Raw genomic sequence first — 57,671 nt, forward strand, 5'->3', positions numbered from 1 at the left:
TCCCGTCCGGCGAGACCAGCACCAGCGGCCTGCCCGCCGGCGAAGAGCCGTTCCTGGTGCCGCTGGCGATCCCGCTGGTCGCCGGACCCTCGCTGCTCGCCACCCTGATGCTGCTGTCACACCAGTATCCCAACCAGATGACGCACCTGGTCGGCGCCCTGCTGATTGCCTGGGGCGTCACGGTGGTGATTCTGCTGATGTCCGGCCTGTTCCTGCGCCTGCTGGGGGATAAAGGCGTCAACGCGCTGGAGCGATTAATGGGTTTGATCCTGATTATGCTGGCGACGCAGATGTTCCTGGACGGGATTCGGGTTTACCTGAAACTGTAATGTTTCGCGTTTGCGGTCGCCATGAATGGCGACCCTACAAGATTATTGCGCGTTTTTACAGAGGGCGCATTTATTGCACCCTCTGCAAGGTTATCGCGTGTTTTTTGTAGGTTGCGCATTTATGCGCACCGGCATCAACAGGACGATGGTGCGTAACCGATCGCCATTGATGACCACCGGTACGCATGCCCCGTTATTTCTGCTTCTTCTCAATCGTTTTACCCGACCAGTAACCCGCCAGCAGGGAACCGGACAGGTTGTGCCACACCGAGAACAGTGCGCCGGGCAGTGCGGCCAGCGGTGAGAAGTACAGTTTGCCTAGCGTGGCCGCCAGTCCGGAGTTCTGCATACCGACTTCCAGCGCCAGCGTGCGGCAGGTGGATTCGTCAAAGCCAAACAGCTTGCCACCCCAGTAGCCGCCGAGCAGCCCAATGGCGTTGTGCAGGATTACCGCCGCGATCACCATCAGCCCTACCGAGCCGATAAAGCCCTGGCTACCGGCGACCACCGCGCTAATGATCAGCAGAATACACACCATCGAAAACGCCGGCAGATACGGCTCAACGCGGCGCACCACGCTGTTCATGGAGTGGTGAATAATCAGGCCAAGCCCAATCGGGATCACCACGATTTTGACGATGCTGAGCAGCATGCCCACCACATCAACCTGAATGTGGGTATCTACGTAGAAGCGCGTCAGCAGCGGCGTCGCGAACACACCCACCAGCGCCGAAACCGAGGAGATGGTCACCGACAGCGCCACATCGCCCTTCGCCAGATAAATCATCACGTTCGAGGCTGTCCCGCTGGCCACGCTGCCGACCAGGATCATCCCGGCGGCCAGATCCGGCGGCATCTGGAACAGTTTCGCCAGCGCCCAGGCCGCCAGCGGCATCACCAGATAGTGCAGGAACGTGCCGGCAACCACCGGCGCCGGACGCACCAGCACGCGTTTAAAATCATCAATGTTGAGCGTCACGCCCATGCCGAACATGATCAGCATCAGCAGGTAGGTTACCCACGGCCCGATGCCGAGGAAGGTGGACGGCGAATAATAGGCTGCAACGGACAGCAGTACGGCCCAGAGCGGAAACAGGCGGGTGAGTTTGGCGAGCATGAAGAAATGTCCTTAGCGTTTTACTTAATTGGTTTTTTGCCACAGATGAAAAGGCGTGCGGGGAACGACCGCAGCGACCTGCGCCGGATCATAACATTTCATTATCATAAGCGTGGCCGACGACAGAAAATGCCTATCGGCTGCTAAAGATCGCCGGGCAGACACGGGCATTCCGCTGGCATTTGTCCGAAATAGCGTCAGGCTGAACGGCAGAAATAAAAAAAGCCGGACATTGTCCGGCTTCAGGTGACTTATGCGTCAATTAAGATTCGAACAGATTCTTATGCAGCGCGCGCACCACCTCTTCCGCGTCCGGCGTTGGCACCAGGAAGCACAGGTTGTAGCTGCTTGCGCCGTAGCAAATCATGCGCAGGTTAAACGGCTCCAGCGCGCCGAATACCTCTTTGCCGACGCCGCAGGCTTTCGACAGGTTGTTGCCGATGATCGCCACCAGCGCCAGATTCTCTTCCACTTCTACCCGGCACAGGGAAGAGAGCTCGGTCAGCAGCGCCTGGGTCAGCAGACTGTCGGCGGTGCTGGTTGAACCGGTGGTATCCAGCGTCAGCGCCACGCTCACTTCCGAGGTGGTAACCAGATCAACCGAAATACTGTGGCGCGCCAGGATAGCAAACACTTCCGCCAGGAAGCCGTGCGCGTGCAGCATGTTCAGGCTGTGCAGCGTCAGCAGCGTCTGTTTGCGCCGCAGTGCCAGCGCACGGAACAGCGGCGGATTTTTAGTCTCGTTGCAGACGCGCGTGCCGCCCGCCGCCGGATCTTTACTGGAGCCGACAAACACCGGAATATCACTGCGCACCGCCGGCAGCAGCGTCGCCGGATGCAGCACTTTCGCGCCGAAGATTGCCATCTCCGCCGCTTCTTCAAAAGTGATCTCTTCGATGCGTTTCGCCTGCGGCACCACACGCGGGTCGGTGGTGTAGATGCCCGCCACGTCGGTCCAGATATCCACACGCGTCGCCTGCAGCGCTTCGCCGAGCAGCGCAGCGGTGTAATCGCTGCCGCCACGGCCCAGCGTGGTGGTGCGGCCTTTGCCTTCGCTGCCAATAAAGCCCTGCGTGATCACCAGCGCTTCTGCGGTGCGCGGCTGCAGCTGAGCCGCTGCCAGCGTTTTCAGCTCGGCCACATCCGGCTCGGCGCGGCCAAAACGGTCGCTGGTGCGCATCACTTTGCGTACGTCAAACCACTCGGCATTTACCTGGCGCTCGCGCAGGATCTCCACGAACAGCAGGCTCGACATCAGTTCGCCGTGGCTCACCAGCTCATCGGTCAGCGCAGTCGAACGGGCTAATGCCGCCGCTTCCGCCAGCATGATGATGTTCTCCAGCATGCGATCAATCTCCTGACGGATGACGTCCGGCGACTGCAGGCGATCGATGATGGCATATTGAATGGTGCGGATTTGATCCAGCAGATAAGCGCGCTGCTCGAGTTCCTGGCCTTCAGCCAGCGAAACCAGCAGGTTAGTCACGCCCGCCGAGGCAGAGAGCACCACCAGACGGGTATTGGCATCAGACAGCACGACGTCCGCGCTGCGGTTCATGGCATCGAAATCGGCAACGCTGGTGCCGCCAAATTTTGCCACGATCAACGATTGAGACATGTAACAAAACCTCGTGTCAGGTTATCTCCTCCCATTCGCGGAAGAGAAGATCGGGTAACAGCCTTGGCACAAGAGAAGAGCAGAATTGGACAGACAAGATCAGGAGATGAGTCACCAAAAGCACTTCACCTTGCGAAACGTCCGACTGCGGACGCTTCTGGTGACAACCCAGAGGATTCAGCCCCTGCAGCCGACAGCACAACACTCCGCGTGTTGCACCACCTCGGCGTCGCACCCCCTGATGTGTTCTCGCCGGATACGGATCCTCAAACACACTGCCTGGGCGACGCGCCTCTTCTGGCTTGCACCCGGAGGTGCAAGTCGCGCGCACAAAATACTGATTAATTGTTCCGCTGTCCAGCCTTGCGGCGCCGGGAAAATTCATTTTTACACTTATGCAGCGCATTGCTAAACAAACCCGGAAGCCGCCAGCCGCCTAAAGTAGTCAGCGGTGCGAAAAAACCGGTGTTTTGCTGATGCCGCGCAGAGTAATGCGCGGCGAACCGGCCGACAATCGCCGCCGGATTTACCTGAAACGCTGCGGCTGGCGTCACAAATTTTTTCCTTTCAGTTGCAACTGTGGTCATACTGAAACGCGTGCAAGCCGTAACAAATGCTCAGCATGCCGGGCCAGACAGGATGCGCCCGGATGGAATGACGGTTCTTATATCAACAAGAGTGTTGCCATGAAAAATATCAATCCGACACAAACCGCAGCCTGGAAAGCGCTGCAGCAGCATTTTGATCAGATGAAATCGGTAGAGATTGCCGACCTGTTTGCGCAGGATGCCGATCGTTTTGCGAAATTCTCTGCCACCTTTGATGATCAGATGCTGGTGGATTTCTCAAAAAACCGCATCACCCAGGAAACCCTCGACAAACTCCAGGCGCTGGCGAAAGAGACCGATCTGGCGGGCGCCATCAAATCCATGTTCTCCGGTGAGAAGATTAACCGCACCGAAGATCGCGCCGTGCTGCACGTGGCCCTGCGCAACCGCAGCAACACACCAATCCTCGTGGATGGCAAAGATGTAATGCCGGAAGTGAACGCGGTGCTGGCGAAGATGAAAGCCTTCTCAGAACGCATCATCAGCGGCGAGTGGAAAGGCTACACCGGCAAGCCGATTACAGATGTGGTGAACATCGGTATCGGCGGTTCAGACCTCGGCCCGTTCATGGTGACCGAAGCGCTGCGTCCGTATAAAAACCACCTCAACATGCATTTTGTTTCCAACGTTGATGGCACGCACATTGCCGAAACGCTGAAACCGCTTAGCCCGGAAACCACGCTGTTCCTCGTGGCGTCGAAAACCTTTACCACGCAGGAAACCATGACCAACGCCCACAGCGCGCGCGACTGGTTCCTGAACACCGCCGGCGATCAGCAGCACGTGGCGAAGCACTTTGCCGCGCTCTCAACCAACGCGAAAGCGGTCGGCGAATTTGGTATTGATACCGCCAACATGTTCGAGTTCTGGGACTGGGTCGGCGGCCGCTACTCACTGTGGTCCGCGATTGGTCTGTCGATCATCCTGTCCATCGGCTTCGAAAACTTCGAACAGCTGCTGAGCGGCGCGCATGCCATGGACCAGCACTTCGCGAACACGCCAGCGGAGCAAAACCTGCCGGTGCTGCTGGCGCTGATCGGTATCTGGTACAACAACTTCTTCGGTGCCGAAACCGAAGCGATTCTGCCGTACGACCAGTACATGCACCGTTTTGCCGCTTACTTCCAGCAGGGCAACATGGAGTCCAACGGTAAGTACGTCGACCGCGACGGCAACCCGGTGGATTACCAGACCGGTCCGATCATCTGGGGTGAACCCGGCACCAACGGGCAGCACGCGTTTTATCAGCTGATCCATCAGGGCACCAAGCTGATTCCATGCGACTTCATTGCGCCGGCGCAGACCCACAACGCGCTGGCCGATCACCACCAGAAGCTGCTGTCCAACTTCTTTGCTCAGACCGAAGCGCTGGCGTTTGGTAAAGCCCGCGAGGTGGTAGAGAAAGAGTTTACCGATGCCGGTAAATCGGCGGAGTCCGTCGCGCATATCGTGCCGTTCAAGGTGTTTGAAGGTAACCGCCCGACCAACTCGATTCTGCTGCGTGAAATTACTCCGTTCAGCCTCGGCGCGCTGATTGCGCTGTACGAGCACAAGATCTTCACTCAGGGCGCGATTCTCAACATCTTCACCTTCGATCAGTGGGGCGTTGAGCTGGGCAAACAGCTGGCTAACCGCATTTTGCCGGAGCTGGAAAACGATGCGCAGATTAACAGCCACGATAGCTCCACCAATGGCTTAATTAATCGCTATAAATCCTGGCGTTAATTTCACCCCCAGGCTCATCAGGCGGCAGCACATGCCGCCTTTTTTTGTTCCGATCAACTGCCCCGCAGCAAATAAGCGGATTTTGCTGCCACGCTGCGGTTAGATAATTCTTAAAATGCCCTAAGGAAAATCGGAAGATGCCATCATACGTGGTGGGCTTATCTGGTAAAAAATGGATCTGATTTGTCCACCTCACCCACCTAAGCAACTGATTAAATTTACCTTTCTATTTTAACCCTTTCAGGAAAATCTGATTATTCCTATTCCGTGCCATTTTTTAATGCAAAAGTGAAAAATGCTGCTGTGCTATAACGTCCTGCGCAAATATTCCAGCCAGCGAAAAAAGCGCAATTAAAAAAAGCAGCTAACGCCAATTCGCCTTATTTATCACCAGAAATGTCCTGCTTAATCCCCCTCTTTTTCTGGCGCTGAACTCTGGTAATTTGTTGCCCTATACTGAACGCGCCTTCAAGGCTGCCCTGAATACTTCTCCGCTGTCGCCCGGCGGCCCGGGAAACATTATTGCGCGCTGACCACGGTTAGCCAGCTGCATGCGGCCCAGCGGCCATCGGACGGCAGCGTACGGTATGACGGGTAATATCCTTCATTCACGTTTTATCAAGATGCAGGAAACGTTGTTATGAAAAAACTGATGGTTGCCGGTGCAGCCTTACTTTACGTTGCCGTTTCTTCCGCTGCGATTGCCGCACCGGAAGAAGCCGGTGCTGCAGCAGGCGCGCAGGCGGGAGCAATCTCGACCGGTGCGACCACCGCTGTGGGTATCGGCGCACTCGGTGCGTTAGTGGGTCTCGGCGTTGCCGCTGCTGGCGGTGGCGACGGTGCAAATACCGGTACAACAACCACTACCACAACGAGCACCACTCGTTGATGTAGCACCTTTAAACATAACCACACAATCGTGTGGTTATTTTTTGTTTTTTTGCCTCTATTGAGACAGGGATACACAGTGCGCCGACTCTCTTTGCTGCTTCTTTGCCTGTTGCTGCAGGCTTGCACACAAACGCAAAAAGGCCTCGAACAGACCGTGATGCTCGCCATCAGCGGTCCGGACGATGTCACCGTCAGCGATGAACAAATCGCTACTCTGCCCTATGCCAGCCTGTATGCGCGCGTCGATAACGGTCCGCGCATCTTTGTGGTGTTGGGCTACTTGGAAAACGGCCAGCAGAAATGGGTAACCCAGGATAAAGCCATGCTGGTGATGCAGCACGGCCGCCTGGTGAAAACCCTCGGCCTGCGCGACAACCTGCAGGCCGTCAGTAACCTGGCGCAGGATCCGCTGGCCGATGGGCTGCGGCTGCAAAATGGCGCGCAGTGGACGCGCGTCGTGCAGTGGCGCGAGCAGGACAACGTGCGCGCCGCCACCGCCCACTCCACCTTTCAGCGCGGCGACGATGAAGTGCTGAACCTCGCCGGCGAGCGGGTGCCCTGCCGCGTCTGGCACGAAACGGTAGAGATGGAGAGCCCCGGCGTCAGCTGGCAGAACACCTTCTGGATCGATAACCGCGACGGTACGGTGCTGCAGGCGCAGCAGATGCTGGCGGCTGACCAGTTCCCGATTGCAACCACCCTTCTGAAGCCGGCGAAATCATGAAAAAAATCAATTCTTTGCTGGCGGCACTCGCCCTCACGGCGGCCAGCCACGCGCTGGCGGATAGCCAGGTGACGGTACACCCTGCGCACGATCAGCGCAGTTTCCAGATCGATCATGCCAGCACCCTGAGCGAACTGGTAACGAACCCGGCGCTGCACAGCTGGTGGCCGGGCACGGTGATTGCCGAACGCGGTGCGACCGCCGTGGCGCAGCAGCAGCACGCTCAGCTGCTCGCGGATCTGCGCGCCTGGCAGGCCGACAGCGGTACTTCACTGGCCGCGACCATCGGCAGCGTAATCCAGCAGCTCAGCGCCCTGCAGGTTACCGGGCGCCAGTTTACTACGCTCGATCCCGACTGGGTGCGGCTGCGTCCGGAAGCCAACCGTAAACTGCAGGGCAGCTACGACCTGTACATCGTGGCAGCGCCGACGCAGGTACGGGTGATGGGCGCACTCAGCCATCCCGGCAGTGAGAGCTGGCAGCCAGGACGCACGGTGCGTGATTACCTCGCGCCGCATGCGCGTTTATCGGGTGCCGAACGCAGCGTGGCCACGGTGATTGCACCGTCAGGTGAGACGCAACAGGTGCCGATCGCTTACTGGAATCAGCGGCATGTTGAAGTCGAGCCTGGCAGCACTATCTGGCTGGGCTTTTCCACATGGAGCCTGCCCTGGGGCCAGCCTGATTTGAATGCGCGCATGCTTTCCGTTCTGACTCACCGGATGCCAGACTGATGAAAAAACAATTACTCCTCAGCCTGTTGGCTGCTTCTGTCGCCGCCGCATGCCAGGTGCAGGCGGAAACCTGGCCGGAACCGGTCGGTCCTTCACAATCTGATTTTGGCGGCGTGGGCCTGATGCAAACGCCGACCGCGCGCATGGCAAAAGAGGGCGAATTTAGCCTGAACTTCCGCGATAACGATCAATATCGTTACTATTCTGCGTCATTGCAGCTGTTCCCGTGGCTGGAAACCACGGTGCGCTATACCGACGTACGCACCCGCCGCTACAGTGCGGTGGAAGGCTTCAGCGGCAACCAGAGCTATAAAGACAAAGCCTTCGACCTGAAGCTGCGCCTGTGGCAGGAGAGCTTCTGGCTGCCGGAAGTGGCGGTGGGTTCGCGCGATTTGGGCGGTACCGGCCTGTTCGACAGTGAATATCTGGTGGCGAGTAAAGCCTGGGGACCGTTTGATTTCAGCCTCGGCCTGGGCTGGGGCTATCTCGGCAACAGCGGCACCATCAAAAACCCGTTCTGCTCCTACAGCGACAGCTTCTGCAGCCGCACCGGCGGCGGTTCGGCGGGTTCCATTAACGGCTCGCAGATGTTCCACGGTCCGGCGGCACTGTTTGGTGGCATCGAATACCAGACACCGTGGCAGCCGCTGCGTCTCAAGCTGGAGTATGAAGGCAACGATTATCAGGACGATTTTGCCGGCCGGCTGGAGCAGCGCAGTAAGGTCAACGTTGGCGCAATCTATCGCCTTACCGACTGGGCAGATATCAACGCCAGCTACGAGCGCGGCAATACCTTTATGTTTGGCGTGACCGTACGCACCAACTTTAATTCGTTACACCAGTCGCACCTTGATAGCGCAAAACCGGCTTATCAGCCACAGCCGCAGGGCGATCTGCTGCAGCCGACGGTGGTCGCTAATCAGCTTACCGATCTGAAATACAATGCCGGACTGGATGGTCCGCGCATCCAGACTAAAGGCCGCACGCTGTACGTCTCCGGCGAGCAGACCAAATATCGCGACACGCGCGAAGGCGTTGACCGCGCTAACCGCATCATCATGAACAATCTGCCGGCTGGCATTGATACGATTGAAGTCACCGAGTCGCGCTTTAACATGCCGCAGGTCACCACGCGCACCGATGTGGCCAGCCTGAATAACGAACTGCGCGGCTATCCGCTCGGTCACGAGCAGCCGCTGCAGCAGACGCGTGAAGAACCGATCGATCCGGGCACCACCGAACAGGGCTATTTCATCCGTAAGGATCGCCTCAACTACAGCCTGTCGCCGGTGCTGAACCAGTCGGTCGGCGGTCCGGAAAGCTTCTACATGTATCAGCTCGGCGTAATGGGCAATGTCGATTACTGGCTGACCGATCACTGGCTGATTGGCGGCAGCCTGTTTGGCAACATCGCCAACAACTATGACAAGTTCAACTACAACGGCGCGCCAGCCGACTCGACGCTGCCGCGCGTGCGCACCCACATTCGCGACTACGTGGAGAACAACGTTTACGTGAATGATCTGCAGGCCAACTACATGCGCTATCTCGGCAATGGCTTCTACGGCCAGGTGTACGGTGGCTATCTGGAAACCATGTATGGCGGCGTGGGCGGCGAGCTGTTGTATCGCCCGGTGGACAGCAACTGGGCTTTCGGTCTCGATGCGAACTACGTGAAGCAGCGTGACTGGGACAACATGATGCAGTTCACCGACTATAAGGCGCCGACCGGGCACCTTACCGCTTACTGGCGTCCGTGGTTCATGCAGGATGTGCTGGTGAAAGCCAGCGTCGGTGAATATCTGGCGAAGGACAAAGGGGTCACGCTGGATGTGTCGAAGCGCTTTGACAGCGGCGTAATGGTCGGCTTCTACGCCACCAAAACCAACGTGTCAGCCGAAGCGTATGGCGAAGGGGATTTCACCAAAGGTTTCTATATTTCGATTCCGATGGATCTGTTTACCGTCTCGCCAACCCGTGGCCGTGCGCAGGTGAACTGGGTGCCGCTGACGCGTGACGGTGGTCAGATGCTGGGCCGTAAGTACCAGCTGTACGATCTGACCGCCGATCGCGATGCGCGTTTTAATTAAATTGCAGCGCGGGGTTAAACCCGCGCCATTTAACGGTGCGCATTAATGCGCACCCTACGTGAACCATGTAGGGTCGCCATTGATGGCGACCGCCTGCCAGCATTTCATTGCGCGCGCTCTGCGCCGGCAATTCATCAATCCGCGTCGTAGCCTAAATTCGGTGCCAGCCAGCGTTCCACGTCGCTGACGCTCATGCCTTTACGCGCCGCGTAATCTTCCACCTGGTCGCGCTGAATCTGCGCCACGGCGAAATATTTACTCTCCGGATGACTAAAATACCAGCCGGACACCGCGGCACCGGGCCACATGGCAAAAGATTCAGTCAGTTTCATGCCGGTGTGATGCTCCACATCCAGCAGCTGCCAGATTTGTGCCTTCTCGGTGTGTTCCGGACAGGCCGGATAGCCCGGCGCCGGGCGAATGCCCTGGTAATTTTCGCGAATCAGCTCGTCGTTGCTGAGATTTTCATGGGCGGCATAGCCCCAGATCACCTTACGCACGCGCTCATGCAGGTATTCGGCAAACGCCTCCGCCAGGCGATCCGCCACCGATTTCACCATGATTTTGTTGTAATCATCGTGCTGCTGGTCGAACGCCGCCGCCAGCGCATCCTCCTCCAGCCCGCCGGTGACGGCAAACGCGCCGAGATAATCCGCTTTACCACTGGATTTCGGCGCCACGAAGTCCGCCAGACAGTAGTTGGCGAAGTCGGTTTTTTCCGTTTGCTGACGTAAATGATGGCTGACGCACAGCACTTCGCGCCGGGTCTCGTCACGGTAGATTTCAATGTCGTCGCCAACCCGGTTAGCCGGGAAAATACCAACCACGCCGCGCGGCCTGAGCGTGCCCTGCGCGCTGAGGTTGTCCAGCATCGCATTGGCATCGGCAAACAGCCGCGTGGCTTCTTCGCCCACCACCTCATCTTCCAAAATGCGCGGATATTTGCCGGCCAGCGACCAGGTCATAAAAAACGGCGTCCAGTCGATGTAGTTGCGCAGCGTATCGATACTGGCCTCCACTGCGCTGACGCCGGTACGATGCGCCACCGGTGGCGTGTAGCGTTGCCAGTCAATGACGTAATGATTATCGCGCGCGGCCTGCAGCGTGACCGGCGGCGTACGCGGCTTTTTACGCGCGTGCTGAATCCGCACGGTTTCGTACTCTTTACGCGTGCGCGCCACGAACGCCTCTTTCAGCGTGGGCGACAGCAGCGAAGAGACCACGCCGACGGTACGCGAGGCGTTCTGCACATAAACCGTCGGGCCGCTGTAATTCTGCTCAATCTTCACCGCCGTGTGCGCTTTCGAGGTGGTGGCCCCGCCAATCAGCAGCGGCAGCGTAAAGCCCTGGCGCTCCATCTCTTTCGCCACGTTCACCATCTCGTCGAGCGACGGGGTAATCAGGCCGGAAAGTCCGATGATGTCGGCGTTTTCCTCACGCGCGGTTTTCAGGATTTTGTCGCCCGGCACCATCACGCCCAGGTCGATGATTTCGTAGTTGTTACACTGCAGCACCACGCCAACAATATTTTTGCCGATGTCGTGCACGTCGCCTTTTACCGTCGCCAGCACGATTTTACCGTTGCTGCGGCCGGCCTCTTTGCTCGCCTGGATAAAGGGTTCGAGGTAGGCCACCGCCTGCTTCATCACGCGCGCCGATTTCACCACCTGCGGCAGGAACATTTTGCCCTCGCCAAACAGATCGCCGACCACATTCATGCCTGACATCAGCGGCCCTTCGATGACTTCAATCGGCCGTGCCGCGGCCTGGCGCGCCTCTTCGGTATCCTGCTCGATAAACTCGGTGATGCCTTTCACCAGCGAATATTCCAGCCGCTTCACCACGTCCCAGCTGCGCCATTCGGCCTGCTGCTTGTCCTGCTCACCCTCGCCTTTGTTGCCGCGATACTTCTCCGCCAGCGCCAGCAGTCGCTCGGTGCCATCGTCGCGCCGGTTGAGGATCACGTCCTCAACCGCATCGCGCAGCTCCGCCGGCAGATCGTCATAAATCGCCAGCTGACCGGCGTTGACGATGCCCATGTCCATGCCGTTGCGGATGGCGTAGTAGAGGAACACCGCGTGAATCGCCTCACGCACCGGTTCGTTGCCGCGGAACGAGAACGACACGTTGGAGACGCCGCCGGAGATCATCGCATGCGGCAGTTCGCGTTTGATGTCTTCACAGGCACCGATGAAATCCATCGCGTAGTTGTTGTGCTCTTCGATGCCGGTAGCCACGGCAAAGATATTGGGGTCGAAAATGATGTCTTCCGGCGGGAAACCGACCTCTTCGGTGAGAATGTGGTAGGCGCGGCGGCAGATCTCAATTTTGCGCGCGCGGGTGTCCGCCTGGCCCACTTCGTCGAACGCCATCACCACCACCGCCGCGCCGTAGCGCCGCACTTTGCGCGCGTGCGCAATAAACGGCTCGACGCCCTCTTTCATCGAGATGGAGTTGACGATGCCTTTGCCCTGAATGCACTGCAGGCCTTTCTCAATCACCTCCCATTTCGAGGAGTCGATCATGATCGGCACACGCGCAATATCCGGCTCACCGGCAATCAGGTTGAGAAAGCGCACCATGGCCGCTTCCGCATCCAGCATGCCTTCATCCATATTGATATCGATAATCTGCGCGCCGTTTTCCACCTGCTGGCGCGCCACGTCCAGCGCTTCATTGTACTTCTCTTCTTTAATCAGGCGCTTAAATTTGGCCGAGCCGGTCACGTTAGTGCGCTCACCCACGTTGACGAACAGTGAATCGGCCTGAATATTGAGCGGTTCGAGGCCAGACAAGCGGCAGGCGACGGCTATTTCCGGCAGCGGCCGCGGTGGCACGCCCTCGACCGCTGCCGCCATCGCCGCAATGTGCTGCGGCGTGGTGCCACAGCAGCCACCGATAATGTTGAGGAAGCCGGCGCGCGCCCACTCGCCAATCTGCGCCGCCATCGTCGCCGCATCAAGGTCATATTCGCCGAAGGCATTTGGCAGACCGGCGTTGGGGTGGGCGCTGACATAGCCTTCGGCAATGCGCGACAGCTCCTGCACATACTGGCGCAGTTCGTCCGGACCAAGCGCGCAGTTGAGGCCGAACGACAGCGGCTCCGCGTGGCGCAGTGAGTTGTAGAATCCTTCCGTGGTCTGGCCGGAGAGCGTCCGGCCTGACGCATCGGTAATGGTGCCGGAGATCATCAGCGGCAGCGTCACGCCCATCGCTTCCATCTCGCTCTGTACCGCATAAATCGCCGCTTTGGCATTCAGGGTATCGAACACCGTTTCGATCATGATGATGTCAGCACCGCCGCTAATCAGCGCATGGGTCGATTCGCGGTAGGCGTCCACCAGCTGATTGAAGGTGATGTTACGAAACGCGGGATCGTTGACGTCAGGCGAGATCGAGCAGGTGCGGTTGGTCGGGCCGAGCACGCCAGCAACGTAGCGCGGGCGATAGGGCGTTTTTGCCGTCCACGCGTCGGCGCAGGCGCGCGCCAGTTTCGCCGCTTCGAAGTTGATCTCCGCCGACAGCGCGGCCATTTCATAGTCGGCCATGGCAATCGGGGTGGCGTTGAAGGTGTTGGTTTCGAGAATATCCGCGCCAGCCGCCAGGTAAGCATCGTGGATTTCGCGAATGACGTCCGGCTTACTCAGCACCAGCAGGTCATTATTGCCTTTTACATCGCACGGCCAGTCAGCGAAGCGGCTGCCGCGAAAATCCTGCTCATCCAGTTTGTAACTCTGGATCATGGTGCCCATGCCACCGTCCAGAATCATGATGCGTTGTGCCAGCTGCTGCTGTAGCGTTGCGGTTTTATTGCTCACTCTTGCCCCATCCACGTCATTACGCTGGCTAAATGCCAGCCAGTCATACTGGCACAACTTTCAAATGAGCAAAAGTCACCCGTTTGCGGCCACCGGCGGCAAAATGACCAGCAGATCCGACCAGTCAGCCAGCGTTTGCATTCGTACCATTAAAAACGAAAATGGTTTCCATACCTGCAATGACTGTGGAGATGTTATGGCAACCCCTGCGCCCGCGAAACGCGGCAAAAAACCCCGTACGGCTCCGGCGGCCAGTGCCCCTGCCGGCGGCCAGGTACAATCTCTGACGCGCGGGCTGCGTTTGCTGGAGCTGATTGCCGAATCACACGGTAGCGTGGCGCTGACCGAGCTGGCGCAACAGGCCGGGCTTCCCAACTCCACCACTCATCGCCTGCTGACCACCATGCAGCAGCAGGGATTTGTGCATCAGGTGGGCGACCTCGGTTTATGGACCATTGGCGCTCATGCCTTTGTGGTCGGCAGCAGTTTTCTGCAGAGCCGCAATCTGCTGGCGATTGTGCACCCGATTCTGCGCCGGCTGATGGAAGAAGCCGGCGAAACCGTGAATCTGGCGGTGCTGGATCTCAGTGATTATCAGGCGGTGATTATTGACCAGGTACAGTGCACCCAGCTGATGCGCATGTCAGCGCCGATTGGCGGCAAGTTGCCGATGCATGCGTCCGGTGCCGGCAAAGCGTTTCTCGCTCACCTTAGCGATGATCAGGTCACCGCCCTGCTGCATCAGAAGGGATTGCATCACTACACGCCGAAAACCCTGATGTCGCCGCATAGCCTGAAGGAGAATCTGGCGCTGATCCGTAAGATGGGTTTTTCGCACGACGACGAGGAGCACGCGCTCGGCCTGCGCTGTGTGGCGGCACCGATTTATGATGAACACGGCGAACCGTTTGCCGCCATCTCCATCTCCGGCCCGCTGGCGCGCATGACCGACGACCGCATTACCGAACTCGGGGCGCTGGTGATCCGCGCGGCGAAGCAGGTAACGCTGAGCTATGCCGGCCGCTAGGCGGCCACTGACGCGTAGCGGCCACTGACGCGTAGCGCGCGCTGAAACGCTGTCCGGCGCGCCACGCCATCACCTCTTCAATATGCCCGGCACGGATCCGCGCCTGCAGTGCGCGCCACCAGCCGGGATCGAACAACTGCGGATGCAGCGCCTGCAGCAGTTTTCCGGTCGCCGGTTCGCTGCACAGCGCGTAGCGGAAGGTTTCCGGAAATACATCATCCGGCCCGACGCTGTACCACGGCTCGGCCTGCAGCTCATCCTCTTCGTAACGCGCCGCCGGAACATCGCGGAACACCAGCTCGGTCATTGGGCGGATTTCATCATAGTCGTAAAACACCACGCGGCCATGACGCGTCATGCCGAAGTTTTTAAACAGCATATCGCCGGGGAAGATATTGGCCGCCGCCAGCTGACAAATCGCATCGCCGTACTCCTCAATGGCGTGCTGGCGCTGTTCCGGCGTCGCCTGCATCAGCCACAGGTTAAGCGGCTGCATGCGACGCTCCAGCCATAAGTGGCGGATGATCACGACGTCATCGCGCAGCTCGATTTTCTCCGGAATCTCGCGCTCAAATTCCGCCATCAGCGCCGCCGGAATGCGCGCGCGCGGGATGGCGAAATGCTCAAACTCCTGGGTGTCAGCCATGCGCCCGACGCGGTCATGCTCTTTGACCAGCCGGTAACAGGCGCGCACCTGCGCATCCGTCACCTCTTTTTGCGGCGCGAAGCGATCTTTAATCACCTTAAATACCCGATCAAAACCGGGCAGCGTAAATACCAGCATCACCATACCGCGCACGCCGGGTGCGATGGTGAACGCTTCCTGACTGTGCGCCAGGTAATCTAAATACTCGCGATAGCATTCGGTTTTACCGTGTTTCTGGCAGCCTATCGCCATGTAACGCTCGGCAAGGGTTTTGCCCGGCAAAATCGGCTGCAGCCAGGCCACCAGCGCGGCTGGCACCGGCGCGTACACCATGAAATAGGCACGGGCAAAGCCAAACACGATGCTGGCGTCATTGCTGTCGGTGAGACAGGTATCAATCCACAACCGGCCGGCGTCATCGCGCTGAATCGGCAGCAGACACGGCACAATCTCGCCCGCGCTCAGCTGCAGCCGCGCCACAATCCAGGCGGTTTTGTTGCGATAAAACAGCTCGCTGGCGACGTCCAGCGTGGCATTGGCCAGCTGTGTCGCGCTGAACTGCTCGTGCAGATGACGCACAATCCAGCCGATGTCGCGCGTCTGATCCTGCCACGTCAGCCGCAACGGAATGTCATTCAATATCTGACGCAGCGTCTCATGCCAGCTGTGCTGCGGCCGGTACAGGCGCGACAGCGGTCGCTGCGCCGGTGGTGCGGGCGCGTACGGCTGTGACGGCAGGATAAACAGCCGCTCAGGCAGTAAGTGGCTGTGCCCCAGCAAGCGACAATAGACAGAATTAAAAAAGCTTTCGGCGATTTCATGACGCGGATAGCCCGGCAGCAGCGTGGCATAGTGGCTTTTTACCCGCAGCCAGAAGGCGTCATCCCAGTCGGCCATCTCGTTGAGGATGCGCAACTGATTGGCGACCAGCCCGACGTGATGATCATACAAATGGATACGCGCTTTCATCGCCTGCTGCACCGCCTGCCAGTCCGCCTGTTCAAAGCGCTGCTGCGCGCCTGCGGTAATATCGAGAAAGCGACCGTACTGCGCATCAAAACCCTGCAGAATCGTGTGGGCGATAAGGGATTCTCTCGGTGACATCGGCAATCTCCGGCAAGCGTGAGCCAGTGAAACGGTGCGCCATGCTGCGCACCGCGAGTACGCTGATCAGAACTGTGCGGCTTCGGTGGAGCCGGTCAGCGCGGTGACCGACGAGCTGCCGCCCTGAATCACCGTAGTGATGCGATCGAAATAACCGGTGCCCACTTCCTGCTGATGCGCAGAGAAGGTGTAGCCGCGTTCGCGTGCGGCAAATTCCGGCTGCTGCACCTTTTCCACGTAGTGGCGCATACCTTCGCCCTGCGCATAAGCGTGCGCGAGGTCGAACATGTTGAACCACATGCTGTGAATGCCGGCCAGAGTGATGAACTGAAAGCGGTAGCCCATCTCGCTCAGCGCCTGCTGGAAGCGGGCAATGGTGCGATCGTCGAGATTCTTCTTCCAGTTAAACGAAGGCGAGCAGTTGTAAGCCAGCAGCTTGCCGGGATACTGCGCGTGAATCGCCTCGGCGAAGCGCTGCGCCAGCGCCAGATCCGGCGTGGAAGTTTCGCACCACAGCACATCGGCATATGGCGCATACGCCAGGCCGCGGGCAATCGCCTGTTCGATACCGGCATGGGTGCGGAAGAAACCTTCAGCGGTCCGTTCCCCGGTGATAAACGGCGCATCGCGTTCGTCGCAATCGGAGGTAATCAGATCGGCAGCGTCGGCATCGGTACGCGCAATCAGCACCGTGGGCACATCCATCACATCGGCCGCCAGCCGCGCCGCCACCAGTTTCTGAATCGCTTCCTGCGTCGGCACCAGAACTTTGCCGCCCATGTGCCCGCACTTCTTCACTGCCGCCAGCTGATCTTCAAAGTGCACCGCGCCGGCACCGGCCTGAATCATCGCTTTCATCAGCTCAAAAGCATTGAGCACCCCGCCAAATCCGGCTTCCGCATCGGCGACAATCGGCAGGTAATAATCGATAAAGCCGTCATCGTCCGGCGACAGTCCGCTCGCCCACTGGATTTGATCGGCGCGCTGAAAACTTTGGTTAATACGTTCCACCACGTTCGGCACCGAATTGACCGGATACAGCGACTGGTCCGGATACATCTGCCCGGCCAGGTTTGCATCGGCCGCCACCTGCCAGCCGGAGAGATAAATCGCCTCAATGCCGGCTTTCGCCTGCTGCACCGCCTGTCCGCCGGTCAGGGCACCGAGGCTGTTGATATAGCCTTTGCGCGCGTCACCGTTCAGGAGTGCCCACAGCTTTCTCGCGCCGCGATCCGCCAGCGTGCAGGCGGGATTAACGGAGCCGCGCAGGTTAATGACCTCTTCGGCGCTGTAAGGACGGGTAATGCCCTGCCAGCGTGATGCCAGCCAGCTGTTTTCCAGTTGAGCGATCTGTTGGGTACGATTTGACATAGCAGTATCTCCAGAGTCAGGGCAGCAGGCGGTAGCCCGGCAGGGTGAGGAAAGGAACCAGTTGTTCGTCGGTGGTGATTTGCGCCATCAGCGCAGCCGCATCTTTGTAGCGACCGGCGTCAAAGCGCGTGTCACCCAGGCTGTGGCGCAGGGCCGCCAGCTCTTCATCCAGAAACTGTTCGAACAGCGCGGCGGTCACCAGCTGACCATCGCTGAGGATTTGCTTGTGGTGAATCCACTGCCAGATGGAGGTGCGGGCAATCTCCGCGGTAGCGGCATCCTCCATCAGCCCATCAATCGGCACGCAGCCATTGCCGCTGATCCACGCTTCCAGATACTGCAGCGCAACGCGGATGTTGGCGCGCATCCCGGCTTCGGTGCGCTGACCACGGCACGGGCGCAGCAGGCGCTCGGCGGTGATCGGCGTATCCTGTTCACGACTGACGTGCAGCTGATTGGGGCGATCCCCCAGCTGGCGGTCAAACTCCGCCATGGCGATGTCTGCCAGGCCAGGATGCGCGACCCAGGTACCGTCATGGCCGTTGCCCGCTTCACGCGCCTTATCCTCCTGCACTTTCTGCATCACCCAGGCGTTGCGTTCAGCGTCTTTGGCCGGGATGAGCGCCGACATGCCGCCCATCGCCAGCGCACCGCGCCGGTGGCAGGTTTTGATCAGCAGGCGCGAATAAGCCTCGAGGAACGGCTGGTCCATGCTGATCTGCTGACGATCCGGCAGAATGCGGTCACCATGCTGGCCCAGCGTTTTGATGTAGCTGAAGATGTAATCCCAGCGACCACAGTTGAGGCCAACCACGTGATCGCGCAGTTCCCACAGGATCTCATCCATCTGGAATACCGCGGGTAGCGTCTCGATCAGTACCGTGGCTTTGATGGTGCCGCGCGGCAGATCGAAACGATCTTCACTGAAGCGGAAGATTTCCCGCCACCATGCCACTTCCGCCGCATGCTCGGTTTTCGGCAGATAGAACCACGGACCGTGGCCCTTCTCCAGCAGCGCGGTGACGTTGTGAAACAGATAGAGCGCAAAGTCGAATAACCCGCCGGGAATGGCCCGATCGCGCCACTCAACATGCTTCTCATCCAGATGTAAGCCGCGAACCCGGCACATCAGCAGCGCCGGATCGGATCGTAACTGGTAGATCTTGCCGTTTTCGCTGGTGAAGCTCAGCGTGCCGTTAACCGCATCGCGCAGCGCCAGCTGGCCATCAAGCAGTTTTTGCCAGGTCGGTGCCAGCGAATCCTCAAAATCGGCCATGAACACTTTGACGTTAGCGTTCAGCGCGTTGATCACCATTTTGCGATCTGGCGGACCGGTGATTTCGACGCGGCGATCGCGCAGCAGCTGAGGAATGGGCCTCACCTGCCAGTCACTTTGCCGAATGGAAGCGGTTTCCGAATCGAAATCTGGCAACGCCCCCTGATCGTAACGCTGCTGGCGCTGCTGACGCGCTTTCAGCAGACGCTCGCGCTCGGGTGCAAAGCGCACTACCAACGAGTGCAGGAAATCAATGGCTTCGGGCGTCAGCAGCTGCTTCTCCGCGTGGGTAAAGGGCTGGCTAAAGGTCAGTGTCGGGCTGATAACCGTGTCTGTCATGCGGGCTGCCTCCTGGTTTGATCCTTTTTCTAACAACAGGATCGGGCTGTAGGGTGTTTTTTAACCGGCAAGATCAGAGCATAATCATTTTTATTTTAATTTCAAAAACTATTTCCATTTTAGTGTTTATTTGATTTTATTTATCTGATTTAACTGTAATTTAATCTCACGAAATAAAGGCAATACGTTCCATCATAGAAAAAAGGCAAAAAAAGCCGCGACAACACGCGGCTGTCACGGCAGGTTTAAACGCGTTGTTAGCAGGCGTTTTACTCGAGCGTTGGATTCATGTGGCGCAGATCGAATGGCGTAATCTGGTAGACGTAGTAGTTGAGCCAGTTGGAGAACAGCAGGTTGCCGTGGCTACGCCAGGTGGCGCGCGGCGGCAATTCCGGGTTGTCCTGCGGGAAGTAATTGAACGGTACCTCAGGGTGCAGGCCGGCCTCGTAGTCCCGATGGTACTCACCCGACAGCGTAAGAGCGTCATATTCCGGATGGCCAGTGACAAACGCCAGGCGTTTGTCTTTACTCGCCATCAGATAGGCACCGGTGCTCTCTGATTCGGCAAACAGTTCGAGATCGGTGTAGTCGCGGATCAGCTGGCTGGGGAAATCAGCATAACGTGAATGCGGCGCCAGGAAGTTGTCATCAAAACCGCGCGTCAGCAGCGCGTGCGGATGAAGGATCTGATGCTCATAGACGCCAGAAAGCTTGTTCTGTCGCGTCTGTTTAGGAATGCCATACAGGATGTTAAGCGCCGCCTGCACCGCCCAGCAAACAAACAGGGTAGAAGTGACGTGCTCTTTCGCCCAGTGCAGCACGCGCTGAATCTGTGGCCAGTAGGCAACATCATTGAAATCAACCAGCCCCAGCGGCGCGCCGGTGACAATCAGGCCGTCAAAGTTATCGTTAGCGATATCGTCGAAGTTGCAGTAGAAGTTGTTCAGATGCTCGCTTGGTGTGTTGCGCGACTCGCGACTGTCGATGCGTAACAGCTGGACATCGATCTGCAGCGGCGAGTTAGAGAGCAGGCGCAGAAACTGGTTTTCCGTTTCAATTTTTTTAGGCATCAGGTTAAGGATCAACACTTTAAGCGGACGAATCTCCTGAACACTGGCGCGCGATGAGGTCATGACAAAGACATTCTCATTACGCAAAAAATTCACTGCCGGTAATTCGTCGGGGATCCTGATTGGCATAACTTGCTGACCTCTTGCTGTTAACCATATAAACGTTTAGACATCCAGATGCCCGAGATTAGCCTGGCTGCCGCTGGATGTCGAGTCTTCATGCGGTTTATGAAAATGTTTCAGCATTGAACGGCAATAGCCGCGCGCGCCGCGCGGTGAGCAGCAGCAATAAGGTCTGAAAAAGAGCGCGTTAGAATTTTTTCATGATTAAATAAGTTGTTATGGAGGAGGTTTTTGGCGGGAAATTTGCCGGAGTACGGACGTAAAAAAGCCCCGGACTCTCGTCCGGGGCTTTTTTACGGGTTTGATGCCTGGCAGTTCCCTACTCTCGCATGGGGAGGCCCCACACTACCATCGGCGCTACGGCGTTTCACTTCTGAGTTCGGCATGGGGTCAGGTGGGACCACCGCGCTGTTGCCGCCAGGCAAATTCTGTTTTCGTCCGCGTCTTTCGCGCTCTGACTGCGTTGCCCCGCTCGCGCCGCTCAGTCACATACTCGTGTATGCTCCTTCACGTCGTCTCGCGTGCCGCCTTGTCACAGCACAAAATCCACTGGACGTAATCCGGTGAACAAAGCTGAAAATTCTTCTTCGGTCTCTCAGACCAAAACGCCTCTGGCGTTGTAAGGTTAAGCCTCACGGGTCATTAGTACCGGTTAGCTCAACGCATCGCTGCGCTTACACACCCGGCCTATCAACGTCGTCGTCTTCAACGTCCCTTCAGGACCCTTAAAGGGTCAGGGAGAACTCATCTCGGGGCAAGTTTCGTGCTTAGATGCTTTCAGCACTTATCTCTTCCGCACTTAGCTACCGGGCAGTGCCATTGGCATGACAACCCGAACACCAGCGGTGCGTTCACTCCGGTCCTCTCGTACTAGGAGCAACCCCCCTCAATTCTCCAGCGCCCACGGCAGATAGGGACCGAACTGTCTCACGACGTTCTAAACCCAGCTCGCGTACCACTTTAAACGGCGAACAGCCGTACCCTTGGGACCTACTTCAGCCCCAGGATGTGATGAGCCGACATCGAGGTGCCAAACACCGCCGTCGATATGAACTCTTGGGCGGTATCAGCCTGTTATCCCCGGAGTACCTTTTATCCGTTGAGCGATGGCCCTTCCATTCAGAACCACCGGATCACTATGACCTGCTTTCGCACCTGCTCGAGCCGTCACTCTCGCAGTCAAGCTGGCTTATGCCATTGCACTAACCTCCTGATGTCCGACCAGGATTAGCCAACCTTCGTGCTCCTCCGTTACGCTTTGGGAGGAGACCGCCCCAGTCAAACTACCCACCAGACACTGTCCGCAGCCCGGATCACGGGCCTACGTTAGAACATCAAACATTAAAGGGTGGTATTTCAAGGTTGGCTCCACGCAGACTGGCGTCCGCGCTTCAAAGCCTCCCACCTATCCTACACATCAAGGCTCAATGTTCAGTGTCAAGCTATAGTAAAGGTTCACGGGGTCTTTCCGTCTTGCCGCGGGTACACTGCATCTTCACAGCGATTTCAATTTCACTGAGTCTCGGGTGGAGACAGCCTGGCCATCATTACGCCATTCGTGCAGGTCGGAACTTACCCGACAAGGAATTTCGCTACCTTAGGACCGTTATAGTTACGGCCGCCGTTTACCGGGGCTTCGATCAAGAGCTTCTCCTTGCGGATAACCCCATCAATTAACCTTCCGGCACCGGGCAGGCGTCACACCGTATACGTCCACTTTCGTGTTTGCACAGTGCTGTGTTTTTAATAAACAGTTGCAGCCAGCTGGTATCTTCGACTGGCCTCGGCTCCGGGAGCAAGCCCCTTCACCTACGCGCCAGCGTGCCTTCTCCCGAAGTTACGGCACCATTTTGCCTAGTTCCTTCACCCGAGTTCTCTCAAGCGCCTTGGTATTCTCTACCTGACCACCTGTGTCGGTTTGGGGTACGATTTCGTGTTACCTGGAGCTTAGAGGCTTTTCCTGGAAGCAGGGCATCAGTTACTTCACCGCCGTGGCGGCTCGTCGTCACGCCTCAGTGTTAAAGAAGACCGGATTTGCCTGGTCTTCACACCTGCACGCTTAAACCGGGACAACCGTCGCCCGGATAACCTAGCCTTCTCCGTCCCCCCTTCGCAGTAACACCAAGTACAGGAATATTAACCTGTTTCCCATCGACTACGCTTTTCAGCCTCGCCTTAGGGGTCGACTCACCCTGCCCCGATTAACGTTGGACAGGAACCCTTGGTCTTCCGGCGAGCGGGCTTTTCACCCGCTTTATCGTTACTTATGTCAGCATTCGCACTTCTGATACCTCCAGCATGCCTCACAGCACACCTTCAGCGGCTTACAGAACGCTCCCCTACCCAACAACGCCTAAGCGTCGCTGCCGCAGCTTCGGTGCATGGTTTAGCCCCGTTACATCTTCCGCGCAGGCCGACTCGACCAGTGAGCTATTACGCTTTCTTTAAATGATGGCTGCTTCTAAGCCAACATCCTGGCTGTCTGTGCCTTCCCACATCGTTTCCCACTTAACCATGACTTTGGGACCTTAGCTGGCGGTCTGGGTTGTTTCCCTCTTCACGACGGACGTTAGCACCCGCCGTGTGTCTCCCGTGATAACATTCTCCGGTATTCGCAGTTTGCATCGGGTTGGTAAGCCGGGATGGCCCCCTAGCCGAAACAGTGCTCTACCCCCGGAGATGAGTTCACGAGGCGCTACCTAAATAGCTTTCGGGGAGAACCAGCTATCTCCCGGTTTGATTGGCCTTTCACCCCCAGCCACAAGTCATCCGCTAATTTTTCAACATTAGTCGGTTCGGTCCTCCAGTTAGTGTTACCCAACCTTCAACCTGCCCATGGCTAGATCACCGGGTTTCGGGTCTATACCCTGCAACTTAACGCCCAATTAAGACTCGGTTTCCCTGCGGCTCCCCTATGCGGTTAACCTTGCTACAGAATATAAGTCGCTGACCCATTATACAAAAGGTACGCAGTCACCTAACAGGTAGGCTCCCACTGCTTGTACGTACACGGTTTCAGGTTCTGTTTCACTCCCCTCGCCGGGGTTCTTTTCGCCTTTCCCTCACGGTACTGGTTCACTATCGGTCAGTCAGGAGTATTTAGCCTTGGAGGATGGTCCCCCCATGTTCAGACAGGATACCACGTGTCCCGCCCTACTCGTCGGACTCACAACTCATGCATCTTCGTGTACGGGGCTGTCACCCGGTATCGCGCGACTTTCCAGACGCTTCCACTGATGCACAAGCTGATTCAGGTCCTGGGCTGCTCCCCGTTCGCTCGCCGCTACTGGGGGAATCTCGGTTGATTTCTTTTCCTCGGGTTACTTAGATGTTTCAGTTCCCCCGGTTCGCCTCGTTTGACTATGTATTCATCAAACGATGATGCACAGAGTGCACCGGGTTTCCCCATTCGGACATCGACGGCTGTAGCGGTTCATATCACCTTACCGTCGCTTTTCGCAGATTAGCACGTCCTTCATCGCCTCTGACTGCCAGGGCATCCACCGTGTACGCTTAGTCGCTTAACCTCACAACCCACAGGCGTTTATCTGTCTGCCGTAACGGCTGCGCGTAAAGAATGCGTCGTTGCGCGGTGCTCGCCATGCTCACGTACGTCAGTACGCTCCGCTGGCTGTGCGCCGGCGCGCCTTGCCTTCTTTACTGCTCGCTCGCTACTGCATCACAGTTGCTTGTAAGCTGTAAGCTTTTGAGAGACTCGAACGCATCGTAAATTTCATTCTTATTACGGAGAATGAATACGACGCGTCGTTTCAAATTTTCAGCTTGTTCCGGATTGTTAAAGAGCAAATACTTCGCAGCATACTTAATCAGCACACTCTGAAGTATTATCGGTAACGCCTTTCACTCATTACCAGCAAGTGGCGTCCCCTAGGGGATTCGAACCCCTGTTACCGCCGTGAAAGGGCGGTGTCCTAGGCCTCTAGACGAAGGGGACACTGAAGTCTCTTTCGTAAGACGCTTTGCTCATTACTTTTTCATCAGACAATCTGTGTGAGCACTTCGCGGGAAGGTATCTTCAGGTAAGGAGGTGATCCAACCGCAGGTTCCCCTACGGTTACCTTGTTACGACTTCACCCCAGTCATGAATCACAAAGTGGTAAGCGCCCTCCCGAAGGTTAAGCTACCTACTTCTTTTGCAACCCACTCCCATGGTGTGACGGGCGGTGTGTACAAGGCCCGGGAACGTATTCACCGTAGCATTCTGATCTACGATTACTAGCGATTCCGACTTCATGGAGTCGAGTTGCAGACTCCAATCCGGACTACGACGCACTTTATGAGGTCCGCTTGCTCTCGCGAGGTCGCTTCTCTTTGTATGCGCCATTGTAGCACGTGTGTAGCCCTGGCCGTAAGGGCCATGATGACTTGACGTCATCCCCACCTTCCTCCGGTTTATCACCGGCAGTCTCCTTTGAGTTCCCGGCCGAGCCGCTGGCAACAAAGGATAAGGGTTGCGCTCGTTGCGGGACTTAACCCAACATTTCACAACACGAGCTGACGACAGCCATGCAGCACCTGTCTCAGAGTTCCCGAAGGCACCAAAGCATCTCTGCTAAGTTCTCTGGATGTCAAGGCCAGGTAAGGTTCTTCGCGTTGCATCGAATTAAACCACATGCTCCACCGCTTGTGCGGGCCCCCGTCAATTCATTTGAGTTTTAACCTTGCGGCCGTACTCCCCAGGCGGTCGACTTAACGCGTTAGCTCCGGAAGCCACGCCTCAAGGGCACAACCTCCAAGTCGACATCGTTTACGGCGTGGACTACCAGGGTATCTAATCCTGTTTGCTCCCCACGCTTTCGCACCTGAGCGTCAGTCTTCGTCCAGGGGGCCGCCTTCGCCACCGGTATTCCTCCAGATCTCTACGCATTTCACCGCTACACCTGGAATTCTACCCCCCTCTACGAGACTCAAGCCTGCCAGTTTCAAATGCAGTTCCCAGGTTAAGCCCGGGGATTTCACATCTGACTTAACAGACCGCCTGCGTGCGCTTTACGCCCAGTAATTCCGATTAACGCTTGCACCCTCCGTATTACCGCGGCTGCTGGCACGGAGTTAGCCGGTGCTTCTTCTGCGGGTAACGTCAATCGGCGAGGTTATTAACCTCACCGCCTTCCTCCCCGCTGAAAGTACTTTACAACCCGAAGGCCTTCTTCATACACGCGGCATGGCTGCATCAGGCTTGCGCCCATTGTGCAATATTCCCCACTGCTGCCTCCCGTAGGAGTCTGGACCGTGTCTCAGTTCCAGTGTGGCTGGTCATCCTCTCAGACCAGCTAGGGATCGTCGCCTAGGTGAGCCATTACCCCACCTACTAGCTAATCCCATCTGGGCACATCCGATGGTGTGAGGCCCGAAGGTCCCCCACTTTGGTCTCGCGACGTTATGCGGTATTAGCTACCGTTTCCAGTAGTTATCCCCCTCCATCGGGCAGTTTCCCAGACATTACTCACCCGTCCGCCACTCGCCACCCAAAGAGCAAGCTCTTCTGTGCTGCCGTTCGACTTGCATGTGTTAGGCCTGCCGCCAGCGTTCAATCTGAGCCATGATCAAACTCTTCAATTTAAAGTTTGATTTGCTGCAACGAGTGCAGCGATGCTCTGTGAATTAAACTTCGTAATGAATTACGTGTTCACTCAGCAAAGACTTGATATTTTTTAAAGCCCGTAGGCTTGTGATATCAATCCTGCGAGTGCCCACACAGATTGTCTGATAAATTGTTAAAGAGCGGTGCGACGCGGCGTTCGGCCTGCTGTCGCGAGGTGGCGTATATTACGCTTTCCTCCTTCAGAGTCAAACACTTTTTTCAGCGTTTTTCTCCGGCGGAAGTTCTTAACGAAGCTTCCTGTCTACACCGCATTCCGTAAGTCGTTGTGCCGTGTCGATGGAGGCGCATTATAGGGAGTTGTTCGGCACGCGCAACCGCTAAATTCAATAAAAACAATCGTTCGCTGCATTCCACAGCAAAACCCCGCCTTATACCCGGTTACACACAAAGTTATCCACATCTGCAGCCGGTAATAAATTTAGGCGAGCATCGCGCAAACGTTTTCGCTACAATGCCCCGCGACGTCAAGGATGCCCCTTTTGGGGCGTTACCTGAGGTAAATGTTCTCTTCTATATATAGAGAGAGAAAGTTAAGCCTGATGTAACGCTCTTATTTACGCGAAACAAAGCCAAGGGATAAAACCACCATGCAACAACGTCGTCCTGTACGCCGCGCTCTGCTCAGTGTCTCTGACAAAGCCGGTATCCTCGAATTTGCTCAGGCCCTCTCCCATCGTGGTGTTGAGCTGCTCTCCACAGGTGGCACCGCACGCCTGCTGGCAGATGCTGGCCTGCCCGTTACGGAAGTCTCTGACTACACCGGTTTCCCGGAAATGATGGATGGACGCGTCAAAACGCTGCACCCCAAAGTGCACGGTGGCATTCTGGGCCGTCGCGGCACCGATGATGCCATCATGGCCGAGCACGCCATCAATCCTATCGACATGGTGGTGGTGAACCTCTATCCCTTTGCCCAGACCGTGGCGAAAGCCGACTGCAGCCTGGAAGATGCCGTTGAGAACATTGATATCGGCGGTCCCACCATGGTGCGCTCGGCAGCCAAGAACCACAAAGACGTGGCGATCGTGGTGAAGAGCAGTGACTATGACGCGATCATCGCGGAGCTCGATGCCAACGATAATTCACTGACGCTGGAAACCCGTTTCGACCTGGCGATCAAAGCCTTTGAACACACCGCCGCTTACGACAGCATGATTGCCAACTACTTTGGCAGCCTGGTACCGGCCTATCACGGCGAAAGCACCGCGCCGGCTGGCCGCTTCCCGCGCACCCTGAACCTCAACTTTATTAAAAAGCAGGATATGCGTTACGGCGAGAACAGCCATCAGGACGCTGCTTTCTATATTGAAGAGCAAGTCAGCGAAGCGTCGGTCGCCACCGCACAGCAGCTGCAGGGCAAAGCGCTGTCCTACAACAATATTGCCGATACCGATGCGGCATTGGAGTGCGTCAAGGAGTTCAGCGAGCCAGCCTGCGTTATCGTCAAGCACGCTAACCCATGCGGCGTCGCCGCAGGCGATTCAATTCTTGCCGCCTACGAGCGCGCTTATAAAACCGATCCGACCTCGGCGTTCGGCGGCATCATCGCCTTTAACCGCGAGCTGGATGAAGCAACCGCGCAGGCGATCATCAGCCGTCAGTTCGTGGAAGTCATTATTGCGCCATCGGCCAGTGAAGCGGCACTGCGCGTGACCGCAGCCAAACAGAACGTCCGCGTTCTGGTGTGCGGTCAGTGGCAGAGCCGCGTGGCCGGTCTCGACTTCAAACGCGTCAACGGTGGCCTGCTGGTTCAGGATCGCGATCTCGGTATGGTCGATGCCAGCCAGCTGCGCGTTGTCAGCCAACGTCAGCCGACCGAACAGGAACTGCGTGACGCGCTGTTCTGCTGGAAAGTGGCGAAATTCGTTAAATCCAACGCCATTGTGTATGCACGCGACAACATGACGATCGGTATTGGCGCGGGCCAGATGAGCCGCGTTTACTCTGCCAAAATTGCCGGCATCAAAGCCGCTGACGAAGGACTGGAGGTGAAGGGTTCCGCCATGGCTTCCGACGCCTTCTTCCCGTTCCGCGATGGCATTGATGCTGCGGCGGCAGTGGGCATCACCTGTGTGATCCAGCCGGGCGGTTCCATCCGCGATGATGAAGTAATTGCTGCCGCCGACGAGCACGGCATCGCGATGATCTTCACTGACATGCGTCATTTCCGCCATTAATAGCCTGGAGCCGTAACGATGAAAATTTTAGTGATTGGTAATGGTGGACGTGAACACGCGCTGGCGTGGAAAGCAGCACAGTCGCCGCTGGCAGAAACCGTATTTGTTGCGCCAGGCAACGCCGGTACCGCGCTGGAGCCGGCCCTGCAGAACGTGGCCATCAGCGCCACCGATATTCCGGCACTGCTGGCGTTTGCGCAGCAGGAAAACATCGACCTGACCATCGTCGGACCGGAAGCGCCGCTAGTGATTGGCGTAGTCGATGCGTTTCGCGCTGCCGGCCTAAAAATCTTTGGCCCGACGCAGGCTGCCGCGCAGCTGGAGGGCTCAAAAGCCTTCACCAAAGATTTCCTTGCCCGCCAGCAGATCCCGACGGCGGAATACCAGAACTTCACCGAGGTGGAACCCGCGCTGGCTTACCTGCGTGAGAAAGGCGCGCCGATCGTCATCAAAGCGGACGGTCTGGCCGCGGGTAAAGGCGTCATTGTCGCCATGACGCTGGCAGAAGCGGAAGCGGCAGTGCAGGACATGCTGGCCGGCAATGCGTTCGGCGACGCAGGTCACCGCATCGTCATCGAAGAATTCCTTGATGGTGAAGAAGCCAGCTTCATCGTGATGGTGGACGGCGATAACGTCCTGCCAATGGCCACCAGCCAGGATCACAAACGTGTTGGCGACGGCGACACCGGCCCGAACACCGGTGGCATGGGCGCTTACTCACCGGCACCGGTAGTGACCGATGAGATCCACCAGCGCGTGATGGATCAGATCATCTGGCCAACCGTCAACGGCATGAAAGCGGAAGGTAACACCTACACCGGTTTCCTGTATGCCGGTCTGATGATCGACAAAGCCGGTCAGCCGAAGGTGATCGAATTCAACTGCCGCTTCGGCGATCCGGAAACGCAGCCGATCATGCTGCGCCTGCAGTCGGATCTGGTCGCGCTGTGCCTCGCCGCCGTCGACGGCACGCTCGATCAGCAGCAGTCACAGTGGGATCCGCGCCCGTCACTCGGCGTGGTGCTGGCCGCTGGCGGTTATCCGGGCGACTACAACACGGGCGATCAGATCCACGGTCTGCCGCTGGAAGATGTCGCGGACGGGAAGGTATTCCATGCCGGCACCACCCTGAAAGATGACCTGGTGGTGACCAGCGGCGGTCGCGTACTGTGCGTGACTGCGCTGGGTGAAGATGTGGCGGCAGCGCAGAAGAATGCTTACGCGCTGGCGCAGCACATCTCATGGAACGGCAGCTTCTGCCGTAATGATATCGGTTACCGCGCGATTAACCGCAAGTAAGCCCCCGGCGGCGGCCAGCCGGTCGCCGCTAAAAATCGGCCTCTTTCGGCTGCCAGCGGCACTCATCTTCCGGCGTGGCACGCAGCAGCTGAATCCCCTCTGGCGCTTCCAGCCACGACAGGGTAATCGGCTGTTGCTGCCCCTGCTGTTGTCGATACAGCGTTGCCAGCGTGTCGCGATCGAACGCCACATTCACCTGCTGCCCCTCACAGTCACGAACCTGCGTACCGCCCTGCCAGTGCCCCTGCCGCAACAGTACCCGGCCACTCAGCAGTGCATTGCTCTGCGCCAGCATGCGCTGCGCGTCAAACCGGTACAGCTCGACGCTGTCGGCGCTGACGGCTTCACGCCGGCCAGCCAGCTGTCGCTGCATAAAATTGAGGTTGCCCTGATGGTCGAAACGCAGGGTTACGTCGTCCGGCTGCTGGCCAGTGACGTGCCGTTCCACGCTCAGCAGTTTATCCGCCTGCCAGATATAGTCGGTGGTTTCCCGGCTATCGCCATTGAAAGGGGTGTAGACAGTACGCAGATGGACGGCTTCGTGGTCGCCGTTTTTACGCCAGATTCGCACCGTGCCACGGTCAGACAGATAGCCGCTGGCGGTGAAAGCCGGAAGATCGGGAGTGGCACTGCAGCCGGTGAGTAATACCCCGAGGAGGATGGCGCAGAGGCGCTGAGGAGAGATGTTCAGCATAGCAGGCCCCGGTAACAAAAAGGGGCGAAATCGCCCCTCTTTTAAAGCTAAACCGCGATGCGGAAAACTTACTTAACAGCGTCTTTCAGTGCTTTACCAGAGACGAACGCTGGCACGTTAGCTGCAGCGATTTTGATCTCTTTGCCAGTCTGCGGGTTGCGACCGGTACGCTCAGCGCGGTGGTTCACTTTAAAAGTACCAAAACCAACCAGTTGTACAGCATCACCTTCTTTCAGAGACTCAGTGATCGCAGCCAGGGTAGATTCCAGCGCAGCTTTAGCCTGGGTTTTAGACAGGTCCGCTTTCTCTGCGATCACATCAATCAGTTGAGTCTTGTTCATAAGTTATCCTTAAAGTGTATTTATCGCTTGCTAAGCAACGAGTGCGAGGGAAAAGCCATATTCTGGCACTCTTCAGCCTGCACGCACCGATAGCCACAATTTTCAGCCCCCCAAATGTAGACCAGACAGGGGGCTGATGTGAAGCCTCCAGGCGCGGTAATTCGGGCCTGAAGTCACGTTTTCTCGCCTTATTGCTGAAAAATTATACCGATGTTACTGATTCCGGCTTCACGCAGGTCTGCACGTAGCCCTTTGATTAGCTCCAGGTCCCGTTCTTCGCACTCTGCCAGCAGGCGAAAAATCTCCCACTGCAGGTCCCATTCGTCAATTACCGCCTGGTTGTCACGCAGCTCTTCGTCGCTCATTTCGCGACCGGCCTGGGTCATTTCGAGGATGGCCACGGTGGTGATCGACGTGCGGCTGACTTCGATGGCGTGCTCCAGCGTTTCACCGCTCAGCTGCGCGTGCAGGAGTTCACTCAGCGCCACGCAGGCATCAATCGCCGGGTGCACGCCGTAAACGTCAAAGTCGTCACCGTTTGGGATCGCCGCTTCCAGTTTCTCCAGCTGGCTGTCGAAATTGATTTTGGCATCCTTCACCGTCAGGCTTTCCCACACCAGGTCGAGAATGCGGCGATAGAGCTGCGGATCGGCAAACTCGGTCTGCTGACAGAAGGCCCAGTAATTGGGGAACATCCGCTCGCACAGACAGGCCATAAAGGTCATGTGCTGCCAGCTTTCCAGCTTCGCCAGACGCAAATGGACGGGGTTCTGTAACATCAAACTTACTCTCGGTAGATTAGCTGGCGGCAGTGTACCGCAAAAGCCGCGTACAAACAGCGTTAGCGCGCATTTTGCCACTTCACAAAAGCGGGACGGCCAGACGCCACGGCATCGGCCCAGCGCGTTGGCTCCGGCAAGCGGTAGCCAGCCATGCAGGCTTCAACCCAGTGCAGTGCGCTATCGAGGCTGACGCGGTGGCCGGTTGAGACAAACAGCGGATTGCAGCGCGTCTTGCTGCGCCACACCCAGGCAATCTGCTCGCCTTTATCCATCAGCGGCTGACGACTGCCCGGTGCCGCATCCAGCTCAGCGAAACGGCCGCACAGGCGCTTTTTCGCTACGCCGATGGTTGGCACATCCAGCAGCGAGCCGAAATGCGCAGCAACGCCCAGCCGGCGCGGATGAGAGATGCCATGGCCGTCGACGAACAGCAGATCGGGCCGCTGCGACAATTGCTGCCACGCCGCCTGCAGCGCTGGAATTTCGCGAAACGAGAGAAAACCGGGGATATAAGGCATGGTGGTCGCGACACGCGCGATGCGATGCTCCACCAGCGTTAATGAAGGGTATTCGAGGATCACCAGGGCGGCGCGCGTTACCTCGCCGCCCTGTTCAAAACCGACATCGGCGCCGCCAATGAAGCGCGGCGGCAGTACGTCAAAATCATCCTGCCGCACCACGCTGGCGGCGAGCTGTACCTGTTGCTGTCGTAGTGCGGCTAAATCCATGCTTATCCCTGATGATATGGTCGTGATAGCCGATGCACCGCCTCCACAAACGCGCCAGCGTGCTCTGGCGGAACATCCTGATGAATCCCGTGACCGAGGTTGAAGACGTGGCCTTCGCCTGCGCCAAAGCCTTCCAGAATCCCTGCCACTTCCTGCTCAATTCGTGCAGGGGGTGCATACAGCATAGACGGATCCATGTTGCCCTGCAGCGCGACTTTATCGCCCACACGGCGCCGCGCTTCGCCAATATCGGTGGTCCAGTCAAGGCCCAGCGCATCACAGCCGGTGGCCGCCATCTCTTCCAGCCACTGGCCGCCGCCCTTGGTAAACAGGGTGATGGGCACGCGTCGTCCTTCGTTCTCATGCAGCACGCTGTCGACGATTTTGTGCATGTAATAGAGCGAGAACTCGCGATAGTCGCGCCCGGTCAGCACGCCGCCCCAGGTATCAAACACCATCACCGACTGCGCACCCGCTTTAATCTGCGCGTTGAGGTAAAGGATCACGCTCTCTGCCAGCTTATCCAGCAGCGCGTGCAGCGTCTGTGGCTCGGCGTACATCATCTTCTTGATTTTGGTGAAAGCCTTGCTGCTGCCGCCTTCTACCATGTAGGTTGCCAGCGTCCACGGGCTGCCGGAGAAACCGATCAGCGGCACTTCGCCCTTGAGGTTATGACGGATGGTGCGCACCGCATTCATCACGTAACCCAGCTCCTGCTCCGGATCCGGCACCGGCAGTTTATCCACATCGGCACGGCAGGCGATGGGGTGGGAGAAACGCGGGCCTTCGCCGGTCTCAAAGTAGAGCCCCAGGCCCATCGCATCCGGAATGGTCAGGATATCGCTGAAGAGGATCGCGGCATCCAGCGCATAGCGGCGCAGCGGCTGCAGGGTAACTTCGCACGCCAGCTCCGCGTTCTTACACAGCGACATAAAATCACCGGCCTCAGCGCGCGTGGCTTTGTATTCCGGCAGGTAACGCCCGGCTTGTCGCATCATCCATACCGGGGTGATATCCACCGGCTGGCGTAACAGGGCGCGCAGATAACGATCGTTCTTCAGTTCACTCATAATGGGCTCTCTCATGCTAAGGCCGGCAGTGTAGCATTTTCACGCCGCGCTGGCGCGACACAGCGCAACCGTATCTTCAATCAGCCGGCGCGCCACGGTGCCCGGCGGCGGCAACAGGGGCAGATCATCGTAGCGATACCAGCCAGCATCCAGCAGCTCTTTACCATCGTGCTGCAGCTCGCCGCCATCGTACTCCGCCATGAACGCCATCATCAGCGAGTGCGGGAACGGCCACGGCTGCGAGGTCACGTAACGCACATTTTTTACCCGCACGTTGCTCTCTTCCATCACCTCGCGGGCCACCGCCTGCTCCAGCGTTTCGCCGACTTCGACAAAACCGGCCAGCACGGTGTAGATGCTGTTGCGATGGCGCGCATGGTTTGCCAGCAGGATCTCCTCACCGCGACGAATCGCCACAATGATGCAGGGGGCGATTTGCGGATAGTAGCGCTCGCGGCAGTGGCTGCACAGGCAGGCAAATTCGCGCTTGCTGTGCTGCATTTCATGGCCGCAATAGCCGCACCAGCGATGCGAACGGTAGAACTCTGCCAGCTGCACGCCGCGCCCGGCGAGCTGAAACAGACCGACATCTTCGTCAATTAGCTGGCGCACCGAGGCCATATTGTCCGGACGCGCTTCGCATACCAGCCAGACGTTTTCGCCCTGCCACTCGCCAATCACTCTGCCGCTGCTGCCGGTCAGGCCAAACTCGCCGGATAAGCCATGCGGCAACTCGCCTTGCGGCAACCAAAGTTTCTGCGCGGAGCTGACAATCCACCAGCCAGCGTCTACGCTTGAGATCTCACGTTGCATCTTAATCGTTGTCCTTAGCGTCAAATGGCACGCTGAAATCCTGATGTTAAGTGTGTAATAAACAACTATAACTCACCTGGAGCCCCGTATGCTTACCCAGTTAGATAACCTGACCGAGCGTGTAGGTGGCGGTAATGAATTAGTCGACTCATGGTTGCGCGCCCGTCGACAGCTGCTCGTCACCTATTACGAGTTAATTGGCATGAAGCCGAACAAAGAAGCGCTGACCGCGCTGGATGAACAGGCGCTGGATGCGTTTTGCCATCGTCTGGTGGACTATCTCTCTACCGGCCACTTCAGCGTTTACGAGCGCATCATCAGCGAGATGTCCGGCGACAGCCCGATGATTGCGGCGGCGCAGATCTATCCGGCGCTGGAAGGCAATACTGAACGTCTGATGCAACTGTATGACAGCCATCTGCAACAGGCCATTAATGACGACAACTGCGTGGATTTCCAGCAGGCGCTGTCAGAAGTGGGCGAAGCGCTGGAGTCACGCTTTACGCTGGAAGACAAACTGATTCAGCTCGCCTGGGATAATCAGCTGGCGCGCCCGCCGGTAGCCAATGACAGCACCATTGCTCGTCCAGCCTGAACCGCTGCAGTTGTAAAAGACTTGTTATTCAGGAAAAGCCCTTTTATGCTGAATGGGCTTTTTTATTGTCTTTTTTAACGACAATCCACAATCAAACTTTGCGATATAAGCGCAGCGTGCAGCAGTCAGTAAAGTCGCTTATCGCGTAAAACGTAAACTTGTCGGAGTGCCCTTAGGGGCTGAGACCGTTAATTCGGGATCCGCGGAACCTGATCAGGTTAGTACCTGCGAAGGGAACAAGAGTAGATGTGATCAGCACGGTGCAGTCAGGCGCCCGCACCGTTTCTGTTACTCCTTCCGGACTCCGGACAAGCAGCTTCCCCTTGTTTTCAGGAAACTTGCTATGTCTGATGCTAAAACCTCACGTCGTGAACAACGCGCGCAGGCGCAAAAATTTATCGATTCGCTCCAGGGAACCGCCTTCCCTAACTCAAAACGTATCTGGATCAGCGGCAGCCGTGCGGATATCCGCGTCCCGATGCGCGAAATTCAGCTCAGCCCGACGCACACCGGCGGCAGCAAAGATCATCCGCAATACGCAGACAATGAACCGGTGCCGGTGTATGACACCGCCGGTGCCTATGGCGATCCCCACGCGACCATCAATGTGCATCAGGGTCTGGCAAAATTGCGCGCCGGCTGGATCGCCGAACGCAACGACAGCGAAACCATCAGCGCACTCAGCTCAAGCTACAGTCAGCAGCGGCTGGCGGATGACGGGCTGGATCATCTGCGTTTTGAACATCTGCCGCTGCCGCGCCGGGCCAAAGCGGGTCGCCGCGTCACGCAGCTGCATTATGCGCGTCAGGGCATCATCACGCCGGAGATGGAGTTCATCGCGCTGCGCGAAAACATGGGACGTGAGCGTATCCGCAGTGCAACGCTGTTGCAGCAGCACGCCGGCCACGGCTTTGGTGCGCAGCTGCCAGAGAATATCAGCGCCGAATTCGTGCGCGCTGAAGTGGCCAGCGGCCGCGCCATCATTCCTGCCAACATCAATCATCCGGAATCGGAGCCGATGATTATCGGCCGCAATTTTCTGGTGAAGGTCAACGCCAACATCGGCAACTCGGCGGTAAGTTCGTCGATTGAAGAGGAAGTGGAAAAACTGGTGTGGGCCACGCGCTGGGGGGCAGATACCGTGATGGATCTGTCGACCGGCCGCTATATCCATGAAACGCGCGAGTGGATTTTGCGCAACAGTCCGGTGCCGATCGGCACGGTGCCAATCTATCAGGCGCTGGAAAAGGTCAACGGTATTGCAGAAGATCTTAACTGGGACATTTTCCGCGATACCCTGCTGGAACAGGCTGAGCAGGGTGTTGATTACTTCACCATTCACGCGGGCGTGCTGCTGCGCTATGTGCCGATGACCGCACAACGGCTGACCGGCATCGTGTCGCGCGGCGGCTCAATCATGGCGAAGTGGTGCCTGTCACATCATCAGGAAAACTTCCTCTACCAGCATTTCCGCGAAATCTGTGAAATCTGCGCCGCCTATGATGTCGCGCTGTCGCTCGGTGATGGTTTACGTCCCGGCTCGATTCAGGACGCCAACGACGAAGCCCAGTTTGCCGAACTGCGTACCTTAGGCGAGCTGACGCAAATCGCCTGGCAATATGATGTGCAGGTCATGATTGAAGGCCCCGGTCACGTGCCGATGCAGATGATCCGCCGCAATATGACCGAGCAGCTGGAACACTGCCATGAAGCGCCGTTTTATACGCTGGGCCCGCTGACGACCGATATCGCGCCGGGCTACGATCATTTCACCTCCGGGATTGGCGCCGCCATGATCGGCTGGTTTGGCTGCGCGATGCTGTGCTACGTCACGCCGAAAGAGCACCTTGGCCTGCCGAATAAAGAGGATGTTAAGCAGGGGCTGATTACCTACAAGATCGCCGCGCACGCTGCCGATCTGGCTAAAGGCCATCCCGGCGCGCAGATCCGCGACAACGCCATGTCGAAAGCTCGCTTCGAGTTCCGCTGGGAAGATCAGTTTAATCTGGCGCTCGATCCGCATACCGCGCGGGCCTATCACGACGAAACTCTGCCGCAGGAATCCGGCAAAGTGGCCCACTTCTGTTCCATGTGCGGCCCCAAATTCTGTTCAATGAAAATCACCCAGGAAGTGCGCGAATTTGCCGCCCGCCAGCAGGCGGAAGCCCAGCCGATAGCGCTGGGCATGGCGCAAATGTCCGATGCCTTCCGTAGCCGTGGCGGCGAGCTGTATCACGCCGCCGATGCCCTGAAAGAGGAAAAATGATGACTGAAGCCTTCCCTGCCACCGCGCCAAAACTGGGGCTCTATCCGGTTGTCGACAGCGTGTTGTGGATTGAACGCCTGCTGGCAGCCGGCGTGCGCACCCTCCAGCTGCGCATCAAAGATGGCGATGATCGCCAGATTGAAGCCGCAGTACGCGATGCCATCGCCCTGGGCAAACAGTACGGCGCGCGGCTGTTTATCAACGATTACTGGCGCTTAGCGATTAAGTACAACGCTTATGGTGTGCATCTTGGTCAGGAGGATCTGGATGTGGCCGACCTGGACGCTATCCGCCACGCCGGCTTACGCCTGGGTCTGTCGACACACGATGACGCCGAGCTGGATCGCGCGCTGGCGCTGCGTCCGTCCTATATTGCGCTCGGCCACATCTTTCCGACACAAACCAAAGAGATGCCCTCTGCGCCGCAGGGCATAGCCGAGCTGAAGCGCCATCTGGCGCGGCTGCAGCACATTCCCACCGTAGCGATTGGCGGCATTTCGCTGGCACGCGTGCCGGAGGTGCTGGCGACCGGCGTCGGCAGCATTGCCGTGGTCAGCGCGATTATCCAGGCGGAAGACTGGCAGGCGGCGACCCGCCAGCTGCTGGCGCTGGTAGAATCCCCAGAGCATGTCGCAAAAGCGTTGTAACTGACTGCAACGGCGCTAAAAATCCGCGAATACGGCGCGCAAACGGCAGCAGTCAGGGCTGGCGCGACCGGGGACAATCGCTAAAGTGAGCCTGCCCGCTGTCGCTTGCAGCGGGCCAGGGCTGGCTTCCCCGACTCTCTGTCCGGCCCTGCCTTTCCACCGTTATTCTGTCAGGGAGGTAGTATGGCGCGTTTCCGCACTGCAGGCCTGCATGGCACGCTCCACGGCTGCGCCGAGGCTGGCAATCGCCTGCTCGGTTTGCTCATTCATTGGCAGACCATAATTGAGGCGCAGGCAGTTGCGATATTTACCCGCCGCCGAAAACAACGAACCGACCGCCACCTGGATTTTCAGCTCCCGCAGTTCCGCATTCAGCCGCACCGCATCGAAGGCTTCCGGCAGCTCAATCCACATCAGGAAACTGCCCTGCGGCCGCGAGACGCAAATACCGCAGGGAAAATAGTGGCGCACCCAGCAGCTAAACGTCTCATAGTTACGCTGATACACATGGCGCATGCGGCGCAAATGCGGCAGGTAATGGCCCTGACGAATAAACTCTGCGACCGCATACTGCGGCTGCGTTGCCGTCGAACCGGTGCCAATATATTTCATGTGCAGTACGCGATCGCGATAGCGTCCCGGCGCGACCCAGCCCACGCGCAAGCCGGGCGCCAGGGTTTTGGAAAACGAGCTGCACAGCAGCACGCGGCCATCCATATCCAGCGATTTGATGGTGATCGGACGCGGATACTCCCACGCCAGCTCGCCGTAAACATCATCTTCAATGATCGCCGCGTCAAAGCGCTGCGCCAGCGTCAGCAGCGCGCGCTTACGCGCTTCCGGCATGATAAATCCAAGCGGATTATTACAGTTGGGTACCACCACCACCGCTTTGATTGGCCACTGCTCAAACGCCAGCTCCAGCGCCTCAAGACTGATCCCGCTGACCGCATCGGTAGGGATTTCAATGGCGCGGATGCCCAGACCGCGCAGTGTCTGCATGGTGCCGTGAAACGCTGGCGACTCGACGGCAATGATATCGCCTGGCTCGCACACGGCGCGAATCGACACCGACAGCGCTTCATGGCAACCGGTAGTGATGACAATATCTTCCGCCGTCAGCTGACAGCCGCTGTCAATTGTCAGCCGCGCAATCTGCTCGCGCAGCGCTGCCACGCCGAGCAGGCTGTCGTAGTTGAGCTGATCAATGTCCTGCTTCTGCGCCATGCGGCCCATGATTTTCCACAGCGGCTTGAGCGTCGGCTGGGTCAGGTCCGGCATGCCGCTGCCCAGCTGCAGCACGTCGCCATTAATGCGGCTGCTCAGCAGCTCCAGCACCGATTCCCACTGGGTGATCTCAACCGGACGCTGTATGGGTCGGGTCATCGCGGGCACCGGCGGCGTGGCTTTACGGGTAGCGACAAAATAGCCGGAACGCGGCTGCGGCACGATAAGCTGCTTCTCTTCCAGCAGATGATAAGCCTGCTGCACGGTGCTGATGCTGACACCGTGCTCAATGCTGAGCGTACGCACCGAGGGCAAGCGTTCGCCGCTGCGATACAGCCCCTGCTCAATACGGTCTGAAAGCAGACAGGCCAGATGTTGATAGCGCGTCATTGTGTGCCTCGCTGCGTTAACGGTGATCAAAAATCAGTACAGATGACGCCTATTTCTACCATTCAGATCGGTACGGGCGCAATCTGTATGTTAAAGATAAGTGATTTTTGAATCTGTATTGCATTCGCCATCAGAGGGAAAATGTTGTTCAGACATCATACTGAGGGCTGGGATTATGGAATTCGATCAGAACCGGGCGGCAAAACCGTTCAGCGTGACCTTACTCGATATCTTCCGTGGCGGCGTGCGCGCAATCAAACGCTGGCAGGCCAGGCGGGAAACGCGGGAGATTCTTTCGCACCTGAGTGATGCGCAGCTACGTGACATCGGGCTGACGCGTCAGGATATCAATCAGAAATAACGCGGTTTTCAGACGAAAAAAAACCCTGCCGAGGCAGGGTTTTTTCATGGTCAGCAGAGCAGACGATTATTCGTCGTCGCTACCGCCCAGACCGGCGTTCAGCAGCTCAGCGAGGCTGGCAGAGGCTTCATCCGCAGTCACCTGCGGTGCAACCGGTGCTTCACCCGCCTGACGGCGACGCATACGATCCTGGTGGTAAGCATAACCGGTACCGGCCGGGATCAGACGACCCACGATAACGTTCTCTTTCAGGCCGCGCAGTTCGTCGCGCTTGCCGGCTACCGCTGCTTCGGTCAGGACACGGGTGGTCTCCTGGAACGATGCCGCAGAGATGAACGATTCGGTTGCCAGCGAGGCTTTGGTGATACCCAGCAGGTCACGCATGTACGTCGCGCCGATTTTGCCGTTCGCTTCCAGATCGCGGTTGGAGATCTTGATACGAGAGACTTCCGCCTGCTCGCCTTCCAGGAACTCCGAGCTACCCGCGTTCAGGATGGTTGCTTTACGCAGCATCTGACGCACGATGACTTCGATGTGCTTATCGTTAATCTTAACGCCCTGCAGGCGGTAAACTTCCTGCACTTCGTTAGTGATGTAACGGGTCACAGCATGGACGCCACGCAGACGCAGGATGTCGTGCGGAGACTCTGGGCCGTCGGATACGACGTCACCACGTTCTACACGTTCACCTTCGAATACGTTGAGCTGACGCCATTTCGGAATCATCTCTTCATACGGATCGCTACCGTCAACCGGGGTGATCACCAGACGACGCTTGCCTTTGGTCTCTTTACCGAAGGAGATGATACCGCTGATCTCCGCCAGGATAGCTGGCTCTTTCGGACGACGCGCTTCGAACAGGTCGGCAACGCGCGGCAGACCACCGGTGATGTCCTTGGTACCGCCAGATTCCTGCGGAACACGCGCCAGGGTATCACCCGAGCTGATCTTCACGCCATCTTCCAGCTGCACAATCGCTTTACCTGGCAGGAAGTACTGTGCCGGCATGTCGGTGCCCGGGATCAATACGTCGTTGCCGTTGGCATCAACGATTTTCAGTGCCGGACGCAGGTCTTTACCGCCCGCAGTACGCTCTGCAGAATCCAGTACCACCAGCGATGACAGACCAGTGAGGTCGTCAGTCTGACGGGTAATGGTCTGACCGTCGATCATGTCGGTGAAGCGGATGAAACCGCCCACTTCGGTGATAACCGGCATGGTGTGTGGATCCCAGTTTGCAACGGTTTCGCCCGCAGCAACCTGCTCGCCATCACCTTTCGCCATGACCGCACCGTAAGGCACTTTATAGCTCTCTTTGGTACGACCGAACTCGTCGATCATCTTCAGCTCAACGTTACGCGAGACGATAACCAGTTTCCCGGAGGAGTTGGTTACTGACTTGGCGTTGGTTAGCTTGATAGTACCTTTGTTCTTCACCTGAATGCTGGATTCAGCTGCCGCACGCGATGCCGCACCACCGATGTGGAAGGTACGCATGGTCAGCTGGGTACCCGGCTCACCGATGGACTGTGCTGCGATAACGCCGATGGCCTCACCTTTGTTGATGATGTGACCACGTGCCAGATCGCGACCGTAGCAGTGTGCACACACACCGAAGTCGGTTTCACAGCTCACCACGGAACGCACTTTAATCGCGTCCACGGAGTTCAGTTCAACCACGTCACACCAGTGCTCATCGATCAGGGTGTTACGCGGGATCAGGATGTCCGCAGTGCCCGGCTTCAGCACGTCTTCTGCCGTCACACGACCCAATACACGCTCACGCAGTGGCTCTTTAACATCGCCACCTTCGATGACCGGGGTCATCATGATGCCTTCGAATGTGCCACAGTCGTCTTCGGTAACCACCAGGTCCTGCGCCACGTCAACCAGACGACGGGTCAGGTAACCGGAGTTCGCCGTTTTCAGTGCGGTATCGGCCAGACCTTTACGCGCACCGTGGGTCGAGATGAAGTACTGGAGTACGTTCAGACCTTCACGGAAGTTCGCGGTGATCGGCGTCTCGATGATGGAGCCATCTGGCTTCGCCATCAGACCACGCATACCTGCCAGCTGACGAATCTGTGCCGCAGAACCACGCGCACCGGAGTCGGCCATCATGTAGATGCTGTTGAACGAAACCTGCTGCTCTTCTTCGCCGTGACGGTTGATCACGGTTTCGGTCTGCAGGTTATCCATCATCGCTTTGGATACGCGTTCGTTAGCCGCAGCCCAGATATCGATGACTTTGTTGTAACGTTCGCCCGCGGTAACCAGACCAGACTGGAACTGCTCCTGGATCTCGGCCACTTCCGCTTCGGCTTCTGCAATGATTTCTGCTTTCTTGGCAGGAATCACCATGTCGTCGATACCGACTGAGGCACCTGAACGGGCTGCATAGGCAAAGCCGGTGTACATGGTCTGGTCAGCAAAGATAACGGTCGGCTTCAGGCCCAGGATGCGGTAACAGGTGTTCAGCATCTTAGAAATCGCTTTCTTACCCAGCGCCTGGTTGACGATGGAGTAAGGCAGACCTTTCGGTACGATCATCCACAGGATCGCACGACCAATGGTGGTGTCGATCAGGCTGGTTTTCGCAACGAGCTCTTCCTGCTCATTTTTGCTGTATTCAGTGATACGCACTTTAACGCGTGCATGCAGCTCGGCCTGGCCAGCGCGGTAAACACGCTCAGCTTCTTTCGGGCCGGTCAGTACCATGCCTTCGCCTTTGGCGTTCACTTTGTCACGGGTCATGTAGTACAGACCCAGAACAACGTCCTGTGAAGGAACGATGATTGGCTCGCCGTTCGCTGGAGACAGAATGTTGTTGGTAGACATCATCAGCGCACGCGCTTCCAGCTGGGCTTCCAGCGTCAGCGGTACGTGAACAGCCATCTGGTCACCATCGAAGTCGGCGTTATACGCCGCACACACCAGCGGGTGCAGCTGGATCGCTTTACCTTCGATCAGAACCGGTTCAAACGCCTGGATACCCAGACGGTGCAGGGTTGGTGCACGGTTCAGCAGTACCGGGTGTTCGCGAATCACTTCATCCAGGATATCCCAGACCACCGCTTCTTCGCGCTCAACCATTTTCTTGGCCGCTTTAATGGTGGTCGCGAGGCCACGCAGTTCCAGCTTGCCGTAGATGAACGGTTTGAACAGTTCCAGTGCCATTTTCTTCGGCAGACCGCACTGATGCAGACGCAGGTATGGACCGACGGTGATAACCGAACGACCGGAGTAGTCAACACGTTTACCCAGCAGGTTCTGACGGAAACGACCCTGCTTACCTTTGATCATGTCGGCCAAAGATTTCAGAGGACGTTTGTTAGAGCCGGTGATGGCACGACCGCGACGGCCGTTATCCAGCAGGGCATCTACCGCTTCCTGCAGCATACGTTTTTCGTTACGTACGATGATATCTGGCGCAGCCAGATCCAGCAGACGCTTCAGACGGTTGTTACGGTTGATCACGCGACGATACAGATCGTTCAGATCCGACGTAGCGAAACGACCGCCGTCCAGCGGTACCAGCGGACGCAGATCTGGCGGCAGCACCGGCAGAACGGTCAGGATCATCCACTCTGGCTTGTTGCCAGACTGCACGAACGCTTCCAGCAGCTTGATACGCTTGGTCAGCTTTTTACGTTTGGTCTCAGAGTTGGTTTCGTTCAGCTCTTCACGCAGCTGCTCGCACTCCTGCTCCAGATCCATATTTTTCAGCAGCGCCTGGATAGCTTCCGCACCCATCTTCGCGTCGAATTCGTCACCGAACTCTTCCAGCGCGTCAAGGTACTGCTCTTCAGTCAGAATCTGACGTTTTTCCAGGTTGGTCATGCCGCCTTCGACCACAACATAAGATTCGAAGTACAGCACGCGCTCGATATCACGCAGCGGCATATCCAGCAGCAAACCGATGCGGGATGGCAGTGATTTCAGGAACCAGATGTGCGCGGTCGGCGAAGCCAGCTCGATGTGGCCCATACGCTCACGACGCACTTTGGTCTGCGTGACTTCAACGCCACACTTCTCACAGATCACGCCACGGTGTTTCAGACGCTTGTACTTACCGCACAGGCATTCGTAATCTTTTACCGGTCCGAAAATACGGGCACAGAAAAGACCGTCACGCTCCGGCTTGAAGGTACGGTAGTTAATGGTTTCCGGCTTTTTAACTTCACCGAAAGACCAGGAACGGATCATGTCTGGCGAGGCCAGCGCAATTTTGATCGCATCAAACTCTTCGGTTTTAGTTTGCGCTTTCAGAAACTTAAGTAAGTCTTTCACGGATTAGCTCCCGTCGGAGTGGAACTCTCAGGGACGCGCCAGGCGCGTCCCATAACCAGTACTTGCGAGTGCTTACTCGTCTTCCAGCTCGATGTTGATACCCAGCGAGCGAATCTCTTTCAACAGTACGTTGAAGGATTCCGGCATGCCCGGTTCCATCTGATGGTTGCCGTCAACGATGTTTTTATACATCTTGGTACGGCCGTTGACGTCATCAGACTTAACGGTAAGCATTTCCTGCAGGGTATACGCGGCACCGTATGCTTCCAGTGCCCACACTTCCATCTCACCGAAGCGCTGACCACCGAACTGCGCCTTACCACCCAGCGGCTGCTGCGTAACCAGGCTGTAAGAGCCGGTAGAACGGGCGTGCATCTTGTCGTCGACCAGGTGGTTCAGTTTCAGCATGTACATGTAACCTACGGTTACCTGACGCTCAAACTGCTCACCGGTACGGCCGTCGAACAGGGTGATCTGACCGGAAGAAGGCAGACCGCCGAGCTGCAGCAGCTCTTTGATTTCGCTCTCTTTCGCACCGTCGAACACTGGCGTCGCGATTGGCATACCTTTTTTCAGGTTCTCTGCCAGACGCAGCACTTCATCGTCCGAGAAGGTGTTCAGGTCAACTTTCTGACGCACATCGGTGCCCAGATCGTAAGCACGCTGGATAAACTCACGCAGTTTGGCGACTTCTTCCTGCTTCTTCAGCATCGCATTGATCTTCTCACCAATGCCTTTCGCCGCCATACCCAGGTGGGTTTCCAGAATCTGACCGATGTTCATACGCGATGGTACGCCCAGCGGGTTCAGTACGATGTCGACCGGCGTACCGTTCTCATCGTATGGCATGTCTTCGATTGGGTTGATCTTGGAGATAACACCTTTGTTACCGTGACGACCCGCCATTTTGTCACCAGGCTGAATCTGACGCTTAACGGCCAGATACACCTTGACGATTTTCAGCACGCCCGGTGCCAGATCGTCGCCCTGGGTGATCTTGCGACGCTTCGCTTCGAGTTTCTTCTCAAACTCGTGCTTCAGCTCGTCATACTGCTCAGCCAGCTGCTCCAGCGCGTTCTGCTTCTCTTCGTCGGTCAGACCGAGTTCCAGCCAGCGCTCACGTGGCAGCTTGTCCAGTTTCTCCGCTTCCACGCCACCTGAAATCAGGACGGCCTGGATACGGCTGAACAGGCCCGCTTCGAGGATCTGCAGTTCTTCAGACAGGTCTTTTTTCGCCTGCTTCAGCTGCATCTCTTCGATTTCCAGCGCGCGCTTGTCTTTTTCCACGCCATCGCGGGTGAAGACCTGTACGTCGATAACCGTACCGGAAACGCCGTTCGGCACGCGCAGTGACGAGTCTTTCACGTCAGAGGCTTTTTCACCGAAGATTGCACGCAGCAGTTTCTCTTCTGGCGTCAGCTGGGTTTCACCTTTCGGCGTCACCTTGCCTACCAGAATGTCGCCACCGGTCACTTCCGCACCGATATACACGATGCCGGATTCATCCAGTTTGGAGAGCGCAGCTTCACCCACGTTCGGGATGTCAGCGGTGATCTCTTCCGGCCCCAGTTTGGTGTCACGCGACACGCAAGCCAGTTCCTGAATGTGGATGGTGGTGAAACGGTCTTCCTGTACGACACGCTCAGAAACGAGGATGGAGTCTTCGAAGTTGTAACCGTTCCATGGCATGAACGCCACGCGCATGTTCTGACCCAGCGCCAGCTCACCGAGGTCGGTAGACGGGCCGTCAGCCAGCACGTCGCCACGCTCGATAGGTTCACCCAGAGAAACACACGGCATCTGGTTGATGCAGGTGTTCTGGTTAGAACGGGTGTACTTGGTCAGGTTGTAGATGTCGATACCTGCTTCGCCCGGATACATCTCGTCTTCGTTAACTTTGATAACGATACGTGACGCATCGACGTACTGCACGGTACCACCACGTTTCGCGACGGCAGTTACACCGGAGTCGACCGCAACAGCACGTTCCATACCGGTACCAACCAGCGGCTTGTCAGCACGCAGGGTAGGTACAGCCTGACGTTGCATGTTCGCACCCATCAGGGCGCGGTTAGCATCATCGTGCTCCAGGAATGGAATCAGGGACGCACCGACAGAAACCACCTGCTGAGTGGAAACGTCCATGTAGTCAACCTGATCGCGGCTGAACAGGCTCGATTCACCTTTGCTACGGCAGGTGACGAGATCGTCAACAAAGCTGCCGTCATCGGCGAGGTTGGTGTTCGCCTGAGCGATAACGTAGTTACCCTCTTCGATTGCAGAGAGGTAATGAATTTCATCACTCACTTTACCGTCAACCACGCGGCGGTACGGCGTTTCGAGGAAGCCGTATTCGTTCGTCTGCGCGTAAACAGAGAGTGAGTTGATCAGACCGATGTTCGGACCTTCCGGGGTTTCGATTGGACATACGCGACCGTAGTGAGTCGGGTGTACGTCACGCACTTCGAAGCCGGCGCGTTCACGGGTCAGACCGCCTGGGCCCAGAGCAGAGATACGACGTTTGTGCGTAATCTCAGACAGCGGGTTGTTCTGGTCCATAAACTGGGACAGCTGACTGGAACCAAAGAACTCTTTCACCGCGGCCGAAATTGGCTTGGCGTTGATCATGTCCTGTGGCATCAGCGTGTCGAGGTCGCCCAGAGACAGACGCTCTTTCACAGCACGCTCTACGCGCACCAGGCCAACGCGGAACTGGTTTTCCGCCATTTCGCCGACCGAACGGATACGACGGTTGCCGAGGTGGTCGATATCATCCACTTCGCCAATACCGTTACGGATACCGATGAGCTTCTTCATCACTTCGATGATGTCGTCTTTGCTCAGGATACCGGAACCTTCGATCTCGTCACGCAGCAGAGAACGGTTGAACTTCATGCGGCCAACGGCCGACAGATCGTAACGATCTTCAGAGAAGAACAGGTTCTCGAACAGGTTTTCTGCGGCTTCACGCGTTGGCGGCTCGCCAGGACGCATCATGCGGTAGATCTCAACCAGCGCGCTCAGGCGATCGTTGGTTGGGTCAACGCGCAGCGTCTCAGAAATGTACGGGCCGTGATCCAGGTCGTTGGTGAACAGGGTTTCGATGCGTTTGTGACCGGACTGGCTCAGTTTCGCCAGCAGATCCAGTGACAGCTCCATGTTCGCCGGCACGATCAGCTCACCGGTGTTCAGATCGATGTAATCTTTCGCGACCACTTTGCCCGCGATGTACTCGACCGGCACTTCGATGTGCTGAATGTTGTCTTTTTCCAGCTGACGGATGTGGCGCGCAGTGATGCGACGACCTTTCTCAACGTAGACCGTGCCGTTGGCTTCGATATCGAAGGAGGCGGTTTCACCACGCAGGCGCTCAGGCACCAGTTCCATCTGCAGTTTGTTGTCGCGGATTTCAAAGACCACTTTTTCGAAGAACAGATCGAGAATCTGCTCAGTGGTGTAATCCAGCGCGCGCAGGATGATACTGGCCGGCAGCTTACGACGACGGTCAATACGGACGAACAGGTTGTCTTTCGGGTCAAACTCGAAGTCGAGCCATGAACCGCGGTAAGGGATGATACGTGCGTTATACAGCACTTTACCGGAAGAGTGCGTTTTACCCTTATCGCTGTCAAAGAATACGCCAGGACTACGATGCAGCTGAGAAACGATAACACGCTCAGTACCGTTGATGACAAAGGTACCGTTGTCGGTCATGAGCGGAATTTCGCCCATGTACACTTCTTGTTCTTTGATGTCTTTTACGGTGCCTTCCGGCGCTTCGCGCTCGTAGATCACCAGACGCAGTTTAACGCGCAGCGGTGCGGAGTACGTCACGCCACGGATCTGACATTCTGTCACGTCAAACACCGGCTCACCCAGACGGTAGCTGACATACTGCAACTCAGAGTTGCCGCTGTAGCTCGCGATTGGGAACACGGAACGGAAGGCTGCTTCCAGACCGTACTGGCCTTCTGGATCTTGCTCGATAAACTTCTGGAACGAGTCAAGCTGGATAGAAAGGAGATAAGGCACATCCAGTACTTGTGGACGTTTACCAAAATCCTTACGAATACGTTTTTTCTCGGTATAGGAGTAAACCATAGGGTTCCTCAGCTAGCTGACAAGTCGACCCACGCTGTCCGTCCTGAAGGGACAGTTCATGCAACACTATTTTGTTTTTCATGCGATGCGCGGCACCCCATGCAATACATCTTTCTATCACTCTTAAATCATTTCATCGCCGTTGCGCAGGCAGGGAACCCTCACAGGAAAGCGGTATATTAAGTCGTCGATAGAAAAAGATATTGAAGAGGAACAATGGACAAACAGTGCGAAACGCCATCGTTCCCCTGTAGCGCAAAAAGGCTGGTGACCAAAAAGTCACCAGCCATCAGTCTGTTTACGCAGACTGCAACCCGAGGGTTGTCTTACTTAACTTCAACTTCAGCGCCAGCTTCTTTCAGAGCAGCTTCAAGTGCAGCTGCGTCGTCTTTGCTGATGCCTTCTTTGATTGCAGCTGGAGCAGCTTCAACCAGGTCTTTAGCTTCTTTCAGGCCCAGACCAGTTGCGCCACGAACGGCTTTGATTACAGCAACTTTGTTCGCGCCAGCAGCTTTCAGGATAACGTCGAATTCAGTTTTCTCTTCAACAGCTTCAGCCGGGCCAGCAGCAACAGCGACAGCAGCAGCAGCAGAAACGCCGAATTTTTCTTCCATAGCAGAAACCAGCTCAACTACTTCCATTACGGACATAGCTGCAACGGCTTCCAGGATTTGATCTTTAGTGATAGACATGACAATTGTTCCTAAGAATCAGTAAAAGTTTATACGTTAGCAAGTACGAAGAAAAAGAATCTGGCCTTAAGCCGCTTCTTTCGCGTCGCGAACAGCAGCCAGAGTGCGGACCAGCTTGCCAGCAGCAGCTTCTTTCATGGTCGACATCAGACGTGCCAGTGCTTCTTCGTAAGTCGGCAGCGTTGCCAGACGGTCAATTTGTGCCGCCGGGATCAGCTCACCTTCAAAGGCTGCAGCTTTGACCTCAAAGTTTGCATTCGCTTTCGCGAACTCTTTGAACAGACGAGCAGCAGCGCCCGGGTGTTCCATAGAGTATGCAATCAGGGTCGGACCAACAAACGTGTCTTTCAGGCACTCGAATGGAGTACCTTCAACGACGCGGCGCAGCAGGGTGTTACGAACAACACGCATGTAGACGCCAGCTTCACGACCTGCTTTACGCAGTTCAGTCATTTTATCAACGGTAACGCCACGGGAATCCGCAACAACCGCTGAAAGCGCGCCTTTGGCTACTTCGCTAACTTCAGCAACAATTGCTTGTTTGCCTTGAAGATTTAATGCCATTAGCTTTGCTCCTGGATTTGACCGGGAAAATTTCCCGGAACTCACTTCACTTACACACCCGAAGGCCGTAAGCGCGTTACACGGTGAGCAGAATCCAGTGAAGAAAAAATTCTTTTTGGTTCTGTCACCGTCTACGCAGGATATTAAGCATCACTTCCGAAGAGGTTCTGCTCCTGCGGTCTTGGACGGAGGCCAGGATCAGGCCTGGCTCCAACCTTAGTCGCTGAATGACAAGGTGTTTAGACCTGTGCACTCCGCGACTATGAATTTGGGTTCTGAATTGACGGATCAACCAGAACAACGGGCGTAAGATTCTAGATGAATTTTTCGCCCGTTACAAGCAGCAATTAGTTTGCTGCTGCGTTCAGACCAGCCTGGTCAACGGCAACGCCGGCGCCCATGGTGGTAGAAATGCTGACTTTCTTGATGTACACGCCTTTCGCCTGAGCAGGTTTAGCTTTTTTCAGCGCAACCAGCAGAGATTCCAGGTTTTCTTTCAGTTTGTCAGCATCGAAGTCCACTTTACCGATGGTGGTGTGGATGATGCCGTTTTTGTCGTTACGGTAACGAACCTGACCCGCTTTAGCGTTTTTCACAGCTTCAGCAACGTTAGGAGTTACGGTACCAACTTTCGGGTTTGGCATCAGACCACGTGGGCCCAGAACCTGGCCCAGCTGGCCAACAACGCGCATTGCATCCGGAGAAGCAATAACAACGTCAAAGTTCATTTCGCCTTTCTTGATCTGATCAGCCAGGTCTTCCATACCTACCAGCTCAGCGCCAGCTGCTTTAGCAGCTTCAGCGTTTGCGCCCTGGGTAAAGACGGCAACACGTACTGAACGACCAGTACCGTGTGGCAGAACGGTCGCGCCGCGTACGTTCTGGTCAGATTTACGTGCATCGATGCCGAGGTTAACAGCAACGTCCACGCTCTCTACGAATTTAGCGGTAGCCAGTTCTTTCAGCAGAGCAACAGCTTCGTTGATGTCATACTGTTTAGTCGCATCAACTTTGTCACGGATCACGCGCATGCGCTTGGTCAGCTTAGCCATTTCTTAGTCCTCCACTACCAGGCCCATGGAACGAGCAGTACCTTCGATAGAGCGAGTCATCGCTTCTACGTCAGCACCAGTCATGTCCGCAGCTTTGGTTTCTGCGATTTCACGTACCTGAGCACGAGTTACTTTACCGACTTTATCTTTGTTCGGCTTACCAGAACCAGACTTGATGCCTGCTGCTTTTTTCAGCAGAACGGCAGCCGGAGGCGTTTTGGTAACGAAGGTGAAAGAACGGTCGCTGTATACGGTGATAACTACTGGAGTAGGCAGACCCTTTTCCAGTGATTCTGTTTTGGCGTTGAACGCTTTACAGAATTCCATGATGTTAACACCCTGCTGACCCAGAGCCGGACCAACTGGTGGGCTCGGGTTAGCCATACCAGCTGCAACCTGCAGCTTGACGTAGGCTTGTACTTTCTTGGCCATGATATTTCCTCTATTGGGTATAGCGCCTGGCGAACAGGCTCCCCGTGATAACGATTTACACGCTGTTGCCAGCGCATAAAAACAAAAGGCGCGAAATTATAGGTAAATTTCGCGCCTTCCGCAAGAGCTAAAAAGTGAACAAAAGGCTTAGCCTTTCTCCACCTGAGCAAAGTCGAGTTCAACCGGCGTTGCACGGCCGAAGATAGAAACAGAAACCTTCAGGCGGCTCTTCTCGTAATCCACTTCTTCGACCACACCGTTGAAGTCGGCAAACGGGCCGTCGTTGACACGCACCATCTCGCCTGGCTCGAACAGCGTTTTCGGACGCGGCTTATCACCCACCTGCTGCAGGCGGTTCATGATCGCATCCACTTCTTTATCACTGATCGGTGCCGGACGGTCAGAGGTACCACCAATGAAGCCCATTACACGCGGTACACTGCGCACTAAGTGCCAGCTGGCGTCATTCATCACCATCTGGACCAGTACGTAACCAGGGAAGAATTTGCGTTCGCTTTTGCGACGCTGGCCGCCACGGATTTCCACGACTTCTTCAGTCGGCACCATGACTTCGCCAAACAGTTCTTCCATGTTGTGCAGTTTGATATGCTCTTGCAGCGACTTGGCTACGCGGGCTTCAAAACCGGAAAACGCCTGAACGACGTACCAGCGTTTTTTTGGAGCTTCAGACATCTCAGAACCTCAGGCCAGTGATAAACGATACCAGACGGACCAGAATACCATCCAGCCCCCACAAAATCAGTGACATCACGGCAGTGACCGCGGCAACGATTAACGTGGTGTGCAATGTTTCCTGGCGAGTTGGCCAGATGACCTTACGCATTTCGGTTCTTGCTTCACGTGCAAAAGCCACGGTTGCTTTGCCTTTGGTAGTCAGCAACGCAATGCCGCCCGCCGCAGCGATCAACACCACAACAGCCAGCGCGCGTAAGGGCAGTGTCACATCGCGATACAGGTAGTTACCGACGATTGCTACCAGCAGCAATGCGATCACAACTACCCACTTTACCGCTTCCAGGCCGCGCCCGCTCCCTTGAGCTTCGGTATTCGCACTCATAAACCAACCTGCCACAATAATTCAGAAACTATTCTGCCCCGCAGAGCGAGGCATCCAAACCGAATGCGCTTTTGGGCATAACTCGGTATCCAGCGCCGTAATACAGAGCCTGTCTCAGCAATGATTATGATCGAAAATCACTGATGAGCCAGGTTCTGGTTAACAGCGTACAAAAAGGGCATCAAATGATGCCCTTTCCGTGTGCATTGCGTCAAATATTATCGCTATTACGCGATAACTTTAGCAACAACGCCCGCGCCAACGGTACGGCCGCCTTCGCGGATTGCGAAGCGCAGACCTTCGTCCATTGCGATTGGATGGATCAGGGTAACAACCATTTTGATGTTGTCGCCTGGCATTACCATCTCAACGCCTTCTGGCAGCTCTACTGAACCGGTTACGTCAGTGGTACGGAAGTAGAACTGTGGACGGTAGCCTTTGAAGAACGGAGTATGACGGCCGCCTTCGTCTTTAGACAGAACGTAAACTTCTGACTCGAACTGGGTGTGTGGCTTGATGGTACCTGGCTTAGCCAGAACCTGACCACGCTGGATCTCTTCACGCTTGATACCGCGCAGCAGAACACCACAGTTCTCGCCTGCCTGACCCTGGTCCAGCAATTTGCGGAACATTTCAACACCGGTACAGGTAGACTTGGCAGTCGCTTTGATACCCACGATTTCAACTTCGTCGCCCACTTTCACGATGCCGCGCTCAACACGACCGGTAACAACGGTACCACGGCCAGAGATTGAGAATACGTCTTCGATTGGCAGCAGGAACGGCAGGTCGATAGCACGGACTGGATCCGGGATGTAGTTATCCAGGTGCTCAGCCAGCTCAACGATTTTCGCTTCCCACTCAGCGTCGCCTTCCAGCGCTTTCAGCGCAGAACCGCGTACGATTGGGGTATCGTCGCCAGGGAAGTCGTAAGCAGACAGCAGGTCACGCACTTCCATCTCAACCAGTTCCAGCAGCTCTTCGTCATCAACCATGTCGCACTTGTTCAGGAACACGATGATGTAAGGAACGCCAACCTGACGACCCAGCAGGATGTGCTCACGGGTCTGAGGCATTGGGCCATCAGTCGCAGCAACAACCAGGATCGCGCCGTCCATCTGCGCAGCACCGGTGATCATGTTTTTCACATAGTCGGCGTGGCCTGGGCAGTCAACGTGTGCGTAGTGACGGGTCGGGGTTTCATATTCAACGTGAGAGGTGTTGATGGTGATACCACGAGCCTTCTCTTCTGGCGCGTTATCGATCTGATCGAATGCACGTGCCTGGCCGCCGTAGGTTTTAGCCAGAACGGTGGTGATTGCCGCAGTCAGAGTGGTTTTACCGTGGTCGACGTGACCGATGGTGCCCACGTTTACGTGCAGTTTGTTACGTTGAAATTGCTCTTTAGCCATCGCTTGTCCCTCTAAGACACGGATATATCAAAGATATCGTCACATTAACCAGGCAAAACCTGATGTTAGTTTTACAGAGAGAGAATCAGGAGAGAGATAAAGGAAGTGGTGCTGATACCCAGAGTCGAACTGGGGACCTCACCCTTACCAAGGGTGCGCTCTACCAACTGAGCCATATCAGCACATCTGGAGCGGGCAGCGGGAATCGAACCCGCATCATCAGCTTGGAAGGCTGAGGTAATAGCCATTATACGATGCCCGCATCCTGGAACTCGGCTACCTGTTCTTTCTGTAGCTTATGAATAATAAAAGAAGACCTTCTATTATTCGAGCCAGTCAGAGTTTCCGACTGACGGTGATCACGCTACTGCGCAATCTGAATTCGAAGGTGAGAGAGTTGAACTCACCCATCAGATAAGCCTTTATCTGACGCTCAACCGAGAGGTTGAGATGGTGGTGGGAGAAGGATTCGAACCTTCGAAGTCTGTGACGGCAGATTTACAGTCTGCTCCCTTTGGCCGCTCGGGAATCCCACCTACTTGATGGTGCCGGCTACCGGAATCGAACTGGTGACCTACTGATTACAAGTCAGTTGCTCTACCAACTGAGCTAAGCCGGCATCAAGTGACGCGCATTCTAGGAAGACCGGGTTCAGGATGCAACAAAAAAATTGCTAAATTTGCACTACCGCTTACTATTTGTGCAAATCCTCGCAAAACGCCCCGCCAGCGCAGCAAAAAGCAGCAAACATGGTGTGTTTTTCCGCCAGCCCACAGCCTGATTATTCTTTGATACCGCGTTAGCCTCATACTGTGATCATAAAAATGCGGGCCTGCTTACGAAAGCGTGCTCAGGTTTATCATTTTACTTCTTTTTAAAGTCACACTGGTGTTACCCTCCTGCCCATTGTTCTCGTTAAATTACCCCTGTGACGTGCAACTGAGTTCGACACATCGCTGTATGCCTGTTGCTGCAAGGTGTTGATGAGCCAGAATTTGCGGTCAGATGCATGCTTATGAGTAAAAAAACGACGCCACTGACGACGCCCTACCTGCAGTTTGATCGCCAGCAATGGGCTGCGCTGCGAGATTCCGTACCGATGACGCTGGCCGCCAGCGAAATTGAACGGCTGCGCGGTATCAATGAAGATCTTTCGCTGGAAGAAGTTGCCGAGATCTATCTGCCGCTATCACGTCTGCTGAACTTCTATATCAGTTCAAATCTGCGCCGTCAGGCGGTACTGGAGCAGTTCCTTGGCACCAATGGCCAGAAGATCCCTTACATTATCAGTATTGCCGGCAGTGTCGCCGTCGGCAAAAGCACCACCGCGCGCGTGTTACAGGCGCTGCTTAGCCGCTGGCCCGAGCACCGCAAGGTGGAACTCATCACCACCGATGGCTTTTTGCACCCTAATGCGGTGCTGAAAGAGCGCGGCCTGATGAAAAAGAAAGGCTTCCCGCAGTCGTATGATATGCATCGACTGGTGAAGTTCGTATCGGATTTGAAATCGGGCGCCAGTCAGGTCACCGCACCGGTGTATTCACACCTGATTTACGATGTCATCCCGGATGGCGATAAGGTGGTGCAGCAGCCGGACATCCTGATTCTGGAAGGGCTGAACGTCCTGCAGAGCGGTATGGATTATCCGCACGATCCGCATCATGTATTTGTCTCAGATTTCGTCGACTTTTCAATATATGTCGATGCGCCAGAAAACTTATTAGAGCGCTGGTACGTTAATCGCTTTCTTAAATTCCGCGAAGGTGCCTTCAGCGATCCGGACTCTTATTTCCACCACTATTCTCAGCTGCCTGAAGAGGAAGCAGAAAGTATTGCACGTGGATTATGGAAAGAAATTAACTGGCTGAATTTAAAAGAAAACATCTTACCTACGCGAGAGCGGGCCAGCCTGATCATGACCAAGTCTGCGGATCATGCCGTGCAAAGCGTGCGGTTACGAAAATAGTATTAAAAACGCCCTGCTTTATCAGGGCGTTTAATGCATTACTGTTTAATGTGTTAATTAGCGGGACGTAATGAGATTTCCCCACCGACCCAGGATTTAATCTCACCATCCTGTTCCAGCAATAAACCGCCCTGCTTATCAATTCCGCGCGCAATGCCATGCACTTCACGATCGCCAATCAGCAGTTTTACCGGGCGATGGATAAAGTTATCCAGCGCTTCCCAGCGGCCGACAAACGGCGCCAGCCCATCCCGTTCAAACAGCGGTAAAGCTTCACGCAGACGGTTTATCAGCCTGGCGGCGAGTTCGTTACGATTGATCTCGATGCCCGCTTCCTGCAGATTGATCCAACCCTGATTGATTTCCGCCGTGCCTTCGCCCCGCATCACCAGGTTGATCCCCGCGCCCATCACAATTTGCGCCGCATCGCCGGTTTTACCGGTGAGCTCAACCAGAATACCCGCCAGTTTACGATCCTGCAGATAGAGGTCATTTGGCCACTTAACGCGGACGTCTGCCGCGCCCAGCGACTGGATAACCTCTGCCATCACGATACCAATCACCAGACTCAGGCCCATTGCCGCAGCTGGCCCCTGCTCCAGTCGCCAGTACATGGACATGTAGAGATTGGCGCCAAACGGCGAGAACCATTTCCGTCCGCGCCGGCCGCGCCCGGCCTGTTGATATTCCGCGATGCACGCATAGCCGGAGTTCAGCTGGTCCATGCGATCGAGTAAATACTGATTCGTTGAGTCAATAACCGGAATCACCGCCAGATCCGCCTGATGCAGATGCGCCAGTATCGCCTCTTCATTCAGCAACTGAATCGGCGCTGGCAGGCTGTAACCTTTCCCTGTCACGGTGTAGACATCGAGGCCCCAGCTTTTCAGCGTCTGAATATGTTTATTCACGGCAGCGCGGCTCATACCGAGCGCTTCACCCAGCTGTTCACCAGAGTGAAATTCGCCATCGGCCAGCAGGGCGACCAGTTTTAATGGAACGCTATGATCTTTCATGAAATCACCTCGACGGCGTTACGCTCGCCCTGCGCGCCAATAAACCGCACCTCAGGCTCCAGCCACACGGCAAATTTTTTCCCCACCTCCTGACGCACATGATGGGCCAGGGCGACAATATCCTGCGGTGTGGCATTGTCTTCATTGATCAGTACCAGTGCCTGCTGACGATGCACCGCAGCGCCGCCAAGACGATAGCCTTTCAACGCACACTGATCGATCAGCCAACCCGCGGCCAGCTTGACCTCACCACTGTGCTGTGGATAGTGCGGCATAGCAGGATAGTGCGTGAGCAATGCCTCTGCCTGCTGAGCGGAAATCAGGGGGTTTTTAAAGAAACTGCCTACATTGCCTGTTACGCGCGGATCGGGCAGCTTACTTTGCCGCATATGGCACACCGCATTGAATACGTCCCACGCGCATACGGTGGCGGGATTGAGCTTCGCCAGATCGCCATAGCTCAGCACCGGTTTCCACTGCTTGGCCAGACGCAGCCCGACGGCCACAATCACATAGTCATGCTTCATCGCGTGTTTGAAGATGCTGTCGCGATAGCCAAACTGGCACTCATCACGGTGCAGACGCGTGACTGTGCTATCCGGCAGGTGTAACACCTCGACGTACTGGCAAATATCTTTAAATTCAACACCGTAAGCGCCAATGTTCTGGATGGGTGCCGATCCCGTCACGCCTGGAATCAGCGCCAGATTTTCCAGCCCGGTGAGGCCTTTCTTTAGAGTGTGCTCAACCAACTGATGCCAGTTTTCGCCAGCACCAACGTGCAGATGCCAGGCTTCGTCGTGCTCTTCCAGGGTGATGCCTTTAATCGCGTTAATCACCACGCAGCCGGCAAAATCTTCGAGGAACAGGACATTACTGCCCTCGCCAAGCACCATAAACGGCTGATTATTTTGCTGGCTGGCGTGCCAGGCAGAGGAAATGGCTTCTGCGCTATCCGCAACAACAAGCTTTTCAGCCGCGATTGCAAGACCCAGTGTGTTGAACGCTTTCAGGGAAGTCTGAGGGCTGGACATGTTACGGCCTTTACTGATTAATCTGGCCGTAGTTTACCCGATTGCACGGTTTTACAGTGGGGAGTTTTCGCGTTTTTAGCGGGAAATTTGCCGGAGTACGGACGTAAAAAAGCCCCTGACTCTCGTCCGGGGCTTCTTTACTGGTTTGATGCCTGGCAGTTCCCTACTCTCGCATGGGGAGGCCCCACACTACCATCGGCGCTACGGCGTTTCACTTCTGAGTTCGGCATGGGGTCAGGTGGGACCACCGCGCTGTTGCCGCCAGGCAAATTCTGTTTTCGTCCGCGTCTTTCGCGCTCTGACTGCGTTGCCCCGCTCGCGCCGCTCAGTCACATACTCGTGTATGCTCCTTCACGTCGTCTCGCGTGCCGCCTTGTCACAGCACAAAATCCACTGGACGTAATCCGG

The 57,671-nt window shown here is 56.5% G+C and carries 40 protein-coding genes, 5 tRNA genes, 4 rRNA genes and 2 riboswitches (1 of these 51 cut by a window edge); of the genes, 14 read left to right on the plus strand and 35 right to left on the minus strand.

The features are described 5' to 3' along the window. Positions 1-329, plus strand: the 3' portion of a protein-coding gene (locus C1N84_RS17365; protein ID WP_031279795.1) for a YhgN family NAAT transporter. It extends 265 nt beyond the left edge of the window; 329 of the gene's 594 nt are visible here — the last part of the coding sequence; its start codon lies off the left edge, out of view; it ends in the stop codon at positions 327-329. Positions 330-522: 193 nt separating this feature from the next. On the opposite strand, the gene panS is transcribed toward C1N84_RS17365, so the two are convergent. The 3 genes from panS to C1N84_RS17380 form a co-directional block, all read right to left on the minus strand. After that, positions 523-1,446 (minus strand): ketopantoate/pantoate/pantothenate transporter PanS, encoded by a 924-nt coding sequence (gene panS / locus C1N84_RS17370; RefSeq protein WP_058769993.1) that lies wholly within the window; start codon positions 1,444-1,446, stop codon positions 523-525. A 262-nt stretch (positions 1,447-1,708) separates the two neighbouring features. Beyond that, the gene (lysC, locus tag C1N84_RS17375; protein WP_021508028.1) at positions 1,709-3,064 is read right to left on the minus strand and encodes a lysine-sensitive aspartokinase 3; all 1,356 of its coding nucleotides are present in this window, start codon (positions 3,062-3,064) and stop codon (positions 1,709-1,711) included. 110 nt (positions 3,065-3,174) lie between these two features. Then, positions 3,175-3,369, minus strand: a riboswitch (Lysine riboswitch). 36 nt (positions 3,370-3,405) lie between these two features. After that, positions 3,406-3,651: a hypothetical protein gene (locus C1N84_RS17380; RefSeq protein ID WP_125309290.1), complete on the minus strand. Its 246-nt coding sequence runs from the start codon at positions 3,649-3,651 to the stop codon at positions 3,406-3,408. A gap of 99 nt (positions 3,652-3,750) precedes the next feature. On the opposite strand from C1N84_RS17380, the gene pgi reads away from it, so the two are divergent. The 5 genes from pgi to C1N84_RS17405 all read left to right on the plus strand — a co-directional run bounded on the left by pgi (position 3,751) and on the right by C1N84_RS17405 (position 9,836). Beyond that, the gene (gene pgi / locus C1N84_RS17385) at positions 3,751-5,397 is read left to right on the plus strand and encodes a glucose-6-phosphate isomerase (RefSeq protein ID WP_021508030.1); all 1,647 of its coding nucleotides are present in this window, start codon (positions 3,751-3,753) and stop codon (positions 5,395-5,397) included. A gap of 640 nt (positions 5,398-6,037) precedes the next feature. Then, the gene (yjbE, locus tag C1N84_RS17390; RefSeq protein WP_021508031.1) at positions 6,038-6,286 is read left to right on the plus strand and encodes an exopolysaccharide production protein YjbE; all 249 of its coding nucleotides are present in this window, start codon (positions 6,038-6,040) and stop codon (positions 6,284-6,286) included. Positions 6,287-6,364: 78 nt separating this feature from the next. Then, on the plus strand, positions 6,365-7,012 hold the full coding sequence (locus tag C1N84_RS17395) for a YjbF family lipoprotein (RefSeq protein ID WP_058769991.1): 648 nt from the start codon (positions 6,365-6,367) through the stop codon (positions 7,010-7,012). Next, a complete protein-coding gene (locus tag C1N84_RS17400) occupies positions 7,009-7,746 on the plus strand; it encodes a capsule biosynthesis GfcC family protein (protein WP_264441760.1) in 738 nt (245 codons plus the stop codon). Before C1N84_RS17395 ends, C1N84_RS17400 begins: the two co-directional genes overlap by 4 nt. Continuing rightward, positions 7,746-9,836, plus strand: coding sequence for a YjbH domain-containing protein (locus C1N84_RS17405; RefSeq protein WP_058780911.1), 2,091 nt, complete (start codon positions 7,746-7,748; stop codon positions 9,834-9,836). The genes C1N84_RS17400 and C1N84_RS17405 overlap by 1 nt, the downstream gene beginning before the upstream one ends. 134 nt (positions 9,837-9,970) lie before the next feature. On the opposite strand, the gene metH is transcribed toward C1N84_RS17405, so the two are convergent. Next, on the minus strand, positions 9,971-13,606 hold the full coding sequence (gene metH / locus C1N84_RS17410; RefSeq protein ID WP_394541852.1) for a methionine synthase: 3,636 nt from the start codon (positions 13,604-13,606) through the stop codon (positions 9,971-9,973). Positions 13,607-13,850: 244 nt separating this feature from the next. Between metH and iclR the strand changes: the two genes are divergently transcribed. Further along, on the plus strand, positions 13,851-14,681 hold the full coding sequence (gene iclR, locus C1N84_RS17415) for a glyoxylate bypass operon transcriptional repressor IclR (protein WP_058757603.1): 831 nt from the start codon (positions 13,851-13,853) through the stop codon (positions 14,679-14,681). Here iclR and aceK read toward each other — a convergent pair. From aceK to C1N84_RS17455, 8 genes are all read right to left on the minus strand, one after another. Next, positions 14,614-16,431 (minus strand): bifunctional isocitrate dehydrogenase kinase/phosphatase, encoded by a 1,818-nt coding sequence (gene aceK, locus C1N84_RS17420; RefSeq protein ID WP_394541682.1) that lies wholly within the window; start codon positions 16,429-16,431, stop codon positions 14,614-14,616. The two genes, iclR and aceK, sit on opposite strands and share 68 nt — an antisense overlap. Before the next feature lie 66 nt (positions 16,432-16,497). Next, positions 16,498-17,802, minus strand: coding sequence for an isocitrate lyase (aceA, locus tag C1N84_RS17425; RefSeq protein WP_104187803.1), 1,305 nt, complete (start codon positions 17,800-17,802; stop codon positions 16,498-16,500). 16 nt (positions 17,803-17,818) lie between these two features. Further along, on the minus strand, positions 17,819-19,417 hold the full coding sequence (gene aceB / locus C1N84_RS17430; RefSeq protein ID WP_150059127.1) for a malate synthase A: 1,599 nt from the start codon (positions 19,415-19,417) through the stop codon (positions 17,819-17,821). Between the two features lie 269 nt (positions 19,418-19,686). Next, entirely contained in the window at positions 19,687-20,616 is a 930-nt protein-coding gene (gene metA / locus C1N84_RS17435) for a homoserine O-acetyltransferase MetA (protein ID WP_031279798.1), read from the minus strand. Between the two features lie 300 nt (positions 20,617-20,916). Further along, a 5S ribosomal RNA gene (gene rrf, locus C1N84_RS17440) occupies positions 20,917-21,032 on the minus strand. A 199-nt stretch (positions 21,033-21,231) separates the two neighbouring features. Beyond that, a 23S ribosomal RNA gene (locus C1N84_RS17445) occupies positions 21,232-24,137 on the minus strand. 352 nt (positions 24,138-24,489) lie between these two features. Next, positions 24,490-24,565 (minus strand) — tRNA-Glu (locus tag C1N84_RS17450). 86 nt (positions 24,566-24,651) lie between these two features. Further along, positions 24,652-26,193, minus strand: a 16S ribosomal RNA gene (locus C1N84_RS17455). The 16S, 23S and 5S rRNA genes sit together here with 1 tRNA gene alongside, the layout of an rRNA operon. Before the next feature lie 630 nt (positions 26,194-26,823). Here C1N84_RS17455 and purH point away from each other — a divergent pair. Beyond that, entirely contained in the window at positions 26,824-28,413 is a 1,590-nt protein-coding gene (purH, locus tag C1N84_RS17460; RefSeq protein ID WP_104189821.1) for a bifunctional phosphoribosylaminoimidazolecarboxamide formyltransferase/IMP cyclohydrolase, read from the plus strand. 18 nt (positions 28,414-28,431) lie between these two features. Beyond that, positions 28,432-29,712: a phosphoribosylamine--glycine ligase gene (gene purD, locus C1N84_RS17465; RefSeq protein WP_150361801.1), complete on the plus strand. Its 1,281-nt coding sequence runs from the start codon at positions 28,432-28,434 to the stop codon at positions 29,710-29,712. 28 nt (positions 29,713-29,740) lie between these two features. On the opposite strand, the gene C1N84_RS17470 is transcribed toward purD, so the two are convergent. The 6 genes from C1N84_RS17470 to nudC form a co-directional block, all read right to left on the minus strand. After that, positions 29,741-30,406 carry a DUF1481 domain-containing protein gene (locus C1N84_RS17470; protein ID WP_021508194.1) on the minus strand — a complete coding sequence of 222 codons (666 nt, stop codon included), beginning with the start codon at positions 30,404-30,406 and terminating at the stop codon, positions 29,741-29,743. A gap of 68 nt (positions 30,407-30,474) precedes the next feature. Continuing rightward, the gene (hupA, locus tag C1N84_RS17475) at positions 30,475-30,747 is read right to left on the minus strand and encodes a nucleoid-associated protein HU-alpha (RefSeq protein WP_006121511.1); all 273 of its coding nucleotides are present in this window, start codon (positions 30,745-30,747) and stop codon (positions 30,475-30,477) included. Positions 30,748-30,935: 188 nt separating this feature from the next. Beyond that, the gene (locus C1N84_RS17480; RefSeq protein WP_031279834.1) at positions 30,936-31,526 is read right to left on the minus strand and encodes a YjaG family protein; all 591 of its coding nucleotides are present in this window, start codon (positions 31,524-31,526) and stop codon (positions 30,936-30,938) included. Positions 31,527-31,588: 62 nt separating this feature from the next. Then, positions 31,589-32,257, minus strand: a complete 669-nt coding sequence (gene nfi / locus C1N84_RS17485) for a deoxyribonuclease V (RefSeq protein ID WP_058781855.1) — start codon at positions 32,255-32,257, stop codon at positions 31,589-31,591. Between the two features lie 2 nt (positions 32,258-32,259). Beyond that, positions 32,260-33,327 carry a uroporphyrinogen decarboxylase gene (gene hemE, locus C1N84_RS17490; protein ID WP_058769978.1) on the minus strand — a complete coding sequence of 356 codons (1,068 nt, stop codon included), beginning with the start codon at positions 33,325-33,327 and terminating at the stop codon, positions 32,260-32,262. Between the two features lie 39 nt (positions 33,328-33,366). Then, positions 33,367-34,140 carry an NAD(+) diphosphatase gene (gene nudC, locus C1N84_RS17495; protein WP_021508198.1) on the minus strand — a complete coding sequence of 258 codons (774 nt, stop codon included), beginning with the start codon at positions 34,138-34,140 and terminating at the stop codon, positions 33,367-33,369. A gap of 88 nt (positions 34,141-34,228) precedes the next feature. On the opposite strand from nudC, the gene C1N84_RS17500 reads away from it, so the two are divergent. The 3 genes from C1N84_RS17500 to thiE all read left to right on the plus strand — a co-directional run bounded on the left by C1N84_RS17500 (position 34,229) and on the right by thiE (position 37,648). After that, positions 34,229-34,735: an Rsd/AlgQ family anti-sigma factor gene (locus C1N84_RS17500; RefSeq protein ID WP_021508199.1), complete on the plus strand. Its 507-nt coding sequence runs from the start codon at positions 34,229-34,231 to the stop codon at positions 34,733-34,735. 152 nt (positions 34,736-34,887) lie between these two features. Continuing rightward, a riboswitch (TPP riboswitch) is annotated at positions 34,888-34,988 on the plus strand. A gap of 90 nt (positions 34,989-35,078) precedes the next feature. After that, entirely contained in the window at positions 35,079-37,001 is a 1,923-nt protein-coding gene (gene thiC, locus C1N84_RS17505) for a phosphomethylpyrimidine synthase ThiC (RefSeq protein ID WP_264241105.1), read from the plus strand. Beyond that, on the plus strand, positions 37,001-37,648 hold the full coding sequence (gene thiE, locus C1N84_RS17510) for a thiamine phosphate synthase (RefSeq protein WP_264443779.1): 648 nt from the start codon (positions 37,001-37,003) through the stop codon (positions 37,646-37,648). The genes thiC and thiE overlap by 1 nt, the downstream gene beginning before the upstream one ends. Before the next feature lie 162 nt (positions 37,649-37,810). On the opposite strand, the gene C1N84_RS17515 is transcribed toward thiE, so the two are convergent. Beyond that, positions 37,811-39,265, minus strand: a complete 1,455-nt coding sequence (locus C1N84_RS17515; protein ID WP_264441765.1) for an aminotransferase-like domain-containing protein — start codon at positions 39,263-39,265, stop codon at positions 37,811-37,813. A 175-nt stretch (positions 39,266-39,440) separates the two neighbouring features. Between C1N84_RS17515 and C1N84_RS17520 the strand changes: the two genes are divergently transcribed. After that, on the plus strand, positions 39,441-39,626 hold the full coding sequence (locus C1N84_RS17520) for a DUF1127 domain-containing protein (protein ID WP_058769981.1): 186 nt from the start codon (positions 39,441-39,443) through the stop codon (positions 39,624-39,626). A gap of 66 nt (positions 39,627-39,692) precedes the next feature. Here C1N84_RS17520 and rpoC read toward each other — a convergent pair whose 3' ends face one another. The 13 genes from rpoC to C1N84_RS17585 all read right to left on the minus strand — a co-directional run bounded on the left by rpoC (position 39,693) and on the right by C1N84_RS17585 (position 53,866). After that, positions 39,693-43,916 carry a DNA-directed RNA polymerase subunit beta' gene (gene rpoC, locus C1N84_RS17525; RefSeq protein ID WP_058758899.1) on the minus strand — a complete coding sequence of 1,408 codons (4,224 nt, stop codon included), beginning with the start codon at positions 43,914-43,916 and terminating at the stop codon, positions 39,693-39,695. Positions 43,917-43,988: 72 nt separating this feature from the next. Beyond that, positions 43,989-48,017, minus strand: a complete 4,029-nt coding sequence (gene rpoB / locus C1N84_RS17530; RefSeq protein WP_021508205.1) for a DNA-directed RNA polymerase subunit beta — start codon at positions 48,015-48,017, stop codon at positions 43,989-43,991. Between the two features lie 326 nt (positions 48,018-48,343). Further along, on the minus strand, positions 48,344-48,709 hold the full coding sequence (rplL, locus tag C1N84_RS17535; RefSeq protein ID WP_021508206.1) for a 50S ribosomal protein L7/L12: 366 nt from the start codon (positions 48,707-48,709) through the stop codon (positions 48,344-48,346). 66 nt (positions 48,710-48,775) lie between these two features. Continuing rightward, entirely contained in the window at positions 48,776-49,273 is a 498-nt protein-coding gene (gene rplJ / locus C1N84_RS17540) for a 50S ribosomal protein L10 (RefSeq protein ID WP_021508207.1), read from the minus strand. A 347-nt stretch (positions 49,274-49,620) separates the two neighbouring features. Continuing rightward, a complete protein-coding gene (rplA, locus tag C1N84_RS17545) occupies positions 49,621-50,325 on the minus strand; it encodes a 50S ribosomal protein L1 (RefSeq protein WP_021508208.1) in 705 nt (234 codons plus the stop codon). Positions 50,326-50,328: 3 nt separating this feature from the next. Next, entirely contained in the window at positions 50,329-50,757 is a 429-nt protein-coding gene (gene rplK, locus C1N84_RS17550; protein WP_013507401.1) for a 50S ribosomal protein L11, read from the minus strand. Positions 50,758-50,904: 147 nt separating this feature from the next. After that, positions 50,905-51,450, minus strand: a complete 546-nt coding sequence (nusG, locus tag C1N84_RS17555; protein WP_010616908.1) for a transcription termination/antitermination protein NusG — start codon at positions 51,448-51,450, stop codon at positions 50,905-50,907. A 1-nt stretch (position 51,451) separates the two neighbouring features. Beyond that, positions 51,452-51,835 carry a preprotein translocase subunit SecE gene (gene secE, locus C1N84_RS17560; RefSeq protein ID WP_021508209.1) on the minus strand — a complete coding sequence of 128 codons (384 nt, stop codon included), beginning with the start codon at positions 51,833-51,835 and terminating at the stop codon, positions 51,452-51,454. A 227-nt stretch (positions 51,836-52,062) separates the two neighbouring features. Next, positions 52,063-53,247, minus strand: coding sequence for an elongation factor Tu (gene tuf, locus C1N84_RS17565; protein ID WP_022547082.1), 1,185 nt, complete (start codon positions 53,245-53,247; stop codon positions 52,063-52,065). A 106-nt stretch (positions 53,248-53,353) separates the two neighbouring features. After that, positions 53,354-53,429: transfer RNA gene (locus C1N84_RS17570), tRNA-Thr, on the minus strand. A gap of 5 nt (positions 53,430-53,434) precedes the next feature. Continuing rightward, positions 53,435-53,509: transfer RNA gene (locus C1N84_RS17575), tRNA-Gly, on the minus strand. 189 nt (positions 53,510-53,698) lie between these two features. Further along, positions 53,699-53,783, minus strand: a tRNA-Tyr gene (locus C1N84_RS17580). Between the two features lie 7 nt (positions 53,784-53,790). Further along, positions 53,791-53,866, minus strand: a tRNA-Thr gene (locus C1N84_RS17585). Positions 53,867-54,262: 396 nt separating this feature from the next. Between C1N84_RS17585 and coaA the strand changes: the two genes are divergently transcribed. Continuing rightward, entirely contained in the window at positions 54,263-55,213 is a 951-nt protein-coding gene (gene coaA / locus C1N84_RS17590; RefSeq protein ID WP_058759911.1) for a type I pantothenate kinase, read from the plus strand. 53 nt (positions 55,214-55,266) lie between these two features. On the opposite strand, the gene birA is transcribed toward coaA, so the two are convergent. The 3 genes from birA to rrf (C1N84_RS17605) form a co-directional block, all read right to left on the minus strand. Next, the gene (gene birA, locus C1N84_RS17595) at positions 55,267-56,229 is read right to left on the minus strand and encodes a bifunctional biotin--[acetyl-CoA-carboxylase] ligase/biotin operon repressor BirA (RefSeq protein WP_058759910.1); all 963 of its coding nucleotides are present in this window, start codon (positions 56,227-56,229) and stop codon (positions 55,267-55,269) included. Beyond that, positions 56,226-57,263 (minus strand): UDP-N-acetylmuramate dehydrogenase, encoded by a 1,038-nt coding sequence (gene murB, locus C1N84_RS17600; RefSeq protein ID WP_058769985.1) that lies wholly within the window; start codon positions 57,261-57,263, stop codon positions 56,226-56,228. The genes birA and murB overlap by 4 nt, the downstream gene beginning before the upstream one ends. 150 nt (positions 57,264-57,413) lie before the next feature. Further along, a 5S ribosomal RNA gene (gene rrf, locus C1N84_RS17605) occupies positions 57,414-57,529 on the minus strand. Positions 57,530-57,671: the final 142 nt, after the last annotated feature.

Source organism: Pantoea sp. SGAir0418, assembly GCF_043529865.1.

Coding starts and splice junctions, on each gene's coding strand:
- panS (WP_058769993.1), bottom strand. CDS start 1,446: ATGCTCGCCAAACTCACCCGCCTGTTTCCGCTCTGGGCCGTACTGCTG.
- lysC (WP_021508028.1), bottom strand. CDS start 3,064: ATGTCTCAATCGTTGATCGTGGCAAAATTTGGCGGCACCAGCGTTGCC.
- C1N84_RS17380 (WP_125309290.1), bottom strand. CDS start 3,651: ATGACCACAGTTGCAACTGAAAGGAAAAAATTTGTGACGCCAGCCGCA.
- pgi (WP_021508030.1), top strand. CDS start 3,751: ATGAAAAATATCAATCCGACACAAACCGCAGCCTGGAAAGCGCTGCAG.
- yjbE (WP_021508031.1), top strand. CDS start 6,038: ATGAAAAAACTGATGGTTGCCGGTGCAGCCTTACTTTACGTTGCCGTT.
- C1N84_RS17400 (WP_264441760.1), top strand. CDS start 7,009: ATGAAAAAAATCAATTCTTTGCTGGCGGCACTCGCCCTCACGGCGGCC.
- C1N84_RS17405 (WP_058780911.1), top strand. CDS start 7,746: ATGAAAAAACAATTACTCCTCAGCCTGTTGGCTGCTTCTGTCGCCGCC.
- metH (WP_394541852.1), bottom strand. CDS start 13,606: ATGATTCTGGACGGTGGCATGGGCACCATGATCCAGAGTTACAAACTG.
- iclR (WP_058757603.1), top strand. CDS start 13,851: ATGGCAACCCCTGCGCCCGCGAAACGCGGCAAAAAACCCCGTACGGCT.
- aceK (WP_394541682.1), bottom strand. CDS start 16,431: ATGTCACCGAGAGAATCCCTTATCGCCCACACGATTCTGCAGGGTTTT.
- aceA (WP_104187803.1), bottom strand. CDS start 17,802: ATGTCAAATCGTACCCAACAGATCGCTCAACTGGAAAACAGCTGGCTG.
- aceB (WP_150059127.1), bottom strand. CDS start 19,417: ATGACAGACACGGTTATCAGCCCGACACTGACCTTTAGCCAGCCCTTT.
- metA (WP_031279798.1), bottom strand. CDS start 20,616: ATGCCAATCAGGATCCCCGACGAATTACCGGCAGTGAATTTTTTGCGT.
- purH (WP_104189821.1), top strand. CDS start 26,824: ATGCAACAACGTCGTCCTGTACGCCGCGCTCTGCTCAGTGTCTCTGAC.
- purD (WP_150361801.1), top strand. CDS start 28,432: ATGAAAATTTTAGTGATTGGTAATGGTGGACGTGAACACGCGCTGGCG.
- C1N84_RS17470 (WP_021508194.1), bottom strand. CDS start 30,406: ATGCTGAACATCTCTCCTCAGCGCCTCTGCGCCATCCTCCTCGGGGTA.
- hupA (WP_006121511.1), bottom strand. CDS start 30,747: ATGAACAAGACTCAACTGATTGATGTGATCGCAGAGAAAGCGGACCTG.
- C1N84_RS17480 (WP_031279834.1), bottom strand. CDS start 31,526: ATGTTACAGAACCCCGTCCATTTGCGTCTGGCGAAGCTGGAAAGCTGG.
- nfi (WP_058781855.1), bottom strand. CDS start 32,257: ATGGATTTAGCCGCACTACGACAGCAACAGGTACAGCTCGCCGCCAGC.
- hemE (WP_058769978.1), bottom strand. CDS start 33,327: ATGAGTGAACTGAAGAACGATCGTTATCTGCGCGCCCTGTTACGCCAG.
- nudC (WP_021508198.1), bottom strand. CDS start 34,140: ATGCAACGTGAGATCTCAAGCGTAGACGCTGGCTGGTGGATTGTCAGC.
- C1N84_RS17500 (WP_021508199.1), top strand. CDS start 34,229: ATGCTTACCCAGTTAGATAACCTGACCGAGCGTGTAGGTGGCGGTAAT.
- thiC (WP_264241105.1), top strand. CDS start 35,079: ATGTCTGATGCTAAAACCTCACGTCGTGAACAACGCGCGCAGGCGCAA.
- thiE (WP_264443779.1), top strand. CDS start 37,001: ATGACTGAAGCCTTCCCTGCCACCGCGCCAAAACTGGGGCTCTATCCG.
- C1N84_RS17515 (WP_264441765.1), bottom strand. CDS start 39,265: ATGACGCGCTATCAACATCTGGCCTGTCTGCTTTCAGACCGTATTGAG.
- C1N84_RS17520 (WP_058769981.1), top strand. CDS start 39,441: ATGGAATTCGATCAGAACCGGGCGGCAAAACCGTTCAGCGTGACCTTA.
- rpoB (WP_021508205.1), bottom strand. CDS start 48,017: ATGGTTTACTCCTATACCGAGAAAAAACGTATTCGTAAGGATTTTGGT.
- rplL (WP_021508206.1), bottom strand. CDS start 48,709: ATGTCTATCACTAAAGATCAAATCCTGGAAGCCGTTGCAGCTATGTCC.
- rplJ (WP_021508207.1), bottom strand. CDS start 49,273: ATGGCATTAAATCTTCAAGGCAAACAAGCAATTGTTGCTGAAGTTAGC.
- rplA (WP_021508208.1), bottom strand. CDS start 50,325: ATGGCTAAGCTGACCAAGCGCATGCGCGTGATCCGTGACAAAGTTGAT.
- rplK (WP_013507401.1), bottom strand. CDS start 50,757: ATGGCCAAGAAAGTACAAGCCTACGTCAAGCTGCAGGTTGCAGCTGGT.
- nusG (WP_010616908.1), bottom strand. CDS start 51,450: ATGTCTGAAGCTCCAAAAAAACGCTGGTACGTCGTTCAGGCGTTTTCC.
- secE (WP_021508209.1), bottom strand. CDS start 51,835: ATGAGTGCGAATACCGAAGCTCAAGGGAGCGGGCGCGGCCTGGAAGCG.
- tuf (WP_022547082.1), bottom strand. CDS start 53,247: ATGGCTAAAGAGCAATTTCAACGTAACAAACTGCACGTAAACGTGGGC.
- coaA (WP_058759911.1), top strand. CDS start 54,263: ATGAGTAAAAAAACGACGCCACTGACGACGCCCTACCTGCAGTTTGAT.
- birA (WP_058759910.1), bottom strand. CDS start 56,229: ATGAAAGATCATAGCGTTCCATTAAAACTGGTCGCCCTGCTGGCCGAT.
- murB (WP_058769985.1), bottom strand. CDS start 57,263: ATGTCCAGCCCTCAGACTTCCCTGAAAGCGTTCAACACACTGGGTCTT.